Genomic DNA, 57,671 nt, shown 5'->3' with positions numbered 1-57,671 from the left:
GGCAAGAAGTGGGTCTGGCTCGGCACCGCATTCGCCATCTTCGGCGGGCTGGCCGGCTTCGGCATTGGCAACATGGTGCAGGTCAACAGCATGGCTCATGCGCTGGAAACGACCTTTGCCGTACCGCTCTGGATGACGGGGCTGCTGACCATGGTGGTGGTCGGGCTGGTGATCCTTGGCGGCATCCGCCGCATCGGCGTGGTCGCCGCCTCGCTGGTGCCGTTCATGTGTCTGGCCTACCTGATCGCCGCGGTGGTGGTGCTGGTAGTCAACGCTTCGGCGATTCCGGCAGCCTTCGATCTGATCTTCACCCACGCTTTCACCCCTATCGCCGCGACCGGTGGTTTCGCCGGCGCTGCGGTCATGGCGGCAATTCGCTTCGGTGTGGCTCGTGGCATCTTCTCCAACGAGGCGGGCCTCGGTACCGCCGGTATCGCTCAGGCGGCCGGTACCACCACCAGCTCGGTGCGCTCGGGCATGATCGGCATGCTGGGTACGTTCATCGACACCATCATCGTCTGCTCGATGACAGGCCTTGCGATCATCTGCACCGGCGTCTGGACCAGCGGCGAAAGCGGGGCGGCGCTGTCCGCGGCAGCCTTCGAGTCGGCCATGCCGGGTATCGGTGGCATCATCCTGACCATCGCGCTGGTGGTCTTCGCCTTCACTACCATCCTGGGCTGGAGCTACTTCGGCGAGAAGTGCTGGGAGTTTCTGGTCGGCACGCGAGCCATCTGGCCTTTCCGTGTGATCTGGGTGCTGGCGGTGCCGTTCGGTGCCATCGCCCAGCTCGACTTCGCCTGGCTGTTGGCCGATACCCTCAACGGCCTGATGGCGATCCCCAACCTCGTTTCGCTGTTGCTGCTGAGTCCGGTAGTGGTCAAGCTGACCAAGGAATATTTCGCACGCAGCTGATGTCCGGTAATGGTCGGTAACCGCCCTAGATGGCGGTTCACCGATCGGCGGTCCGAGGCTACACTCGGGCCCTCTTTCAGGCCGTGGGGCTGATGGCCCCGCGGCCTTTTCGTGTCACCCATCGAGGAGCGAAGCAATGACAGAAGTCACCCTGAAAGGCACCCCCGTCCAGGTAGCCGGCGAGTTTCCGCAGGCCGGCCAGCAGGCCAAGCCGTTTCGCCTGGTAGGCGCCAACCTCGCCGACGTCGAGCTGGCAGCCTTTGCCGGCAAGCGCAAGATCCTCAACGTCTTCCCAAGTGTCGATACGCCGACCTGCGCCACGTCGGTGCGCAAGTTCAATGCTCAGGCCAATGCGCTCGAGAACACCGTCGTGCTGTGCATCTCCGCCGACCTGCCTTTCGCGCAGAAGCGCTTCTGTGGCGCCGAGGGGCTGGAAAATGTGGTCAACCTGTCAACCATGCGGGGCGCCGAGTTCCTCAAGGACTACGGTGTGGCGATCGCCAGCGGTCCGCTGGCCGGCGTTGCTGCACGCGCGGTAGTCGTGCTGGATGAGCAGGATCGCGTGCTGCACAGCGAACTGGTCAGCGAGATCGGCAGCGAACCGAACTACGAGGCAGCTATCGCTTCACTTGCCTGAAGCGCGCTAATGGCTAGTCGACGGCGAGTCCTTAGGGGCTCGCCGTTTTTTTGGCGACAGAAATCAATCGGCACAGGTGAAACCGCCTGTCGAGGTCAATTAGCGGAAACATCGGGGTCGAACTACTTTCCGTGGTGTCGCTTACCAGAGGATTTCAGGGTGAGCGCAAGCCCACAAAGATGGCAATTAGGCAGCTTTTCTTAAAAATCTTTTCGCGCGGCTGCTGTCATAGAGCTGATGCCCATTGAATGGATTCAGTTATGCCTACCTCAGATGTCAAAAGAATCGGTATATCCGGAACCGGAATGATTGCCCACGGCATCGTTCGGTTGATCAAACGGCACTATCAGGACATGCAGATCTCCCGCGTCCTGACGCGCCGCCCGCTTTCCTCGCTGACTGACTTTCCGCTGCCCGAGGCATTGACCAACTCGCTGGACGAGCTGATCGATCATTCCGATCTGATCGTCGAATGCAGTGGTGATGTCTTTCACGGTACTTCGGTCATCGAACGGGCCTTCGAGGCTGGGCTGCAGGTGGTGACCGTCAACGCCGAGCTGCAGGTCACCACGGGTTCCTACCTGGCGGGGAAGGGTTTTCTCACCGAAGCCGAGGGCGATCAGCCCGGCTCGCTCGCTGCGTTGCGCGAAGATGCGCTGCAGATGGGCTTCCAGCCGATGGTCTACGGCAACATGAAGGGCTATCTGAACCACGACCCGTCGCCCGAAGACATGGCCTACTGGGCCAATCGACAAGGCATCAGCGTTGACCAGACGACCTCCTTTACCGATGGCACCAAGGTGCAGATCGAACAGGTGATCCTCGGCAACGGCCTTGGCGCGACCATTACCCGCCAGGGCATGGAAGGGTTGGCCTCGACCAATCTGGACGACAGCGCCAGCTTGCTGGGAATGATGGCCGAGCGCGCTGGACAGCCGATCGTCGACTATGTGATCCCCTCAGGTTATCCAGCCGGTGGCGTATTCCTGGTCGGGCGGCACGACGAGGATCAGGCGCGAGCCATCGAGTACTTCAAGCTGGGACGCGGGCCGTTCTATACGCTGGTCAGGCCTTTCCATCTGTGTTCGCTGGAGGTGGGCAAGACCCTGCGCCGCGTGCTGGACGGAGGCGGTGTGCTGCTCAACAACTCGACCGAGCCGACCTTGGGCGTGGCGGCGATTGCCAAGCGCGCCATGAAGCCCGGTGAGCTGATCGATCGTGGAATCGGTGGCTTCCAGTTCCGTGGCGAGGCGATCAAGCTCGCCGAGCATCCGGATCACGTACCCATCGGCCTGCTACGCAAGACGGCGCTCAAGCGTGCGGTCGAGCCGGGGCAGATCATCACCTTCGACGATATCGATATCCTGCCCAGTCGTGCGCTGGACATCGTCATGGAGCAGCGCCGACCGCGTCCGCAGAAATCCGATGCCACATCGGACGGCTGGACGACGCCCTGCGTCAGCACCATGGGAATGCTCGCCCTGGGGGGGTGAGCATGAACGTCCTGACGACAAGGCCGCTGCACCACGCAGCGGCCTTGTCGTTTCTGCCGTTGGAACTTCAGCTCGCGACGACGGTGAGCGTCTGTCAGGCCTTGCGCATCGACCAATAGCGCGGACGGAACAGATCACGCTCACCCAGTAGGGTGACCCCTGCGGCGAAACCCACCAGCACCAGCCCGATGTAAAGGCACAGTTCGACGAAGCCCTGTGGCTGCGGCAGGAAATGCACTGCCCCGGCGAGCGCTACTGCGGTCGCCAGCCAGCGCGCCAGTACGGCCACGCCGGCGCCTCGGGGCGAGGTGCGGTAGACGAACAGCCCCATGAACAGGGCCTGCAACATGGCCCCGCTGGTGAAGGCCAGTGCCAGCCCGGCGGCGCCGTAGTGGCGATAGAGTGCAGCATCCAGCGCTATGGTCATGACCGAGCTGATCAGCGTAATGACCAGGAACAGACGCGCCTGGTGCTGCGCAAGCAACGCCCGTCCCCACAGCAGGGCAAGTCCCATCGCCGGTAGGCCGAGCGCGTAGATCACCATCAGCGAAGCCGTTGCCTGCGTCTGGGCCGCGCCGAACTGCCCACGTTCGAGCAACACCGAGACTACCGCCTCGGGGAAGGAGCACAGCACCACTGCGGCAGGAACGAGGAACAACAGCGTCGCCAGCAACCCCTTGCGGATCACAGCGGCGTGACCGCTATGGTCCTGGTCGTTCCAGCTTGAGGAAAACTGCGGAAACAAGACCGACAGCACCGACATGGCGTACAGCGTCAGCGGAATGGTGACGATGCGGAAGGCGAAGGAAAGCATGGTGATGCTGCCTTCCTCGAGAAACGAGGCGAACATGCGTTCGGCGAGTATGCATGCCTGCTGCGCCCCGGCAGCTAGCAGCACTGGCGCGAACGCCAGTCCGAACTGACTGCCATGTCCCTTCTCCAGCGGCAACGCTTCGCCACGCATGTAGCGGATGCGCCGGTGCTGGACGATGATCAGCGCAACCTGCGGCAGCAGCATGCCGAGGAAGATCACCATGCCACTGGGCTCGAACAACAGAATGCCGACGATCGCCCCGGCATTGAGTAGCAGCGTGCGCGTCATCGGCATGATGAACACGTTGTCCATGTTCAGCAGTGCGCCCTGGCAGTAAAGCGCCGCTTGCACGGCGATCAGCAGTGCGCCGACACAGAACACCAGCTGACCGCTGGCTACCTGCTCGGCGGTCCAACCGGGCGCCAGCGCGTTGAGTACCCAGTAGCTGGAGAGCACGATCAGTGCGCAGGCGGCGGCACCGAGCAGCATCACACGCCAGTAGAGCCAGCGCGCGACCGCCTCGAACAGCGATTCCGACTGGCTGCGCAGCTTCTGCAGGTAAGGGATCATGGTGTCGCGCAATGCCAGGCCGAGGAAGTTCTCGAAGAACAGCGGCAGGATCAGCGCAACGAAGATGAGATCCGCTTCCCAGCTGAGGCCAAACGAGCGGGCGATGAACAGATCGCGAAGAAAACCGAGAAGAAAGCTGGCGACGGTGAGCGCCAGAATGACCAGCGATGCATTCATTCCTTGATCCTATGCCGGCCATCGATGAGGCGATGGCTCGTTGAACGACACGACAATGTCCGATTTCGACGTGCTGCAAAGCGCGGGGCTTGCTCACAGAGCTCCACTCGCGCACGGGCCGCGAGAGGAACGCTAGATAGACTTAAGACCTGCTCCATGGTTCCAGGCCCATGGCTCTGAACCGGTCATCGTGTACATGCCGATACGTAAAAATGCCGTAAAGGCACTTTGCGAGCGGATCGCGACTGCTTATGGTTCACGCTCCTTTTCAAGCGAACTCCGTTCATGTCCGAGACGCATCCCACATCCACGCGCTCCAGCCTTCGCTGGGTGGTTCTAATCATCGCCGTCATCGCCATTGCGGCGCTGATCTGGTGGCTATGGCCCGCTGCCAAGGACGCCCCGCAGCGCCCGGGTGGTCGACCGGGATTCGGCGCGTTCGGCGGCCCGGTTCCGGTGCGTGTCGCGACGGTAGAGCAGGGCGAGTTCGAGGTGTTCCAGAAAGCCTTGGGCAGCGTGACGCCACTGAACACGGTCAATCTGCGCAGCCGGGTCGGCGGCGAGCTGGTGGAACTGCGCTTCGAGGAGGGGCAGCGTGTCAAGAAGGGCGACCTGCTGGCCGTGATTGATCCGAGGCCTTACAAGGTCGCGCTACAACAGGCCGAAGGCACGCTGCAGCAGAACCGTGCGCAGCTGAAGAATGCCCAGGTGGATCTCGAGCGCTATCGCGGCCTGTACGCCGAAGACAGCATTGCCAAGCAGACACTGGATACCCAAGAGGCGCTGGTCAGCCAGTATCAGGGCACGCTGGCGGCGAATCAGGCTGCGGTCAACGAGGCGCGCCTGAACCTGGAGTTCACCCAGATCCGCTCACCCATCGACGGTCGAGTCGGTCTTCGCCAACTCGACGCAGGTAACCTGGTGTCGGCCAATGACACCACGCCGTTGGCGGTCATCACGCAGACCCAGCCCATGTCGATCAGCTTCACCCTGCCCGAGGGTGACCTGCTGCCGGTGCTGACCCGCTATCGGCAGGGCGACGAGCTGGCGGTGCAGGCCTGGGATCGTGGCGAACGCGTGCTGTTCGGCGAGGGCGTGCTGGAAAGTATCGACAACCAGATCGATGCGACCACCGGCACGCTGCGCCTGAAGGCGCGTTTCGACAATGAAGCGGAGCTGCTGATCCCCAACCAGTTCGTCAACGTCCGCCTGCGGGTGGAGACCCTGCGCGACGCCGTGCTGATTCCGTCGGCGGCGCTGCAGTTCGGCTCGCGCGGCACCTTCGCCTATGTCGTCGGCGACGACAGCAAGGTGGAACTGCGATCGCTAGAGGCCGGCCCTACCAACGGCGAAACCACCGTGGTGCTCAAGGGCCTCGAAGTCGGCGAGCGCGTGGTGATGGAAGGCACCGACCGCCTGCGTGACGGTGCTGAGGTCGAGGTCGTGAGCGGCCAGCGAATGGCCGAGGAGGCGGCCGAGAAGCCGGTCCTAGGTGGTGACGAGGCCGCGGAGCGCGAGGCGCGATGAATATCTCCCGCCTGTTCATCCTGCGACCGGTAGCGACCACGCTGAGCATGGTCGCGATCCTGCTGGCCGGGTTGATCGCCTACAAGCTGCTGCCGGTGGCCGCGCTGCCGCAGGTCGATTACCCGACTATCCGCGTGACGACACTCTACCCAGGCGCCAGCCCGGAGGTGATGACCAGCGCGGTAACCGCTCCGCTGGAGCGCCAGTTCGGCCAGATGCCGGGGCTCGCGCAGATGTCCTCGACCAGCTCGGGCGGTGCTTCGGTCATCACCCTGCGCTTCTCGCTGGAAGTGGCGCTGGATATCGCGGAGCAGGAAGTGCAGGCGGCAATCAACGCGGCGAACAACCTGCTGCCCAACGACCTCCCGGCGCCGCCGGTCTACAACAAGGTCAACCCGGCAGATACGCCAGTGCTGACGCTGGCGGTAAAGTCCGATGCGTTGCCGCTACCGCAGCTGCACGATCTGGTCGATACCCGCATGGCGCAGAAGCTGGCGCAGATCAACGGCGTCGGCATGGTCAGCATCGCCGGCGGGCAGCGGCCGGCGGTGCGTATCCGTACCAATCCAGAAGCGCTGGCCGCCTATGGCCTGTCGCTGGCCGACGTACGTTCGCTGATCGCCAACTCCAACGTCAACCAGCCCAAGGGCAACTTCGATGGACCGACGCGGGTGTCGATGCTTGACGCCAACGACCAGCTGGAGACGCCGGAGGAGTACGCCGAGCTGATCCTGACCTATCAGGACGGCGCCGCGCTGCGCCTGAGAGACGTAGCCGAGATCGTCGATGGCGCCGAGAACGAACGTCTCGCCGCCTGGGCCAACGAAAGCCAGGCCGTGCTGCTGAACATCCAGCGCCAGCCGGGCGCCAACGTCATCGAGGTGGTCGAGCGCATCCAGGCGTTGCTGCCGGAGGTGACCGCCAGCATGCCGGCCGGGCTCGACGTGATCGTGCTTACCGACCGCACCCAGACCATCCGCGCCGCGGTCACCGATGTGCAGCATGAGCTGATGCTCGCCACCTTCCTGGTGGTGATGGTGACCTTCGTCTTTCTCAAGAAGCTGTCGGCCACGGTGATCCCGTCGATCGCGGTGCCACTGTCGCTGGTCGGCACCTTCGCCGTGATGTACCTGTGCGGCTTCTCGCTGAACAACCTGACGCTAATGGCGCTGACCATCGCCACCGGCTTCGTGGTCGACGATGCCATCGTCATGCTGGAGAACATCGCGCGGCACCTGGAGGAGGGCGAGACCCCGCTCAACGCGGCGCTCAAGGGCGCGAAGCAGATCGGTTTCACCCTGATCTCCCTGACCCTCTCGCTGATCGCCGTGCTGATCCCGCTGTTGTTCATGCAGGACGTGGTGGGCCGGCTGTTCCGCGAGTTCGCCATCACCCTGGCAGTGGCCATCCTCATCTCCCTGGTGGTCTCGCTGACGCTGACCCCGATGATGTGCGCCAAGCTGCTCAAACCCCACGCGGCAGAAGAGAAACCCGATTGGGTGGAGCGGCTGATCGGTGGCTATTCGCGCTGGCTGACCTGGGTGCTGCGCCACCAGACGCTGACCCTAGTGGTGGCAATCGTCACACTGGGGCTGACGGTTGTGCTCTACCTTGCCGTGCCCAAGGGTTTCTTCCCGGTGCAGGACACCGGCGTAATCCAGGGCATCAGCGAGGCACCGCAGTCGATCTCCTTCCGCGCCATGAGCGAGCGTCAACAGGCATTGGCGCGAGTGATTCTTGCCGATCCGGCGGTGGACAGTCTGTCGTCCTATATCGGCGTTGACGGCAGTAACGTCACGCTCAACAGCGGCCGTTTGCTGATCAACCTCAAGCCCCACGGCGAGCGCGACCTGACTGCCAGCCAGGTGATCGATCGCCTGCGGCCGGAGCTGGCAAAGGTGCCGGGTATCGAGCTGTATCTGCAGCCGGTGCAGGACCTGTCCATCGAGGACCGGGTCAGCCGCACGCAGTTCCAGTTCAGCCTGGAAACGCCGGACAGCGAGTTGCTGCAGGAGTGGACGTCGCGCCTGGTCGAGGCGCTGCGCGAGCGGCCGGAGCTGACCGACGTGGCCAGCGACCTGCAGAGCAATGGTCTGCAGATCTATCTGGACATCGACCGCGACGCGGCGGCGCGCCTCGGCATCCAGGTCGCGGACATCACCGATGCGCTGTACGACGCCTTCGGCCAGCGACAGATCTCCACCATCTTCACCCAGGCCAGCCAGTACCGCGTGGTGCTGGAGGCGGAGGCGGGCAACCGCCTCGGACCGCAGGCGCTGGAGCAGCTGTTCGTGCAGAGCGAAGGCGGCACGCCGGTGCGGCTGTCGAGCCTGGCAACCCTGGAACAGCGCAACGCACCGCTGCTGATCAACCATATCGGTCAGTTTCCGGCGGTGACCCTCTCGTTCAACCTGGCCAATGGCGTGTCGCTCGGCAAGGCAGTGGAGGTGATCGAGGCGGTGGAGCAGGAGATCGGCCTGCCGGCAGGAATCCAGACGCGTTTCCAGGGTGCCGCGGAGGCCTTCCGCGCCTCGCTGTCGAGCACGCTGCTGCTGATCCTTGCCGCGGTGGTGACCATGTACATCGTGCTCGGCGTGCTCTACGAGAGCTACATCCACCCGATCACCATCCTCTCCACGCTGCCCTCGGCGGCGGTGGGCGCCTTGCTCGCCTTGCTGCTGACCGGCAACGATCTCGGGCTTATCGCGATCATCGGCATCATCCTGTTGATCGGCATCGTCAAGAAGAACGCGATCATGATGATCGACTTCGCCCTTGAGGCCGAACGGCAGCAAGGCATGAGCCCGCAGGATGCGATCTACCGCGCGGCGCTGCTGCGCTTCCGGCCGATCCTGATGACCACCCTGGCGGCACTGTTCGGTGCGATTCCGCTGATGCTGGCGTCCGGTTCCGGCGCTGAGTTGCGCCAGCCGCTCGGCCTGGTGCTGGTTGGCGGTCTGCTGCTCAGTCAACTGCTGACGCTGTTCACCACGCCGGTGATCTACCTGTTCTTCGACCGCCTCGGCCAGCGCTTCGGGCGCCGTCGCGAGCCGCTGGCGGAGGCGCAAGCGTGAGCCGGACTGCAATCGCGCGGGGGCAGGCATGAACCTTTCTGCCCCGTTCATCGCCCGCCCGGTGGCGACGATGCTGCTCAGCCTGGCGATCCTGCTGCTGGGTGGGGTCAGCTTCGGCCTGCTACCGGTGTCGCCGCTGCCGAACATGGATTTCCCGGTGATCACCGTGCAGGCCAGCCTGCCCGGCGCCAGCCCGGAAATCATGGCCTCCAGCGTGGCCACGCCACTGGAGCGCTCGCTGGGCAGCATCGCCGGGGTCAGCCAGATGACCAGCCGCAGCAGCCAGGGCTCGACGCGGATCATCATCCAGTTCGATCTGGATCGCGACATCAATGGAGCTGCCCGCGATGTGCAGGCAGCGATCAACGCCGCGCGCAACCTGTTGCCCAGCGGCATGCGCAGCATGCCCACCTATCGCAAGATCAACCCGTCCCAGGCGCCGATCATGGTGCTCTCGCTGACCTCGGACGTGCTGGACAAGGCCGAGCTGTACGACATCGGCTCCACCATCCTGGCGCAGAAGCTGTCGCAGGTGTCCGGCGTTGGCGAGATCCAGGTCGGTGGCAGCTCGTTGCCGGCGGTGCGCGTCGAATTGCAGCCGCAACAGCTGGAACAGTACGGCGTTTCGCTGGACGAGGTGCGCCAGACCATCGCCAATGCCAACGTGCGCCGGCCCAAGGGCATGGTCGAGGACGCCGACCGGCACTGGCAGGTGCGCGCCAACGACCAACTCCACCAGGCCGCCGACTACACGCCGCTGATCATCCGCTACCAGGACGGCGCCGCGCTGCGCCTGGGTGACGTGGCACGGGTTCGGGACTCGGTCGAGGACCGCTACAACAGCGGTTTCTTCAACAATGAGCAGGCGGTGCTGCTGATCGTCAACCGCCAGGCCGGTGCCAACATCATCGAAACCATCGAAGGCATTCGCCGTGAGTTGCCGGCGCTGCAGGCCATCATGCCGGGCAGCGTCGACCTGGATATCGCCATGGACCGCTCGCCGGTGATCCGCGCCACGCTGCACGAGGCCGAGCGCACGCTGCTGATCGCGGTGGGCCTGGTCATCGTGCTGGTGTTCCTGTTTCTCGGTCGCCTGCGCACCGCGCTGATTCCGGCGCTGGCGGTGCCGGTGTCGCTGGTCGGCACCTTCGCGGTGATGTACCTGTTCGGCTTTTCGCTGAACATCCTTTCGCTGATGGCACTGATCCTGGCCGCCGGCCTGGTAGTGGATGACGCCATCGTGGTGCTGGAGAACATCGCCCGGCATATCGATGAAGGCATGCCTCCGTTGAAGGCCGCCTATGTCGGTACCCGCGAAGTCGGATTCACGCTGTTGTCGATGAACCTGTCGCTGGTGGTGGTGTTCGTCTCGATCCTCTACATGGGCGGCATCGTCGAGCGGCTGTTTCGCGAGTTCTCCATCACCCTGGCGGCAGCGATCCTGGTTTCCCTGCTGGTCTCGCTGACGCTGACGCCGATGCTCTGCGCGCGTTGGCTCAAATCCCACGAAGCGGCGACGGAAGGGCGCCTGCAGCGCTGGAGCCACGCGGCGCACCAGTGGCTGCTGCGCTACTACGATCGCTCGCTGAGCTGGGCGCTGCGTCATCGGCGCATCACCCTGTTGAGCCTGCTGGCGACCATTGCGCTGAACGTGGTGCTCTACGTGCAGGTGCCCAAGACGTTCCTTCCACAGCAGGACACCGGTCAGCTGACCGGCTTCATCCGCGGCGACGACGGCCTGTCGTTCCAGGTCATGCAGCCGAAGATGGAGATTTTCCGCAAGGCGGTATTGGCCGATCCGGCAGTGGAGAGCGTGGCCGGCTTTATCGGCGGGCAGGGCGGCATCAACAATGCCTTCATGATCGTGCGCCTCAAGCCCCTGAGCGAGCGCAAGATCTCGGCGCAGAAGGTGATCGAGCGCATCCGCAAGAACCAGCCCACAGTGCCCGGCGGGCGCATGTTCCTCATGGCCGACCAGGATCTGCAGTTCGGCGGCGGCAGGCAGAGCAGCTCGGCCTATTCCTACACGTTGCTGGCGAGTGATCTCGGCGACCTGCGCACCTGGGTGCCACGGGTCACCCAGGCGCTTTCGGCGCTGCCCGAGCTGACCAGCATCGACGCCAATGATGGCGAAGGAGCGCAACAGATCACCCTCAAGGTCGACAGGGATGCCGCCAAGCGTCTGGGCATCGACATGAGCACGGTGACCACGCTGCTCAACAACGCCTTCAGTCAGCGGCAGATTTCCACTATCTACGAGGCGCTCAACCAGTACCGCGTGGTAATGGAAATCGACCCAGGCTACGCCGATTACCCTGAGGTACTCGAACAGATTCACGTCATCACCGGGGAGGGTCGCCGTGTTCCGCTGGCGGCCTTCGCACGCTACGAGCGCAGTCTGGAAGAAGACCGGGTCAGCCATGATGGCCAGTTCGCTGCGGAGAACATCGACTTCGACCTCGCCCCGGGCGTCAGCCTCGACCAGGCAACGCTGGCGATCGAGCGGGCGGTGGCGGCAATTGGCCTGCCGAGCGAGGTACAGGGCCGTCTCGGCGGCACCGGCAGCGCCTTCGAGAGCACTCAACAGGGCCAGCCGCTGATGATCCTCGGCGCCTTGCTGCTGGTCTACATCGTGCTGGGCATTCTCTATGAGAGTTACATTCACCCGCTGACCATTCTCTCGACGCTGCCATCGGCCGGAGTCGGCGCGCTGCTGGCGATCATCCTCACCGGCAACCAGTTCAGCCTGATCTCGTTGCTCGGGCTGTTCCTGCTGATCGGCGTGGTGAAGAAAAACGCCATTCTGATGATCGACCTGGCGCTGCAGTTCGAGCGCCAGGACAAGCTGTCGCCCGCCGAGTCGATTCACCAAGCCTGCCTGTTGCGCTTTCGCCCGATTCTGATGACCACCATGGCGGCGATCCTCGGCGCGCTGCCCTTGCTGCTCGGCGGCGCTGAAGGCGCCGAAATGCGTCAGCCGCTGGGCCTGACCATCATCGGTGGCCTGCTGCTGAGCCAGATCCTGACCCTCTACACCACGCCGGTGGTCTATCTGTACCTGGACCGTCTGCGTCATCGTTTCAACAGCTGGCGCGGTGTACGCACCGATGCTGCCCTGGAAAATTCGCTATGAACCCGTTGTCGCTGAAGATGCCCCTGCAACCCATCGCCGCTGCCGTTCTGGCTCTGTCGTTGAGTGCCTGTACCCTGGGGCCGGACTATCAACGGCCGGAACTGCCGGTAGCCGCCGAGTTCAAGCAGGCTGAAGGCTGGAAAGCCGCGGCGCCGGCCGATGTGCTGGCGCGTGGCGAGTGGTGGCGGCTTTATGGCGATGCCGAGCTGGACGCCCTGGTCGGCCGGCTGAATGTCGACAATCAGAACCTGGCAGCGGCCGAGGCTCAGTTCCGTCAGGCCCGGGCACTGGTACGTGGTGCACGCTCGCAGCTGTTCCCGATCCTTTCCGGCAGCGCCGGCGTGACCCGTTCGGCGCAGGGCAGCGGTAGCTCGGACACCAGCGGCGGCTCGTTCAGCAGTGGCGTCAGCGAAAGCTACGAAGCAGGCCTGAGTGCGTCCTGGGAAGCGGACATCTGGGGCCGGCTGCGGCGCAATCTGGAAGCGAACCGCGCCAGCATGCAGGCCAGCACTGCAGACCTGGCCGCGGTGCGGCTGAGCCTGCAGGCCGAGTTGGTGCAGACCTACCTGCAACTGCGGGTGATCGACGAACATCAGCGCCTGCTTGATCAGACCGTCGCGGCCTACGCACGCTCGCTGCGCCTGACCGAGAACCAGTATCGAGCCGGTATCGTGCCGAAATCCGACGTCACCCAGGCGCAGACACAACTCAAGAGTACCCAGGCCCAGGCCATCGACCTGCGCTGGCAGCGGGCGCAGATGGAACACGCGATTGCCGTGCTCATCGGCGTTGCGCCCTCGGAGCTGGACATCGCAGTGCGCGAGGACATCCCGGCGCTGCCGGGCGTGCCGCTAGCCGTGCCGTCACAGTTGCTGGAGCGGCGTCCCGATATTGCCGCCGCCGAGCGCCAGGTCATGGCGGCCAACGCCAACATCGGCGTCGCCGAAGCGGCCTGGTATCCAGACCTGACGCTCTCCGCCAGCGGTGGCTACCGCAACAGTAGCTTCAGCGACCTGTTCAGCGTGCCCAACCGGTTCTGGTCGCTCGGCCCGCAACTCGCGCTGACACTGCTGGACTTCGGCAGCCGGCGCGCCGAACTGGAGCGCGCCGAAGCCAGTTACGACCAGACGGTCGCCAACTACCGACAGACCGTGCTCGACAGCTTCCGCGAGGTCGAGGATTACCTGGTGCAGCTGCGTGTGCTGGAAGAGGAGGCAGTGGTTCAGCGTGAGGCCTTGGAGGCCGCTCAGGAATCGCTGCGGCTGATCGAGAACCAGTACCGGGCAGGCACCGTCGATTTCCTCAGCGTTGCCACGGTGCAGACCACCGCGCTGAACAACGAGCGCACCAACCTGACCCTGCTGGGCGATCGGCTGACCGCCAGTGTGCTGCTGATCGCCGCGCTGGGCGGTGGCTGGGACAGCGCGCAGCTGGATCAGTCACCGACGGCTGCGGCTTCGCCGGACGCGCCCTGATTCCAGTCGCGAGGTCGCTGCCGGAAAAAAAAGCCCCGCATGATCGGCGGGGCTTTTGCGTCCTAAGCGGCGTCGCGCGCGGCGGTCATTTGCGCTGCTTGCGATTGACGGTCTGGGCTGCCTTGATGATGTCGGCGCCGATCACCGGTTCGAACTGCTGCCAAACCGGACGCATCGCTTCGCGCCAGCGCTCGCGCTCTTCCGGGGTCAGGCTGACGATTTCGGTCGTTCCCGCCTGGCGAATGCGTTCGCGGTCGGCCTGATTCAGCTCCTCGGCCTCGCGGTTCACCATGTAGCTCACCTCGTCGAGGATGGCTTCCAGCTCGAAACGAATCTTGTGCGGCATGCCCATCCAGAAGCGGGTGTTGCTGACCACCATATAGTCGAGCACACCGTGGTCGCTCTCGATGATGTAGGGCTGCACGGTATGCATCTTCTTGCTGTAGATGTTCGACCAGGGGTTCTCCGCGCCCTGTACGGTACCGGTACGCAGGGCATCGTAGACATCGGCGAAGGCGATCTTCTGGGTTGAGGCGCCGACAGCACCGAACTGCGCCTCGAGCACGGCAGAGGGTTGGATGCGGAAGCTCAGCCCCGAGGCATCGCTCGGCAGGCGCAGCATGCGGGTCGCCGAGAGCTGCTTCATGCCGTTATGCCAGTAGGCCAGGCCGGTGATGTTCTGGTCTTCCATGGAGCGCAGCAGCTGCTTGCCCTTGGTGCGCTTCTGGAAGCGGTTTACCGCGTCGATATCGTCGAACAGGAAGGGCAGGTCGAATACCTGCAGCTGCTTGGTGTACTGCTCGAACTTCGCCAGTGACGGCGCCAGCAGCTGCACTTCGTTGTTGCGCAATGCCTCCAGCTCCGTGGCATCACCGAACAGCGTCGAGTTCGGGTATACCTCGACACGTACCTGCCCGGGCAGGCGCTCCTCGGCGAGTCGCTTGAACATCAACGCACCCTTGCCCTTGGGGGTGTCCTCAGCCACAACATGGGAAAACTTGATGACGACGGGCTCTGCCTGGGCCAGTGCGCTGGCGGCCGCCAGCACGAGCCCGGCAAGGGTAATGATCGGCTTCATGAAAGACTCTTTATTCTGGTTGGTTGGCAGTGCATCCGTGCGGCTGAGCCACAGGACACCTCTAGGCTTTCAGCCGCTCGTTATGCCAAAGATAGATGACGACTGAAAGCGCTTTCCCCAACCAACCAGACGGGAGCGGCACCGTGTCACATTTTCGCCTGACCGGCCGCCGAAACCGCGAGGCGAGCGGACTGACCACCGAGGTCCCAGCCACCCCCGAGCGCCTTGTACAACGACACAACCGAGCGGTAGACCTCCACCTCGGCCTGGGCCTGGGCATCCTCTGCCTGCAGTCGCTCGCGTTCGGCATCGAGCAGCACGAGAAAATCAGCCGTGCCTTCGCGATAGCGGATTTCCGCTTGCTGTGCGGCGGCGCGGCTGGCCGTCGATTGGCGGATCAACGAGAGCAGGCGCTGCTGGGCGTTGGCGTAGTCGCTGAAGGCGTTTTCCGATTCCTCCAACGCCAGCAACACTTGCTGCTCATAACCGGCGAGCGCGGCGTCGGCATCCGCCTCGGCACCGCGCAGACGGGCGCGCACGCTGCCCAGGTCGAACGCCGCCCAGCTGATGCTCGGCGCCACGCCCCAGGCCTGTGCGGCGCTGGAGCCGATCTGCGAGCCGCGCCCGGCGATGAAACCGAGAAATCCGGAAAGGCTCACTCGCGGGAACAGATCGGCTGTGGCTACGCCGACATTGGCAGTTGCCGCCGCCAGTTGACGTTCGGCCGCACGGATGTCCGGACGCCGACGCAGCAGCTCGCCGGGATCGCCAATCGGTAGCGGCTTGGCGATTGCCGGCAGCTCGCGGGGCGAGAGGTCGACGCTGAGCTGATCGGCGCGCTGGCCGAGCAGGGTGGCGATGCGATTGCGTGCACGCACCTGCTGTGCCCTGAGCTGCGGCAGGCTCGCCTCGGTGGCCGCCAGACGGGCATCGGCGCGCAGCACATCGAGTTCGCTGCCGACACCCGCTTCGCGCAGCTGCTCGGTCAGCTCATGGGAATTGCGCTGGTTGGCCAGGTTGTCGCGGGCGATCCGCTCGCGCAGCTGGGCGCCACGCAGCTGACCGTAGGCATCCACCAGCTCGGCGATCAGGCTGACCTGCAATTGATAGAGCTCAGCCTCGGCGGCCTCGGCCTGCGCTTCGCTGGCCTCCAGGCTGCGCTGGATACGGCCGAACAGGTCCAGTTCCCAGGCCATGTCCAGGCCCAGGTCGTAACGTTCGGCGTTCACCCGTTCTTCGCTGAACCCCGGTTGCTGGGCCTTGCCGATATCAGCGCTGGCGCCAGCGGTGACGGTCGGCAAACGATCATTGCTGATGTCGTCGCGAATCGCTCGGGCCGCACGCAGGCGGGCATAGGCGATGCGCAGTTCGCGGTTCTCATCCAGCGCTTCGCCGACCAGGGCGTCCAGCGTCGGGTCCTCGAACTGCCGCCACCAGGCTGCCTCGAAGCGCGAACGGTCGTGGCCGCCATGCTCGGCCTGAAGCAACCGCGCCGGCTCCGGTTGAGGCGCGCGGTAGTCCGGACCGACCGCGCAACCGGCGATGGTCAGAGCGAGCAGGGAAAGGGTGAAGAACTTCATGCGCGGGCCTCCTTGAATACCGCCTTGCGCGCTTCACGCTTCTCGACGAAGGCGCGAATCACCAGATAGAACACCGGGGTCAGCAACAGGCCGAAGAACGTCACCCCAAGCATGCCGCTGAACACCGCAACACCCATGGCATGGCGCATCTCGGCACCGGCCCCGCTGGAGAGCACCAGCGGCACCACACCCATGATGAAGGCGAAGCTGGTCATCAGGATCGGCCGCAGACGCAGGCGGCAGGCTTCCAGGGTGGCGGCGAGCCGGTCCATGCCTTCTTCCTGCTTGTCCTTGGCGAACTCGACGATGAGGATCGCGTTCTTGCATGCCAGGCCGACCAGTACGATCAGGCCGATCTGGGTGAAGACGTTGTTGTCGCTGCCGGCCAGGATCACCCCGGTGATGGCCGAGAGCAGCGTCATCGGCACGATCAGGATCACCGCCAGCGGCAGGCTCCAGCTCTCGTACTGCGCGGCCAGCACCAGGAAGGCCAGGAGCACGCAGAGCGGGAAAACGAACACCGCGGTGTTGCCGGCGAGGATCTGCTGGTAGGTCAGCTCGGTCCATTCGTAGGTCATACCGTTGGGCAGCTCGGCCTGAAGCAGGCGCTCCATGGCGGCCTCGGCTTGCCCTGAGCTGTAGCCCGGTGCAGCGGCGCCGTTGATCTCCGCGGTGAGGAAGCCGTTGTAGTGCATCACCCGGTCCGGGCCGGCGCTGTCCGTGACGCTGACAAAGGTCGACAGCGGGACCATCTCGCCGCGGTTGTTGCGCACTTTCAGCTGGCCGATCTGCTCCGGTGCCAGGCGGAACTTCTGGTCGGCCTGGACGTTGACCTGATAGGTGCGGCCGAAGCGGTTGAAGTCGTTGGCATACAGCGAGCCGAGGTAGACCTGCATGGTGTCGAAGATGTCATCGATCGCCACGCCGTGGGTCTTGGCCTTCTCGCGGTCGATATCGGCGTCCACCTGCGGCACATTGACCTGATAGCTGGTGAACAGGCCGGCCAGCTCCGGATAGTCGGCGCTCTTGGCGATGACGTTCTGCACCTGCTTGTACAGCTCCTCATAGCCGAGGTTGCCGCGATCCTGCACCTGCACGCGGAAGCCGCCGATGGTGCCCAGGCCCTGTACGGGTGGCGGCGGGAAGATGGCAATGAAGGCATCCTGGATCTGCGCGAACTGACCGTTCAGGTCCGCCGCGATGGCGTTGGCCGAGAGCGACGGGTCCTTGCGCTCATCGAAGGGCTTGAGCGGGGTGAAGACGATGCCGCTGTTCGGGCTGTTGGTGAAACCGTTGATCGACAGCCCCGGGAAGGCCACGGTGTTCTCCACGCCCGGATGCTTGCCGGCGATTTCCGACATGCGCTTGATCACATCCTCGGTACGGTCAAGGGTGGCGGCGTCCGGCAGCTGGGCGAAGGCGACCAGGTACTGCTTGTCCTGCTGCGGAACGAAGCCGGTCGGGGTACTGGCAAAGCCCAGATAACCCAGGCCCACCAGGCCGACGTAGACCAGCAGTGCCACGGCGCTGCCGCGCAGGATGCGCCGCACCACGCCGACGTAGCCATGGCTGGCGCGGTCGAACACGCGGTTGAACGGGCGGAACAGCCAGCCGCCGAGCAGCCGGTCGAGCAGCCGTGAGAAGCCGTCCTTCGGCGCATCGTGGGCCTTGAGCAGGGTCGCAGCCAGCGCCGGCGACAGGGTCAGCGAGTTGAACGCCGAGATCACCGTCGAAATCGCGATGGTCAGTGCGAACTGCTGATAGAACTGCCCGGTAAGGCCGGAAATGAACGCAGTCGGGATGAACACCGCGCAGAGCACCAGGGCGGTGGCGATGATCGGCCCGGTGACTTCCTTCATGGCCTGGCGGGTCGCCTCTACCGGCGACTTGCCGAGGCCGATGTTGCGCTCGACGTTCTCCACCACGACGATGGCGTCATCCACCACGATGCCGATGGCCAGCACCAGGCCGAACAGCGACAGCGCGTTGAGCGAGAAACCGAGCAGGTGCATCACCGCGAAGGTGCCGATCAGCGACACCGGCACGGCGGCCAGCGGAATGATCGAGGCGCGCCAGGTCTGCAGGAACAGGATCACCACCAGCACCACCAGCACGATGGCTTCGAGCAGGGTGTGCACCACCGCCTCGATGGAGCCGCGCACGAAGATGGTCGGGTCGTAGACGATCTCGTAGTCCACGCCCTGGGGGAAGCTCTGCTTGAGCTCGGCCATGCGCTCGCGCACCAGGTCCGAGATGGCGATGGCATTGGAGCCCGGCCGCTGGAAGATCGGGATGGCCACCGCCGGCTGGTTGTTCAGCAACGAGCGCAGGGCGTACTGGCTGGAGCCCAGTTCGATGCGGGCGATGTCCTTCAGGCGGGTGATCTCGCCGTCCTCGCCGGCGCGCACGATGATGTTCTCGAACTCCTCCTCGTCCACCAGGCGCCCCTGGGTGTTGATCGACAGCTGGAAGTCGGTGGCGCCCGGTGCCGGCGGGGCGCCCAGGGCGCCGGCGGCGACCTGACGGTTCTGCTCGCGGATGGCGTTGACCACGTCGGTGGCGGTGAGGTTGCGCTGGGCGACCTTGTTCGGGTCGAGCCAGACGCGCAGGGAATAGTTGCCCAGGCCGAACAGCTGCACGTCGCCCACACCGTCCAGCCGCGCCAGCTCGTCCTTGACGTTGAGCGCGGCGTAGTTGGACAGGTAGAGCATGTCGTAGCGGTTATCCGGCGAGGTCAGGTGCACCACCATGGTCAGGTCGGGGGAGGCCTTGTCTACGGTCACGCCGAGGCGCTGCACCTCGGTGGGCAGGGTCGGCATGGTGCGCGTCACGCGGTTCTGCACCTGCACCTGGGCGTTGTCCAGGTCGGTGCCGAGGGCGAAGGTGATGGTCAGCGTCAGCTTGCCGTCGGCGGTCGCCTGGGACGACATGTAGAGCATGCCCTCGACGCCGGTGATGGCCTGTTCCAGCGGCGAGGCGACGGTTTCGCCGATCACCTTAGGGTTGGCGCCGGGGAAGTTGGCGCGCACCACCACGGTGGGCGGCACCACTTCCGGGTATTCGCTGATCGGCAACTGGAACAGCGAGATGGCGCCGCCGATGAGGATCACCAACGACAGCACGGCGGCGAAAATCGGCCGCTTGATAAAGAATTGCGAGAAATTCATGGCGCACTCCGGGGGAGGGCGCGGCGGGCGCGCCCTGGCGGATCGATCGGATGGGCGCGGCTGGCGCGCCGGAGTTCAGGACTGCTGTCGGACGGTCAGCTGCTCGGGCGCTGGGCCAGGGTGCGCTCGTCGACCTGCGGCTTCATCGCCTCGCTGATCGCACGGTTCTGCTGCTTCAGCGCCGCCAGCGTCTCGGCGTCGGCCATCGGCACCGACTCGGGCTGCACCGGGCTACCCGGGCGTACGCGCTGCAGGCCGTTGACCACGATGCGCTCGCCCTTGGCCAGGCCATCGCGCACGATGCGCAGCCCCTCGAGCTTGGGCCCGAGCTCGACCGGCCGGTAGGCGACGGTGCCGTCCTCGGCGAGTACCAGGACGAACTTCTTGCCCAGGTCCGTGCCCACCGCCACGTCCTTGATCAGTACGGCCTCGTAGGTCGGGCTGCCGACCAGCTTCAGCCGTGCATACAGGCCGGGGGTGAAGCTGCGGTCGCGGTTGTCGAACACCGCGCGGCCGCGAATGGTGCCGGTACGCGGGTCGACCTGGTTGTCCATGAAGTCCATGTGGCCCAGATGCGGGTGGCCGTCCTCGTCCGAGAGGCCGAGATAGACCGGCGTCGCCTCGCCGCGGTCGCCCTGACGCGCCAACTCGCGGTACTTCAGGTACAGACGTTCGTCCGCTTCGAAGTAGGCGTAGACCTTGTCGGTGGAGACCAGCGTGGTCAGCAGGGCCTCGCCGGCGTTGACCAGGTTGCCGGCCGTGATCAGTGCGCGGCCGGCACGGCCGTCGATGGGCGCCGTCACGCGGGTGAAGGAGAGGTCCAGCTGGGCCTTGTCCAGCTGCGCCTGGATCGCCGCGACCGCGGATTTCGCTTCGCTGGCGGCGCTGACACGGGCATCGGCCAGTTCGGCGGAAATCGCGTTCTTCTGCCGCAGGCGCTCGCCGCGCTCGGCTTCGGCGGCCGTGCGCTGCTGGGTCGCGCGGGCCTGTTGCAGCTGCGCCTGCAGCCGCTTGACCTCGGCCTGGAACGGGCGTGGATCGATCTGGAACAGGAGGTCGCCTTTTTTCACCAGCGCGCCTTCCTCGAAGGCCACCTTGTCGATGAAGCCCGAGACGCGCGGGCGGATCTCCACCGACTCCGGTGCCTCCAGCCGCCCGGTGACCTCGTCCCACTCGGTTACCTGCTGCTCGATGACTTCGGCCACGCTGACCGCAGGCGGCGGTGTACCCGACTGGGTGGCCTCCGGTGCCTTGCCGCAGGCGGCGGTGATCAGCACCGTCAGGGCAATAAGGGGAAAACGCAAGGCGTTGAGCGAACGTTCCATGCTTGACTCCGCAAGTCGGATTTGTTGATGGCAGGAGTCTGCGTGGTCAAGTCGTTCAGCAGAAATCGAACGGGCCAAAGGTGAATATCATTGGCGGTGATGGTTGGGCATTCGATATCAGCGCGGGGCGAGGACGTCGTGCGAGGTGTTGGTGCCGTCGCGTCAGGTATGGACACTCGAGAGGGGATTCGTAGGGTGGGCTTTAGCCCACCAACGGGCCTTGATGTCTGGGAACGCTTAGTGGGCTGAAGCCCACCCTACGGGACTGCTAGAAGGAGCTGCTGGGGCAGGGCACTGGAATGACGAGGCGGTGTGCGTGGGGCGGCATACCCGTGGAATAGGCTGCGCCGTTTTCCGCCCTACAGACTATCCGGGTCGCCGACGAACATCTGGATACGCGAGCGCAGCCAGCGTTCGGCGGGGTCGTTGTCCTGAGCTCCGCGCCAAGCCATGGACAGCTCGAAGTCCTGGCTGGTCTGAAAGGGCAAGGGCTCGGCGCGCACGCCACCGTTGGCCGCCAGCGCGGCTGCGGCGTAATCCGGGACGGTGGCGATGATATCGGTGCCGGCGAGCAGGCTGGCCAGACCGTTGAACTGCGGCACCGCCAGCACCACCTTGCGCTTGCAGCCGTGCAGGGCGAGTTCCTCGTCGATATAGCCGTTGAGATCGCCGGCAAAGGAGACCATGGCATGGGGGCGGCTGCAGTAGTCCTCCATGCTCAGCCGGCCGGGAATGCTGTCGGCGCGCAGCAGCATCGGTTTGGGCCGGCGCAGTACCTTGCGCTTGGCGTTGGCCGGCAGCTCCTCGGTGTAGCAGACGCCTACCGAGATCTCGCCGGATGCCAGCAGGCCGGGCATCAATAGATAGTTGGCGCGCCGCACCACCAGCACCACGTCCGGTGCCTCGGCGCGCAGGCGACGCAGCAGCGGCGGTAGCAGGGCGAACTCGACCTCATCGGTCAGGCCGATGCGAAACACCTGGGTGCTGGTGGCCGGGTCGAAGGTGGACGCGCGGCTCACGGCAGTGGAGATCGAGTCCAGTGCCGGCGACAACAGCTGGGCGATCTCCAGCGCGCGGGCGGTGGGTTCCATGCTGCGGCCAGTGCGCACGAATAGCGGGTCGTCGAACAGGGTGCGCAAGCGGGCCAGTGCGGCGCTGATCGCCGGCTGGCCGAGAAAGAGCTTCTCGGCGGCACGGGTCACGCTGCGCTCATGCATCAGCGTTTCGAAGACGATCAGCAGATTGAGGTCAACACGGCGAAGGTCGTTGCGATTCATGCCTGGTTCACGTCGAGCCTGATGGCCGGACCACGGTCCGGTTCGTGGGTCGGTGCATTCTAGACAGCTTGCACCGGCGAGCGCATGCCCGATCCCGCTTTCGAAATGCACAAACCTGCAATGCGCCGCGCGAGGATACATACGCAAACCCATCATTGCCGTGCATGGCAACTATCGATGGGAATCCGCGTCGCTCGCTGGAGTTGTGACGATACTGACGATAGAGTCCGTTTGCACAGTAGTAAGTGAGGGGTCGCAATGTCCCGCATCATCCGTTTTCATCAGTTCGGCCCGGCCAACGTGTTGCGTCAGGAAGAGCGCGCGGTGCCGGTTGCCGGCCCAGGCGAGGTCCTGATCGGCGTGCGCGCCGTCGGCGTGAGCTGGAACGACGTGCTCTGGCGGCAGGACCTGGCGCCGCGCCATGCGCGTCTGCCCGCCGGGCTCGGCAGCGAGGTGGCGGGCGAGGTGCTGGCGGTGGGCGAGGGCGTCCAGGGCTTCAGCGTCGGCGACCAGGTGGCGGGTTTCCCCGCCCACGATCTCAATCAGTACCCGCTGTATGCCGAACACGCGCTGCTGCCGCAGCAGGCCCTGGTGCATTACCCGGACATGCTCAGCGCCAGCGAGGCGGCGATCCACTACACGCCGATGCTGGTGAGCTATTTCGCCTTGGTCGAACTGGCTCAGCTGGAGCCCGGTCAGTACGTGCTGATCAACCAGGCCGCGCATTGCACCGGCCCGGCTGCCGTGCAGCTGGCCAAGGCGCTGGGCGGACGGGTGATCGCCACCTGTGACACCAGCGAAGACCGTGACTACCTGCGTGAACTGGGTGCCGAGACGGTGATCGTCACCGAGGAAGAAGACCTGGTCGGTCGCCTGCAGAAGCTGACCGAAGGGCGCGGTGTCGAGGTGGTGCTGGATGCCTGCGGCGGCTCGCAGATGAAGCTGCTCGGCGATGTCATGGCGCCGCTGGGCAAGCTGATCCTCTATGGCATGAACGGCGGCAACGAGACCGCGCTACCGGTCTGCGCGGCCTTCAAAAAGAACTTCAAGTTCTTCCTGCATTGCCTGTGCGACTTCACCGGGCAGCCGGAGCTGGGCATCGAGCAGAACCGCGAGGCCGTGGAGCGTGCGCTGCAGCATATCAACCAGCTCACCGTGGACCGGCTGATCTGGCCACAGCTCGACCGCCAGTTCCCCTTCGAGCAGGCAGTCGAGGCCCACCAGTACGTCGAAAGCGGCGTACCCCGTGGTCGTGTCGTGCTGACGCTGAACTGACCATCCGAGGGCCCTGTACAGGGCCCTCTCATCGCCCCGCAGAAACTTTTCTCGCAGCGTTCCAGTCCTCCGAAGACAGGCTCACTACCTTGACGGAGGATTTTTCATGGCGGACGACAATCAGACCCTACCCCCACAGCAGCAGGCGGAACCCGGCAAGGAAGGGCTGATGAACCCGCGCCCGGAATATCGCGGCGAGGACTACAAGGCCGCTGGCAAGCTCGCCGGCAAGGTCGCCGTCATCACCGGCGGCGACAGCGGTATCGGTCGCTCGGTGGCGGTGCTGTTCGCTCGCGAAGGCGCCGACGTGGCGATCCTCTACCTCGACCAGCATCAGGACGCCGAGCAGACACGCAAGGACGTCGAGCAACACGGCCGGCGCTGCCTGACCTTCGCCGGCGACGTGGCCGACCGCGATGTATGCCGCAAGGTCGTGGACGAGACGCTGGGGCAGTTCGGCAAGCTGGACATCCTGGTCAACAATGCTGCCGAGCAGCATCCCCGTGATCGTTTCGAGGACATCCCGCCGGAGCAGTGGGAGCAGACCTTCCGTACCAACGTGTTCGGCATGTTCCAGCTGACCCAGGTGGCGTTGCCGCACCTGCAGCAAGGCGCCTCGATCATCAACACCAGCTCGGTGACCGCCTACAAGGGCAACCCGATGCTGATCGACTATTCCTCCACCAAGGGCGCCATCGTCGCCTTCACCCGTGCCCTGGCCATGAGCCTGGCCGAGCGCGGCATCCGGGTGAACTCGGTGGCGCCGGGACCGATCTGGACGCCCCTGATTCCCTCCACCTTCGATGCCGACAAGGTCGCCGAGTTCGGCTCCAACGTGCCGATGAAACGGCCCGGCCAGCCTGAAGAGGTGGCGCCGGCCTACGTCTATCTGGCCAGCAGCGATGCGTCCTATGTCAGTGGGCAGGTGATTCACGTCAACGGCGGCACCGTGGTCAACGGCTGACCGCAGGCCGGCACCTACGCGAAGGAGTACAGGGTATGCCACGCACAATCTGGAAAGGCGCGGTCAGTTTCGGACTGGTACACATCCCGGTGGCGCTGGTGCCGGCCACTACGCGGCAGGGCATCGATTTCGACTGGCTGGACAAGCGCAGCATGGATCGGGTCGGTTACAAGCGCATCAACAAGACCACTGGCGAGGACATCGACAGCGAGAACATCGTCAAGGGCGTCGAGTACGAGAAGGGCCACTACGTGGTCATCAGCGACGACGAGATCAAGGCGGCGCATCCCAAGGCCACGCAGACCGTGGACATCGTCGCCTTCGTCGATGCCAAGGACATCTCCTTTCTCTACATCGACACGCCGTACTACCTGACCCCGGACCGGCGTGGGGAAAAGGTCTATGCGCTCTTGCGTGAGACGCTGATCCAGACCGGCAAGGTCGGCATCGCCAACGTGGTGCTGCGCAACAAGCAGCATCTGGCGGTGGTGATGCCGCTGGGCAAGGCGCTGGTGATGAACACCCTGCGCTGGGCCGACGAGGTGCGCGGCGTCGAGTACCTCGAACTGAAGGACGAAGCGCTCGATCCGGACCTGGCCGAGCGCGAACTGGACATGGCCAAGCGTCTGGTGGAAGACATGACCGAGAAGTGGAAGCCGGAGCAGTACAAGGACACCTTCCAGGACCAGATCATGGACCTGGTGGAGAAGAAGGCACGCGAAGGCAAGCTGGAAGCCGTGGGCGGGCCGGAAGAGGCGGTGGATCGCCGCTCGGCGGATGTCATCGACCTCACCGAGCTGCTCAAGCGCAGCCTGGCTGCCAAGCCGGGCAAGGCGCGCGCCGCCGAGGCGGACGAAGAGGACGACGCGCCGGAAAAGGCGCCAGCCAAATCCAAGCCTGCGAGCAAGGCCAAGACCAGCAAGTCGTCCAGCTCGTCACGCACACGCAAGGCACCGGCGGCGAGCAGCAAATCCAGCAAGAAGGCCAGCTGAGGCATGGCCGCGCGAAAGGACAGCGCTCGCCCACTGGTAGGCGGTGTCGGCATCAGCAGCCATCAGCGGGTGATCGACGAGACAAGCGGCACCACCAAGCTGGCCCTGGCAGAGTACTACCTGGCGGTGGCCGACTGGCTGGTGCCACACCTCGCCGGGCGACCGCTTTCCATCGTCCGCGCGCCGGAAGGTATAGGCGGTGAGAGTTTCTTCCAGCGTCATTGCGGCCGGTTGAAGATGCCGCACATGCGTGCGCTGCCGAAAAACCTCGATCCCGAGCACGCCCGGTTGATCCAAGCCGACAACATCACCGCCGTCATCGAGGCGGTGCAGATGGGCAGCGTCGAATTCCATACCTGGAACGCCCGCAGCGATCGCATCGAGCGACCGGACCGGGTGATCTTCGATCTGGATCCGGACCCGGCACTGCCCTGGGCGAGCATGGTCGAGGCTACCGAGCTGACCCTGGCGCTGCTGGACGAGCTGGGGCTGCGCGCCTTCCTCAAGACCAGCGGCGGGCGCGGGATGCATGTGGTGGTGCCGATCGAGCGGCGCCACGACTGGGATTGCGCGCGCAGCTTCGCGCGCTCGGTGACGGAGAGGCTGGCGCGGGAGTCGCCGCAGCTGATCGTCGACAAGATGGGCCCGCAGAATCGTGTTGGGCGCATCTTTGTCGACTACCTGCGCAACCAGAAGGGCGCCAGTACCGTCGCCGCCTACTCGGTGCGGGCGCGGCCCGGCCTTGGCGTGTCGCTGCCGGTGAGCCTGGAAGAAGTGCGCCACCTGGAGGGCGCCGATCAGTGGCGGCTAGGCAACGTCCGCGACTACCTGAGTACGCGCAGCGACGACCCCTGGTCCGACTACGGCAACACCCGCCAGCGGTTGGGACGGGAGCTGCTCGAGCGGTTGCGCGAGGGCCGCTAAGCGGCCCTTTATGCATCCTCGCAGTCACGCTTCCGACGGGACGCAGCGCATTCCGACCACCTTGCATCCCCGGCGGTAGAGCCGCCCGTCATCCCGTCTGAACCTCTGCCAGCCGTACCCAGTCGACCCTCTAGCAGTTGAGCCGAGCATTCATGACAGGAGATACCGATGACGGCACGAGTATCCCGGCGGCAGTTTCTCAAGTTCGGCGCAGCCGGATTGGGCGCTTCCAGCATGGCGATGATGGGGTTCGCCCCGCAGGAGGCGCTGGCCTCGGTGCGGCATTTCAAGCTCACCGGTGCCAAGGTCACCCGCAACATATGCACGTACTGCTCGGTCGGCTGCGGCATGTTGCTGTATGCACGTGGTGACGGAGCGATCAACAGCCATGACCACATCTTCCATGTCGAGGGCGATCCGGATCATCCGGTCAGCCGCGGTTCGCTCTGCCCGCGGGGCGCCGGTGTGCTCGACTTCATCAGAAGCGATTCGCGGGTGCGCTACCCGTTGGTACGCGAGCCGGGCACCGATGAGTGGAAGCGCATCAGCTGGGATGAGGCGCTCGACCGCATCGCCCGCCTGATGAAGGACGACCGCGACCGCAACTTCGAGAGCCAGGACGAGGAGGGGCGGCAGGTCAACCGCTGGATGACCACTTCGATGGTGGCGGCCTCGGCCTGCACCAACGAGACGGCGTACCTGACGCAGAAGATCACTCGGGCGCTGGGTATTCTCAAACTCGACAACCAGGCGCGCGTCTGACACGGACCGACGGTGGCAGGTCTTGCCCCTTCATTCGGTCGCGGTGCCATGACCAACAGCTGGGTCGACATCCGCAATGCCAATATTGTCCTGTCCATGGGCGGGAATTCGGCCGAGGCGCATCCGGTGGGCTTCCGCTGGGTCATGCAGGCCAAGGAGCGCAGCGACGCGATCCTGATCTCCATCGACCCGCGCTACAACCGCACCACCGCGGTGGCGGACTATCACGCCTGGATTCGTACCGGGACAGATATCGTCTTCCTTGGCGGGCTGATCAGCTACCTGATCGAGAATGACCGCTACGCCCACGAATACGTGCTGCATTACACCGATGCGGCACACCTGGTGCGCGAAGGCTTCGAGTTCAACGACGGGCTGTTCACCGGCTACGACGAGGAGCGCCACCAGTACGACAAGGCCACCTGGAACTTCGACCTCGACGAGCAGGGCTTCGTCCGCCGCGACGAGACACTGCAGCACCCGCGCTGCGTGTTCCAGCTGATGCGCCAGCACTACAGCCGCTACACGGTGGAGATGGTCGAGCGCGTCTGCGGCATGCCGCAGGCCAAGGTCCTGCAGCTCTGGGACCTGCTCGCACAGAGCGCGGCGCCGGACAAGACCATGACCATCCTCTATGCCCTGGGCTGGACGCAGCACTCCATTGGCGCGCAGATGATCCGCACCGGCGCCATGGTCCAGCTGCTGCTGGGCAACATGGGCATGCCCGGCGGCGGGGTCAATGCGTTGCGCGGGCATTCCAACATCCAGGGGCTGACCGATATCGGCCTGCTGTCCAATCTGCTGCCGGGCTACATGACGCTACCGGCGGCTGGCGCCCAGCGCTACGAGGACTACATCCGCGAGAAGATCCGCAAGCCGTTGCTGCCCAATCAGGTGTCGTACTGGAAGCACTACGAGCGCTTCTTCGTCAGCATGATGAAGGCGTTCTATGGCGAGGCGGCAACTGCCGATAACGACTGGTGCTACGACTGGCTGCCCAAGCTGTCCGAGCCGCTGTACGACGTGCTCTACGCGGTCAACGACATGACCAAGGGCAAGATGACCGGCGCTTTCTGTCAGGGATTCAATATCCTCGCGGCGTTCCCGAACAAGGCCAAGGTGCTGGAAGGGCTGTCGAAGCTGCAATGGCTGGTCGTCATGGACCCGCTGGCCACCGAAACCGGCGAATTCTGGAAGAACCATGGCGAGTTCAACGACGTCGATCCGAGCCAGATCCAGACCGCGGTGTTCCGCCTGCCGACCACCACCTTCGCCGAGGACGACGGCTCGATCACCAACAGCTCGCGCTGGCTGCAGTGGCACCACCAGGCGGCACCGCCGCCCGGTGAGGCGAAGACCGACACGGCGATTCTCGCCGGATTGTTCCATCGCCTGCAGAAACTCTACCAGCAGGAGGGCGGCGCCTTCCCCGAGCCGATCCTCAACCTGACCTGGGACTACAGCGACCCGGCGCATCCCGCCGCGTCGGAGCTGGCCAAGGAATACAACGGCCGCGCGCTGGCGGACATCGATGACCAGGGGCGGATCATCCGTCGCAAGGGCGAGCTGCTCAACGACTTCGGCGAGCTGCGCGCGGACGGTTCGACGTCCTGCGGCTGCTGGATCTACTCGGGCGCCTGGACCGAGCAGGGCAACATGATGGACCGGCGCGACAACTCGGACCCGTACGACATCGGCGTCACCCTCGGCTGGGCCTGGGCCTGGCCGCTGAATCGGCGGATTCTCTACAACCGCGCGTCGGCCCGCCCGGACGGCACGCCTTGGGACCCGAACCGTGCGCTGGTGTGGTGGAACGGTGAACGCTGGGTCGGTGCCGATGTGCCGGACTACCCGGTGGCCGCGCCGCCGGAAGACGACGTCAAGCCGTTCATCCTCACCGAGAGCGGCACCGGGCACTTCTTCGCCAGCGAGTGGCTGGGCGAGGGGCCGTTCCCCGAACACTACGAGCCGCTGGAATCGCCGATTCCGAACAACCCGCTGCATCCGGACAACCCGCTGGCCTATCACAACCCGGTTGCCCGCATCTTTGCGGAAGATCGCGACACCTTCGGCACGTTCGAGGAGTTTCCGTATGCGGCGACCACCTACCGCCTCACCGAACACTTCCACTACTGGACGACCCACGTGCTGCTCAATGCCATCGTCCAGCCGGAAAAGTTCGTCGAGATCGGCGAGGTGCTGGCTGGCGAGCTGGGCATCGCTGCGGGGGAAAAGGTGCGCGTGCGCTCCAAGCGCGGGCATATCGATGCCGTGGCGGTGGTGACCAAGCGCCTGCGGCCGCTTCAGGTGGACGGGCGCACCGTGCATCAGGTCGGTATCCCGATCCACTGGGGCTTCACCGGCGTGGCCAGGAAGGCTCACCTGACCAATACGCTGACGCCCTTCGTCGGCGACGGCAACACCCAGACCCCGGAATTCAAGTCGTTCCTGGTGAACGTCGAGAAGCTATAGGAGACGCCTGATGCGAGGTGACCAGATCAACCTGCAGAACATCATCGCGCGTTCGGCGACCACCGAGCCTTCGCCGCAGATCCGCTCCGGCGGCGTGGAGAAGGTGACCAAGCTCATCGACGTGTCGGTGTGCATCGGCTGCAAGGCCTGCCAGGTGGCGTGCATGGAGTGGAACGACCTGCGCGACGAGGTCGGCGAATGCGACGGTACCTATAACGCGCCGCAGGACCTGACCCCGTCATCGTTCGAAGTCATGCGCTTTTCCGAGTACGAAAACGAGGAAGGCGGCCTGGAGTGGCTGATTCGCAAGGACAACTGCATGCATTGCGCCGAGCCGGGCTGCCTGAAGGCCTGCCCGTCGCCCGGCGCCATCGTGCAGTACGCCAACGGCATCGTCGACTTCAACTCCGAGCACTGCATCGGCTGCGGCTACTGCGTGGCAGGCTGCCCGTTCGACATTCCGCGCATCTCGAAGAAGGACAACAAGGCCTACAAGTGCACGCTCTGTTCCGACCGCGTCTATCACGGCCTGGAGCCTGCTTGCGTGAAAAGCTGTCCGACCGGCGCGATCCAGTTCGGCACCAAGGACCAGATGCTCGACTACGGCGCGCACCGGGTCGGCAAACTCAACGAACGTGGCTACGAGAACGCCGGCATCTACGACCCGGCGGGTGTCGGCGGCACCCACGTGATCTATGTGCTGCAGCACGCCGACAAGCCGGAGATCTACAGTGGCCTGCCGAGGGATCCGCATATCAGCCCGACGGTGGAGCTGTGGAAGGGCGTGACCAAGCCGATCATGTCCGCGGTGCTGGGCGTGTCCGTACTCGCCGGCTTCTTCCATTACATGACCAAGGGGCCGAAGGAAGAACCGGAGGACGACCCCGAGGCGGAAAAAGCCTCGGCGGACCGTGAACAGAATCTGCGTGACGAGGAGCGGCGGCCATGAGTCATCCCAACGTACGCAAAGGCATCCTGCGCTATGGCCCCTGGGCGCGGGCCAACCACTGGATCGTCGCGATCTGCTTCGTGCTGCTCACGCTGAGCGGACTGGCGCTGTTCTACCCGGCGTTCTTCGGCCTCACCGCACTGTTCGGCGGGCCGGAGCCGACGCGCATCGTGCACCCGTACATCGGTGTGTTCATGACGCTGTTCTTCCTGATCCAGGCGGTGCGCTTCTTTCGCGCCAATCTGTTCCGCCGCTACGACGTGCAATGGGCGCGGCAGATCGGCGACGTGCTGTCCAACCGGGACGAGCGGCTGCCGCCGGTGGGCCAGAACAACGCCGGGCAAAAGCTGGTGTATTGGGTTTTTCTGGCCACGGTGCCGGTCCTGCTGGTGACAGGTGTGGTGCTGTGGCGACCCTGGGTGGCCAGCGAGATGCCGATCTGGGCGCTGCGCTGGGCGGCGCTGATCCACGCGGTAACGGCGTTCGTCGCCATCCTCACGCTGATCATCCACATCTACTCGGCCATCTGGGTCAAGGGCTCGATTCGCGCGATGACCCGGGGATGGGTCAGCCCGGCCTGGGCCAGGCATCACCACAAGCTCTGGTATGACGAGGTCATGGCCGGCGACAAGCGTGGCGAAGAGACGGCCTTGCCCCATCGCGAGCCCGGCGATGCCGCGGCTTCGAGAAACCAAACATGACTGAACAAGGAAATCGAACATGAAAGGAAAACGCGGAGCGGCGGGTCATGAGTTCGGCTATGCGCCGACCACCATCATGGAGCCTCCAGAGGTGGTACTACCGGACGTCCAGCTGTTCAGCCGCCGCGCGCTGCGCCTGCGCGAGCTGATGGTCATGGTGCCGGCGCTGGACGAGTTTCTCGACTTCATGGCACGCCTGGCACAGGCCCAGCATCAGGTCCTGAGTGGGCGCGAACCGTCCTGGCGTCCGGCGCCGGATGCCTTCGATCAAGCCTTGGAGCATCGCATGCCGCCGCTGGGCTTTCGTGCGTTGCGCCGCGATCTGGACTGGCAGGGTGATTTGCGCGCGATCCTCGATGCGCTGGCGCTGCATGTCGGTGAGCGGCAGAGACCGCTGCTGCAGGCCCTGCGTGACGCGAATGCCGATGCACTGCAGGCAATCGCCGAGGATGTACTGGAACAGCGCGCCGGCAGCGCCGAGACCCGCGGGCTGATGCCGCTGGTGGCCGCAGCGTTGCAGGTGGCCTGGGTGCGCCTGGCGGCGGCCTTGCCACGTCCGCCAGCGCAACCGCTGGCCGAGGCGCGGGCCTTGTGCCCTTGCTGTGGCTCGCCGCCCGTAGCGAGCGTGGTGCACAACGAACCGTATCGCAGCGGCGTGCGCTTCCTGCACTGCGCGCTGTGTGCAACGGAATGGCACCTGGAGCGGGTCAAGTGCAGCAACTGCGAGACGGGTGGGCAGCTGCTCTATCTGGGGCTGGACGATGAGCAGGGCGAGCCGTTCCTGCCGGTGCAGGCGGAAGCCTGCGGCGCCTGCGAAAGCTACCTGAAGATCGTGCTGCGGCAACTGCAGGGCCGCGCTGACCCGGTCGCCGACGATCTTGCCAGCCTGCCGCTGGACCTGATGCTGGCCGACAAGGGCGTCTATGCCAGAAGCGGCTACAACCCCCTGCTGGTCTTTGGCGAGTAGCGCTCAGGCCGGCTGCGCGCTATCGGCATCCACCACCGTCTGGTTGCCATAGGGGGAGCCGGGTTTGTGCTCGTCCAGCTCGTCGGCGCAGGGTACCTGCGGCACGTCGCCCGGCTGGTCGTGCACGATCGGGTCGGGCTGTGGCACATCGGGGCGTGCATGCGTCATGGTCGTCCTCCTCCTTTTCTGGGGTTTGCGGCAGTGCTGAACGTTCTTCATTGATGGGCGCCACAGGGCAGCGGTTCCGGCCAGACGTCGGCTCTCCAGCGCCCGGCGACAGCCGGCTGCAATCGCTCCTGCGGGCCGGCCGACCGGCCGCCGGACGGGCTGCCTGGCGGCCGGAAAACGCTGAACTTTCCCCAGCCCCTTGGCTCGGAAGATAGAGCCGACAAAAACCGCCATCCGCGGGTCGGCACCCGAACCGCACGATGACGCATCCAGAGGCGGCTCGGGCAATCCGAACCCTTGCGCCTCAGGAGCCCGTTCGATGAGCGATGCACAGCCCAACGCGACGATTCACCCTCGACTCGAACAAGCCTTGCAGATGCCGCGCATCGCCATCGAATCCACCTTGCCGGTGGTGGATGACGGTCGCTTCGCCGCCAAGGCGATCATCGGCCAGCCGGTGATGGTGACCAGCCGGATCTTCGCCGATGGGCACGACCAGCTGGCCGCCGCCGTCTGTTGGCGCGAGAAAGGCGAGAGCAACTGGCGCCGCGCGCGATTGAAGTTGCTCGGCAACGACAACTGGCAAGGCCAGTTCACCCCGACCCAGGTGGCCGAACACGAGTTCGTCATCGAGGCCTGGTGGGACGTGTTCGAAAGCTATCGCTACGAGCTGTCGAAGAAGCACACCGCCGGCGTGCCGGTTCAGCTGGAGCTGGAAGAGGGCCGGCTGCTGCTGGAGAAGGCCGTAGCGCGCGCCCAGGGCGAGAACCGCGCGATCCTCGACGACCTGCTGCACCGGCTGGGCTCGGCGCACCTGGAAGACGAACGCGTGTCGCTGTTGCTGGCGGCGGAAACCGCTGCAGCCATGGCCGCGGCCGACCCGCGCGAGCACTGCAGTCGCAGCCCGGTCTATCCGCTGGATGTCGAACGTCCGCTGGCGCAGTTCGCCAGCTGGTACGAGCTGTTCCCGCGCTCGGAGACCGATGACCCCAATCGACACGGCACCTTCCGCGACGTGCACAAGCGTCTGCCAGCGATCCGCGACATGGGCTTCGACGTGCTGTACTTCCCGCCGATCCACCCCATCGGGCGCCAGCATCGCAAGGGTCCGAACAACAGCCTGCAAGCCGGCCCGAACGACCCGGGCAGCCCCTATGCCATCGGCAGCGAAGAGGGTGGTCACGACGCCATCCACCCGCAGCTGGGCACGCTGGACGATTTCCGCGAACTGGTGGCCGCGGCCCGCGAGCACGGCCTGGAGATCGCTCTGGACTTCGCCATCCAGTGCTCCCAGGACCACCCCTGGCTCAAGGAGCATCCGGGCTGGTTCTCCTGGCGCCCGGACGGCACCATCAAGTACGCCGAGAACCCACCGAAGAAATACCAGGACATCGTCAACGTCGACTTCTACGCCGAGGACGCCATGCCCGACCTCTGGATCGCGCTACGTGACGTGGTCTGGCACTGGGTGGAGCAGGGCGTGAAGATCTTCCGCGTCGACAACCCACACACCAAGCCGTTGCCGTTCTGGGAGTGGCTGATCGCCGATATACGCGAGCGCGACCGCGACGTGATGTTCCTCTCCGAGGCCTTCACCCGCCCGGGCATGATGGCGCGCCTCGGCAAGGTCGGCTTCAGCCAGAGCTATACCTATTTCACCTGGCGCAATACCAAGGCGGAGCTTTCCGAGTACTTCAGCGAGCTGAACGAGCCGCCGCTGCGCGACTGCTACCGGCCGAACTTCTTCGTCAATACACCGGACATCAACCCGTTCTTCCTGCAGGACTCCGGTCGTGCCGGTTTTCTGATCCGCGCGGCACTGGCAACCATGGGCTCGGGGCTGTGGGGCATGTACTCGGGCTTCGAGCTGTGCGAGTCGGCGGCGATTCCGGGGAAGGAGGAGTACCTGGATTCGGAGAAGTATCAGATCCGGCCACGCAACTATCAGGCGCCGGGCAACATCGTGGCCGAGATCGCCCAGCTCAACCGCATCCGCCGGCAGAACCCGGCGCTGCAGACGCACCTGGGTTTCAAGCCCTACCTGGCGTGGAACGACAACATCCTCTACTTCGGCAAGCGCTCGGCGGACCTGTCCAACTTCATCTTGGTAGCCATCAGCCTCGACCCGCACAACGCGCAGGAAGCGCATTTCGAACTGCCGTTGTGGGAGCTCGGCCTGCCGGATGACGCCCACACCCAGGGCGAGGACCTGATGAACGGGCATCGCTGGACCTGGTACGGCAAGACCCAGTGGATGCGTATCGAACCGTGGCATCTGCCATTCGGAATCTGGCGCCTGACTGCCCAGCGGCCGGACCCCGACCTCAAGTAGTTTCCCGGATGTGGCTGGAATCTGTACAAAATCAGCATGTTGCATTGATTTGTTGATGTCGGTTCCAGCTGCAGTTTCGTCGTTGCCCGGGCTGCGAACGACCGCGGCCCTTCATTGCGACAGGAATGAACAACATGGCAAAACCGCGCAAACCGGCCGCATTCATCAAGGATCCGCTCTGGTACAAGGACGCGGTGGTGTACCAGGTGCACCTGAAATCCTTCTACGATTCCAACAATGACGGCGTTGGTGACTTCGTCGGGCTGATCGAGAAGCTGGATTACATCGCCGACCTGGGCGTGAACACCATCTGGCTGCTGCCGTTCTATCCCTCGCCGCGGCGCGACGATGGCTACGACATCGCCGACTACCGCGGCGTGCATCCCGAGTACGGCAACATGGCCGATGCACGGCGCTTCATTGCCGAAGCGCACAAGCGCGGGCTGCGGGTGATCACCGAGCTGGTCATCAACCACACCTCGGACCAGCACCCCTGGTTTCAGCGGGCGCGCAAGGCGAAGAAGGGCTCGGCGGCGCGCAATTTCTATGTCTGGTCCGACACCGACGACAAATACCAGGGCACGCGGATCATCTTTCTCGACACCGAGAAGTCCAACTGGACCTGGGACCCGGTGGCCAAGCAGTACTTCTGGCACCGCTTCTATTCCCACCAGCCGGATCTGAACTTCGACAACCCGCAGGTGATGAAGGCGGTACTGGCCGTCATGCGCTTCTGGCTGGACATGGGCATCGACGGTCTGCGCCTGGACGCGATTCCCTACCTGGTCGAGCGTGACGGCACCAACAACGAAAACCTGCCCGAGACCCACGCGGTGCTCAAGGCCATCCGCGCCGAGATCGACGCCAATTATCCCGATCGCATGTTGCTGGCCGAGGCCAACCAGTGGCCGGAGGATACTCAGCTGTACTTCGGCGGCGAAGACGGCGGCCCCGGCGACGAATGCCACATGGCGTTCCACTTCCCGCTGATGCCGCGCATGTACATGGCCATCGCCCAGGAAGACCGCTTTCCGATCACCGACATCCTGCGGCAGACGCCGGACATTCCGGACAACTGTCAGTGGGCGATCTTCCTGCGCAACCACGATGAGCTGACCCTGGAGATGGTCACCGACCGCGAGCGTGACTACCTCTGGAACTACTACGCCTCGGACAAGCGGGCACGCATCAACCTCGGCATCCGTCGGCGTCTGGCACCGCTGCTGGAACGCGATCGTCGCCGCATCGAACTGCTCAACAGCCTGCTGCTCTCCATGCCCGGTACGCCGGTGATCTACTACGGCGACGAGATCGGCATGGGCGACAACATCTTCCTCGGCGATCGCGATGGGGTGCGCACCCCCATGCAGTGGTCGGTGGACCGCAACGGCGGTTTCTCCCGCGCCGACCCGCCGAATCTGGTGCTGCCGCCGGTGATGGACCCGCTCTACGGCTACTACACCATCAACGTGGAGGCGCAGCAGCGCGACCCGCATTCGCTGCTGAACTGGACACGGCGGATGCTCACCATTCGCAAGCAGTTCAAGGCCTTCGGCCGCGGCACGCTGAAGATGCTGGCGCCGAGCAACCGGCGCATCCTGGCCTATCTGCGCGAATTCACCGGGCCGAATGGCGAAACCGAGATCATCTTCTGCGTCGCCAACGTTTCGCGTTCGGCCCAGGCGGCGGAGCTGGAAATGTCGCAATACGCCGGCATGGTGCCGGTGGAGATGGTCGGCGGCAGTGCCTTCCCGCCCATCGGCCAACTGCCGTACCTGCTGACCCTGCCGCCTTATGGCTTCTACTGGTTCCAGTTGGCGCCCACCAATCAGATGCCGAGCTGGCACCAGGAACCGGTGGACACCATGCCGGACTTCCGGACCCTGGTGCTCAAGCGCCTGGACACGCTCACCAGCGGCAACCGGCGCATTCTGGAGACCGAGTCGTTACCCGCCTACTTGCCCAAGCGTCGCTGGTTCGCTGCAAAGGACGTGGCGATCGAGGCGATTCGCATCAACTACTGCGTGCCGTTCGGCGATCCCAACCGGCCGGTGCTTTTGAGCGAACTCTGTGTCGAATCGGCCGGGCGCAGCGATCTCTATCAGTTGCCGCTGGGCTTCCTCGACGAGGCGGACTTTGGCACCGCACTGCCGCAACAGCTGGCGCTGGCCCGCGTGCGCCGTGGGCCGCAGGTCGGACTCATGACCGATGCCTTCGCGCTGGAACAGTTCAGCGCAGCGGTCATCCAGGGGCTGCGCGACGAGCTGGTGCTGCCCTGCAACGATGGCGAGATCCGCTTCGTACCGATGCCGCAGCTGGACGAGCTGCAGTTGCCGGAGCACCCGGAGGTACGCTTCATCTCCGCCGAACAATCCAACAGCTCAGCGATCATCGACAACAAGGTGATGATCAAGCTGCTGCGTCGCGTCGCTGCGGGGATTCACCCTGAACTGGAAATGGGCGGGTTTCTCACCGCGCGCGGTTTCGCACATATTTCCGGCATGCTCGGGCATGTCAGCCGGATCAACAAGCAGGGCGAGCCGGTGGCGCTGATGGTGATCCAGCACTTCCTCGACAGCCAGGGTGACGCCTGGGTCTGGACGCTGAACAACCTCGACCGCGCCGTACGCGACGAAATCGCCGGCGGTGTATCGATGCACGAGAACCAGTTCAGTGCCCTCGACGAGTTGCAGGCCTTCAACCGGCTGCTCGGGCAGCGTCTGGGCGAGATGCACATGGCCCTGGCAGCCAACACCGACGATGCCGCATTTGCCTACGAAATCACCAGCCCGGCGAACGTCGAGCAGTGGGCGCAGAGCATCAGCGCCCAGCTCGAGCAGGCACTGCAGCGGATCGACGAACACCGTTCCACTCTCGAGCGCAGGGATGCCGCCGCGGTGGGGCAGCTGCTCCAGCGCCGCGACCAGCTGCTCGCACAAGTGAAACGTCTGGCGGCTAGATCGGTGGGGGGCGTGCGCACCCGCGTGCATGGCGACCTGCACCTCGGGCAGGTTCTGGTGGTGCAGGGCGATGCGTATTTCATCGACTTCGAGGGCGAGCCGGCCCGTTCGCTGGACGAACGGCGAGCGAAACACAGCCCGTTCAAGGATGTCTCAGGCTTGCTGCGCTCGTTCGAATACGCCGCGGCCATGACCATTCGTGGTGCACAGGTCAGCGACAGCACGCCGGAGGCCGATCAGGCTCGCCAGCGCATTGCCGCGAGCTACCAGCGCAGCGCACAACAAGCCTTCCTCGATGCGTACCGCGATGCCACCCGGGAGCTGCCACATGCCTGGCAGAAGCAGGATGGCGCGAATGCTGCACTGCTGCTGTTCAGCCTGGAGAAATGCGCGTACGAGATCGTTTACGAAGCGGAGAACCGCCCGGCCTGGTTGCCCGTCCCGCTACAGGGACTGCTGGCCCTGGCACAACAGCTTTTCGATGGAGGTTCCAATGATTGATCGCCCGGTTCTGACCACGCCAGGGGAGACCCTGATGCCCAGCGATACCGATGTGGACGCCCTGGTACGAGCCGAACATGGCAATCCCTTCGCCGTGCTCGGACCGCACCCGGACGGCGATGGAATGGTGGTGCGGGCCTACCTGCCCAACGCGCTCGGTGTGGAGCTGCTCGACCGGGAACAGCAGTTGCTGGCGGTGATGGAGCAAGGGCAGGTACCGGGTTTCTTCTTCACTCGACTGGCCCATCGGCAGCCCTACCTGCTGAAGATTCGCTGGGCGGGCGGGGAACAGATCACCGAAGATCCCTACAGTTTCGGCCCGCAGCTCGGTGAGCTGGACATGCACCTGTTCTCCGAAGGCAACCATCGGCAGATCGGCCGGGTGTTCGGCTCCCAGGTGATCGAGGTGGACGGCATACAGGGCGTGCGTTTCGCCGTATGGGCGCCCAACGCCCGGCGCGTCTCGGTGGTCGGCAGCTTCAACGGCTGGGACGGTCGCCGCCACCCCATGCGGCTGCGCTTTCCATCCGGCGTGTGGGAGCTGTTCATTCCGCGCTTGCAGCCTGGCGACACCTACAAGTACGAGATTCTCGGCCCCAACGGCATCGTGCCGCTGAAGGCCGACCCGGTTGCCCTGGCCACCGAGCTTCCGCCGGGCACCGCCTCGGTCATCGCGCGGCCGCTGGATTACCAGTGGAAGGACCAGGCCTGGATCCAGCAGCGCGCCTCGCGCCAGTCACTCAACGCGCCGATGAGCATCTATGAGCTGCATGCGGGCTCCTGGCGACGTGAGGGTGGCGATAACGGCCGGCTGTACAACTGGCATGAGCTGGCCGAGCGACTGATCCCCTACGTGGTGGACATGGGCTTCACCCATATCGAGCTGATGCCGATCATGGAGCACCCGTTCGGCGGCTCCTGGGGCTACCAGCTGCTTTCGCAGTTCGCTCCCAGCGCGCGCTACGGTAACGCCCACGACTTCGCCGAGTTCGTCGACGCCTGCCATAACGCCGGTATCGGCGTGATTCTCGACTGGGTGCCGGCGCATTTCCCCACCGACGCTCATGGCCTGGGCGAGTTCGATGGCACTGCGCTGTACGAGTACGCCCACCCGTTCGAGGGCTTCCACCAGGACTGGGATACCTACATCTACAACCTCGGCCGCACCGAGGTGCACGGCTTCATGCTGGCCTCGGCGTTGCATTGGCTGCGCGAGTTCCACGTCGATGCGCTGCGCGTGGATGCGGTGGCCTCGATGCTCTACCGGGATTATTCGCGCAAGGACGGCGAATGGATTCCCAACCGCCATGGCGGGCGCGAGAACCTGGAGGCGATCGATTTCCTTCGTCACCTGAACGATGTGGTGGCCACCGAGACCCCCGGCGCGCTGGTGATCGCCGAGGAGTCCACCGCCTTTCCCGGCGTCAGCAAGCCGACCAGTGAAGGTGGGCTGGGCTTTTCCTACAAGTGGAACATGGGCTGGATGCACGACACGCTCAAGTACATCCAGGAAGATCCGATCCACCGCCAGTATCACCACGACAAGCTGACCTTCGGCATGGTCTACGCCTATTCCGAGCATTTCGTGCTGCCGATCTCCCATGACGAGGTGGTGCACGGCAAGGGCTCGCTGATCGACAAGATGCCGGGCGACCGCTGGCAGAAGTTCGCCAACCTACGCGCCTACCTGTCGTTCATGTGGACGCATCCAGGCAAGAAACTGCTGTTCATGGGCAGCGAGTTCGGCCAGTGGCGTGAATGGAATCATGACCGCGAGCTGGATTGGCACCTGCTCGAAGAAGCCGATCACCGCGGCGTGCAGAACCTCGTGCGCGATCTGAATCGGCTGTACAGCCAGGAGCCGGCGCTGCATGAACTGGACAGTGACCCCCGCGGTTTCCAGTGGCTGATCGGCGACGATCGGGCGAACAGCGTGTTCGCCTGGCTGCGCAAGAGTTCGACCGGTCATCCGCTGCTGGTGATCGGCAACTTCACCCCGGTGGTGCGCGAGGGCTATCGCATCGGTGTGCCGGTGGATGCCAGGTGGCTGGAGGTGTTCAACAGCGACGCCGAATGCTACGGCGGCTCCAACACCGGCAACGGCGGCGGCATGCTGGCCGAGCCGGTGGAGAGTCACGGCGAGAAGGTTTCGCTGTCGCTGACCCTGCCGCCACTGGGCGTGCTGGTAATGCGACCGCAGGTCTGAAGGCTATAGCGATGACAAGCGCCGTTCGGGGCAACCTGAGCGGCGTTTTTTTTACTGGAGGGCGGCAGGGAAGCGGGGCATCTGGTCACTGCGCTTTGTGGGTTTGCTTGAGTCGCTGAATGTCGCGGTCAAAACCACTCCAGCGAGTGCCGTGATCAACCCTGTCGTGGAGCGGGCTGCCGACTGGTCTGATGGCGAGGCTGCAGCGTCGCCCCTTGTGGGGGCGGGAGCTGCAGCCGACCCAGGTCTCAGCTCGTCTCCTGGGTAGCCGCCGGCTGCTCTGCGCCCTGGTTGCCTTTGCGCAGCTTCTTCGCCCGAGCCTCGAGCACCACGTAAACAAGGGTGGCGAACAGCAGGGGGATCAGGAAGTAGATCACCCGATAGCCGATCAGCCCGGCGACGATGGCTCCCTTGCTCATCTCGTCGGCGAGCATGGCCACGAACACGGCCTCGATCACGCCGAGCCCCGCGGGAATGTGGGTTACCACGCCGGCGATGCTGCTGATCATCAGAATGCCCAGCACCTCGGGATAGGCCGCCTGCCGGAACAGCATGAAGTACACCACCAACGCCATCAGTGACCAGTTCGCCGCGCCGAGGACCAACTGAATCAGTGCCAGGCGCAGTGACGGCAGGTGGATCTCGTGACCGCGAATGGTCCACGAACGCCGTTTGGAAAAGCCACAGAGCCCAAGGTAGACGACGCACGCCAGCAACAATCCGGCGCCTAGCACGCGCAGCGCGGTGAAGCCGATTTCCCAGTTGGCTGGCGGCGTGATCCAGCCCATGACGAAGATCAACCCGGCCAGCCACATGTAGCCCAGCCAGTTGGTGAGCAGGCTCAGGGTGAACACCCTGGTGATCTGCGATGGGCGCAGGCCGAGGCGCGAATAGAGACGAAAGCGCAGGGCGATGCCACCGACCCAGGCGCTGAGGTTGAGGTTGAAGGCATAACAGACAAAGGTGACCGGCAGGATCTGCCGCAACGGCAGGTCATGGCGCGCGTAACGCTTGCCGAGCACGTCGAAGAAGCAATAGACGACGTAGCTGCCTAGCGCAGCCGCGCCTGCCATCCACAGCGTTTCGGCGCGGTAGTTGCGCAGGGTGCTGTAGACCTCCTGCCAGTCGAGGTTGCGGGCCAGCCCGATCAACAGCCCTGCGACCAGGATGAAGAAGACGTACGTGAGAATCCTTTTGATCAATGGCCAGCGCCGACGCCAGCCGCCTTTCGCCTCGCCGTGGGTCGTGTGGCTCATCGTTGTTCTCGCTGTATGGGGGCGGGCACGCTATCGAGTGGAGGCGCATCTGCATCGAGCAGCTCCAGACGTGGCTTGTGTTTGGGGAACAGGTCCACCAGACCGGGGAAATGCCGCAGGAAATGGAAGATCAGAAATGCCAGCGGCGCGCGCCACCAGAAGCCACGGATGATCCGTTCCAGCGGGATGCGTCGGCAGTCGGTCTGCAGCAGGTGATCGAGCCGCTCGTGCAGGTGCCGGTTGAACACGTGGTCGCGGATGATCAGGTTGGCTTCCAGATTCAGCGACAGGCTCAGCGGGTCGAGATTGCTCGAACCCACCGTCGACCATTCATAGTCGGCCAGCGCCACCTTGCCATGCAGCGGGCGCCGGCAGTATTCGTGAATCTCCACGCCGTCACGCATCAGGTAGTTGTAGAGCATGCGCGCGCCGAACTTGGCGATCGGCATGTCCGGTTCGCCCTGGAGGATCAGCCGCACCCGCACGCCACGCCGCGCGGCATTGCGGATCTCCCGTAATACGCGATAACCGGGGAAGAAATAGGCGTTTGCAATCAATAACCTGGAGCGAGCATCTCGAATCGCTTGCAGGTAATGCTGTTCGATGTCATTGCGATGCTGGTCATTGTCGCGGGTGACGAACAGTGCTCGAGCTTCGCCGCGACTGACGCCGCCATAGCCGGGCGTCTGCTGCCGCACGCGGCGTCGCCACCAGCGATGCTGCGGCGGTTTGTTCGGCGCGATCTGGCTGAGGGCGAAATGATGGATATCTCGCACCACCGGGCCTTCGACCTGCAGCGCGTAGTCCTGCTTGGCGGCCGGACCGAAGTCAGCCAGGTGATCGGCCGAGAAGTTGATCCCGCCGATGAAGGCGACTTCGCCATCGACCACCACGATCTTGCGGTGCATGCGGCGGAACACGTTCAGTCGGCGGCCAAGCAAACGCTTGCCCGGATCGAACATGTGAATGCGCACGCCAACCCGCGTCATCGCGCTGACGAACTCGCCGTGCAGATCGGCCGAGCCGTAACCGTCGACTGTCACGTCGACGCTGGCGCCGTTGTTCGCCGCGGCGATCAGCGCCTGCTGCAACTCGGCACCGACCTTGTCCTGAAACAGGATGAAGGTTTCCAGCAGGACCTCTTTCTTGGCCTGTGCGATGACTTCGAACACGCGGGGAAAGAACTCTTCGCCATTTTCCAGCAACTGAAGGCGATTACCGTCTCTCCAGTGGTAACTCATAGGTGTATCTCCACCGTCAGGGGCAGATGATCGGACAAGTGCGTCCAGGGTTTGTTACCGAGTATTCGCGGTTTGTGACTGCTGGCATTGCGCACATAGATGCGATCCAGGCGCAGCATCGGCCAGCGCGCCGGGAATGTCTTGGCGACCTTGCCCTGGGAAACGGCGAAGACCTCGTGCAGCCCGGCGCAGCGATCGAGCGTGCGCGTGGCCTTCAATCGCCAGTCATTGAAGTCACCAGCGACCACCACTGGCGCACCCTCGGGCAGCGAGTCGAGCAGGTTGCAGAGTAATTCCAGCTGCTGCTGGCGATGCGATTCGCGCAGGCCCAGATGCACGCAGATCGCATGGAACTCCTCGTGCCCCGGCACCTGCAGCACGCTGTGTAGCAGGCCACGCCGCTCGGGGCCGGCTATGGAGATATCGAGATTCTCGTAACGGATAATCGGAAACTTCGACAGCAGGGCATTGCCGTGGTCGCCGTCCGGATAGACCGCGTTGCGCCCGTAGGCAAAATCGGTCCAGATGCTGTCGGCAAGAAATTCGTACTGCGGGGTCTGCGGCCAGTTATGAAAGCGCAAGGCGTGCTTTTCGTGCGTACCCAGCACTTCCTGCAAGAACACGACGTCGGCCGAGACGCTGCGGACCGCTTCGCGCAGCTCCGGCAAGATGAATCGCCGATTGAAGGCGGTGAAGCCCTTGTGGGTGTTCACCGTGAGAATGCGGACGGCATTGACCGCCGTAGCCATGTGCGCGTCGAGGTCGGCGCTTGCGATCGGGTGGTCTTTATCCAAAGTCAATCGATAGCTCCTTCCAGTTTTCCGGGGCTGACCTGCAGATGCTCATCCAGGCCGAGCCGATGCAGCAGTTGGCGTGCGTCGTACGGCGCACGGACCTTTACGTCGTTGTCGAAGTAGCAGTACACCTGGCGCGAGGCTCGCCGTCGCGGCTTCTTCGAGCTGATCAGCCGTGCGTCGTCGGGCTGGCTGCCGGCGTTCCAGGATTCGATCCGGCGGCGCCATTCATCCAGCGCGGCGTCGGTGTAGCCACTGGTGTAGAGCTCCTCGGCACCATGCAGGCGGATGTAGACGAAGTCGCTGGTGAGGTCTTCGTGATGCGGCCATTTGCCGGCGGTATCAGCCACTACCAGCGCTACCTGGTACTTGCGCAGAAGCTCGACGAATGCCGGATCGACGAAGCTGGCGTTGCGGATCTCCACGGCGTGGCGCATGCGCCGCTTGCGGTCTACGGACAGGTAGCTGCGGCCCTCCATGCGTGCCTCGCAGTCTCTGGCAATCGCCAGCGCCGCTTCGGTGTCGTGGGGCAGCTGGCGCAGAAAGGCTTCGAACAACGCGGGATCGAACTTGAACGACGGTGGGAACTGCCAGAGGATCGGCCCCAACTTTTCCTTGAGCCGAAAGATGCCCGAGGCGAAGAAGTTGGCCAGCGCCCCGTCGACCTCGCGCAGCCTGCGCACATGGGTGATGTAGCGCGGTCCCTTGACGCTGAAGACGAAGCCCTTGGGCGTGTCGGCGTACCAGTCGGCATAGCGTTCGGGCGTCTGCAGCGAATAGAACGAGCCGTTGATCTCGATGCTGCTGACTGCCCGGGAGGCAAAACGCAGCTCCTTTTTCTGCGTCAGCCCCTTGGGATAGAAATCGCCTCGCCACGGCGCATAACGCCAGCCCGAGATGCCGATATGGATGCCAGCCATGGGCGAGCTACCTGGGATTCTGCACGGTAGTCGGGTCGCTGGCCGGAAAGGTATCGGCCACTGCCTCATCGAGAATCTGCTCCTCGCTGCCCTGTGCATCGCCGCGCTGAGGCTGCAGTTCGACCTTGATCCAGCCATTCTCGCGACGGTCGAAGGCTTCGAAGGCAGCGATCACGTCGGTCATCGGCTTGACCTGGGTAAGGATCTTCGCCGGGTCGATACGCCGCGCCTGAACCATTTCGATTAGCCGCGGGATGTACTTGCGGTGGTGGCAGTTGCCCATGTTGATGGTGATGTTCTTGTTCATCGCCATGCCGATGGGGAAGGTCATCGCATCCGGCGGATAGACCCCGATGATCGACAGGGTCCCGGCCTTGGCCAGGCTCTGCACTGCCCACTCCAACGCCTGGGCGGGTGCGTCGCCGGGTTGCCAGAGCGCGCCGGATGTGGCGCCCTCAGCCGGCTTGCTGCCGCAACAGCCATGCTCCGCATCGACCCCCACGGCATCGATGGCCCGGTCGACGCCAATGCCGCCGGTGAGGCGCTTGATGGCTTCGACCGGATCTTCACGATTGAAGTTGATGGTTTCTGCGCCCTGGCGCTGAGCCATTCGCAGGCGATCGTCGTACTGGTCGATGGCGAACACCCGACCGGCGCCGAGCAGCTTTGCGCTGGCGATGGCGAACTGGCCCACCGGCCCGCAGCCGAACACCGCCACGGTGTCGCCGCTACCGACCTCGGCCATCTCGGCGCCGAAGTAGCCGGTGGGAAAAATGTCGGACAACAGGATCGCCTGGTCATCGCTGATCTCCGGCGGCAGCTTCACCAGGCCGATGTTGGCGAAGGGAATCCGCGCCTTTTCGGCCTGCAACCCATGAAAGGGGCCGGTGGTCTGCGGGCCGCCGTAGAAGGAAGTGCCGGCTTCCTTGCCGTTGGGATTGGCACCGTCGCACTGGGCGAAGTAACCCGCCCGGCAGTAGGAACAGTTGCCGCAGGCAATGGTGGAGGGGATGACCACCCGATCACCGACCTGCAGGTTACGAACGTCGGCACCCAGCTCCTCGACGATGCCGACACCCTCGTGGCCGAGAATGGTGCCGGGCTGCATGCCGCTCACGGTGCCGCGCACGAAATGCAGATCGGTGCCGCAGATGGCCGATGCGGTGATGCGCACGATGGCATCGGTAGGCGCAAGGATGCGCGGTTCGGGTACGTCTTCCAGGCGGATGTCGCCGACGTCGTGATAAACCACAGCTTTCATAGCTACTCCGTATCGCCGGCGCGGTGCGGGGCACGCAGCCGACGGTTGTCGGGCGGAACGGATGAGCGGGCAGCACGGCAGAAGAAGCGAACCGGCGCGATGCTCGAATCTCAGGCTCCGCGGGGTATCAGAAAAATTCGTATGCGCACGGCGCAATGACGCCAGGGCACATCTGTTCCGACTTTCCCCGGCGTTGGCGGTTCATCTTTTCTATCTCTGGCGCCGTTCGGCCGCCGCGCAGGGATGGGCTATTCGCGCGTCCAGGGCTGGCGTTCGCCGATCGCCTCGACGAGATAGTCGATCATGACCCTTACCTTTGCCGGTGGTCGGCGGTCCGGTGGATAGACCACATGGATGCCACCCAGCCCGACACAGGGGTGATCCAGCTCCAGCGCGACCAGCTCGCCGCTACGCAGCGCCGGGGCGACGATGAACTGCGGTTGGTAGACGATGCCCTGGCCACCGATCGCTGCCGCCAACAGTGCTTCGCCGTTGTTGGCGATCAGGTCGCCGGAGACTGCCACGCGCACATCGCCGTTGCGGCCGAACGCCCACAGCGTGCCGCTTGCCAGGCTCGACAGGCTGTAACCGAGGCAATTGTGCTGGGCGAGGTCGGCGACGCTGCGCGGCACGCCCCGTTCGTCGAGGTATCGCGGTGCGGCGCAGATCAACAGCGGACAATCGGCCAGACGCCGAGCCTGTAGCGGGCTGTCCTCCAGCCAACCGATACGGACCGCCAGATCCCAACCCCCGTCGAGCAGATCGATGCGGCTGTCGGTCAGACCCAGCTCGACTTTCACCGCGGGATGGCGGCGGCTGAAGTCCGGAATCAGAGGGGCGATGTAGCGAGTGCCGAATGACAGCGGCACGTTCATCCGCAGCAGCCCGGACGCCTCGACACGCTGCGACGCGACACTGGCTTCGATCTCGTCGATTTCCGGGAGGATGCGTTGGCAGGCCTCCAGATACTGGCCACCTGCTTCGGTGAGGGTCAGACGGCGCGTGCTGCGATGGAACAGCTTTACCCCCAGGCGGCTCTCCAGTGCATCTACATGCTTGGTGGCCATGGCCGGCGACATGCCCAGATGCCGCGCCGCTGCCGAGAGGCTTCCGGCGCTGGCGGCGCGGGCGAACACGCGCATCCCGGTAATGCGATCGAGCATGCGATTCCTCACTATCAGTAAAAAGTGTTGGCAGTATTTGGCCGGTTCTCACACTTCCGAGTGTAAGCCATAATTCCCGCATATTCGTTCCGGGAGGGCTTGCAATGCTCACGTCCGCCACATCGACTGCCGGTCAGACCATGCCGACCCTGTTCGTCCCGCACGGTGCCGGGCCTTGCTTCTTCATGGACTGGAACCCGCCGACCGCGTGGAGTGCCATGGCGGGCTTTCTCAAAGGCATCGCCGCAACCTTGCCGGCCAGGCCGACCGCCATCGTGCTGGTATCCGGCCATTGGCTGCAGCCGAGTTTCAGCGTGACCAGCGCCGCCCGTCCCACGCTGATCTACGACTACCACGGCTTTCCGCCGCACACCTACGAGCTGCGTTATCCGGCGCCGGGCGAACCGGCCCTGGCCGCGCGCATCGCCGGCTTGCTCGACGCCGCCGCGCTGGGTGGGCGTGAGGATGCGCAGCGTGGCTTCGACCATGGCATGTTCATCCCGCTGAAGCTGATGTTTCCGGATGCCGACATCCCGGTGGTGCAGCTCTCGTTGCGTAGCGACCTCGACCCGGGGGCACACATCGAGGCCGGTCGCGCGCTGCAGGCATTGCGCGGCGAGGGTGTGCTGATCGTCGGCAGCGGCATGAGCTTCCACAACATGCGCGGCTACGGCGACCCGCGCTTCGCGGCGATTTCCGATGAGTTCGACCATTGGCTCACCGCTGCGGTCGAACTGCCGCCCGACGAGCGAGCCCGGGCGCTGCAGCGCTGGGAAGACGCACCGGCGGCGCGCCTGTGCCACCCGCCCAGGGCCGAGGAACACCTGATCCCGCTGCTGGTGGCTGCCGGCGCAGCGGGCGATTCGAATGGACGCAAGGTCTTCAGCGACCGCGTCATGCACACCACGCTGTCAGCCTACCGCTTCGGCTGACGCGTCTTTTTCATCGAGGAAACAACATGTACCGATCCCAAAGCCGAATCACAGCGAGCAATCCGTCGCGCCTGATCAAGCGCCTGTGCAATCACTGGCGACACAAGTTTCCCGTGCAGCTGAACGAGCAGGGCGGCGATATCGGACTGCCGCTCGGGCGCTGCAGCCTGCGCGCCAACGAGGGCGTGCTGGACGCAAGATTGGAGTCCACCGATCGGGCACAGCTGCAGCAGTTGCAGAAAGTGGTCGCCGATCACCTGGCGCGCATGGCCGGCGACGAGCCGCTGAACATCGCCTGGCAGACCGAAACCGGTGCCGAGCCAGCCGCACAGCCGGCCGAAAACCGGGCGCTGGACTCCAGAACTCGCTACGGCACCGTTTCGCGGGTATTCCACTGGCTGATGGCGCTGCTGATCGTCTGGCAGTTCCTCAAGCTGGGTGACCGTATCGCAGAGGGGGAGCACTGGGTCGGACAGACACTGGTGCCTTGGCACGTCTCCCTGGGCGCCGTGCTGCTGGTCCTGGTGCTGCTGCGCATTTTCTGGTCGGCCAGCCAGCTGAGCCGCCGGCCACTGCACGATCCAGCCACGGCCTGGTTGGTCAAGGGCGGTCACCTGGCGCTGTATGCGTGCATGATGGCGATGCCGGTTACCGGCGTGCTCTATCTGGTCGGCAATGGCTACGGTCTGAAGGTGTTCGGCCAGCAGCTAGTGGAGAAGGGACCGGAGATCGCCTGGGCGGCCTCGGTCGGTGGCCTGCACTCACCGCTGGCCTGGCTGACCGTACTACTGGTGATCGGGCATATCGGCGCCGCGCTGTATCACCGACTGGTCAAGCGCGACGACATCATGCAGCGCATGCTCTAGCCCAGGGCGTCGCCTCGCGAGCGGACGCAGCACTCAAGAGCTCCGGCAATCGGAACTCATTGATCGCTGAGGGCGAAGTTCGGCAGCGAATCCACCGGCTGGCTGAACCGGAAGGGGATAGACAACATCGAGCCGCCATAAGACTTTTGCACCACGAAATGCAGGTGCGGCCCGGTGCTGCGGCCCGTATTGCCGGACTTGCCGAGTAGCGTGCCGACTTCCACTCGCTGCCCGGGCTTGACCCGCACCGAGCCCCTGCTCAGGTGCAGATAGGCGCTGTGGGTGCCGTCATCATGCTCGACTCGAACATGGTTACCGGCTGGATCGGGCAGGCGCCCGCCCTGGCCGTTGCGAATCTTCACCACGGTGCCGGCGCGAGCGGCAACGATCGGAGTGCCTACCGGCATGGCGATATCTACCGCATAACGTCCGCTCGGCGAGTTGTGGCTGAAGTCGCCGCCAGCGCCCTGGGAGATCCTGAACGGACCGCCGCGCCAGGGCAGGGCATAGGCCGGGCCATCGACGGTGCCAGGCTGATCCGGCTCCGGCGAGAAGAGCAGCGCGTAGCTGAACGAATGCTTGAACATGATCGGCCCGCCGGCCTGGCGCTTGCTCAGCGTGGCGACGCGCACCCGGCTGTTGGCCGGCACCGTCTTGCGAATCACGCCCTTGCCGACGCCGGCCACATTGACCATCCGCGTCAGGCGCAGTGTCACCTCCACCGGTACTTCCAAGGTGTTGCTGACATCCATGGCCTTGCCGCTGCCGGCGCGGTTGATGAACAGCCGCACCGAGCCGGGCTTGTCGGTCGCTTTCGCTTGTTTGCTGGAGGCAAAGGTAGGAGCCAGCGGGGCCAGCCCGATCATGAGCAGAAGGGGATAGATGAGCGGTCGCAGAGAGAGCATGACGTGTGATCCATCACGGAAAAGACAAGACTGCCGGCGACAAGCAGAACGAATCCGTTGGGTGGTTAAGAGGGCCGCGCTGGATTTTGGGACTTGAGTCACATGGCGAGGTTCACTGCCGCATGTCTTTTTTTGCAAAGGAGAGTGGCCTCGACCGCAAGCATGGCGCGTGACGCTTTGCGGTCAGGACCGCCCCCAAAAAACCGACTAACCCTGCTGGTTCAGCGAGTCAGCGTGAGAGAAGCAGGGCGCCCCTGGGCGGGGCGCGCCTCGATCACTCGTCGGCCTTGATCAGCTCGAGCAGCAACAGCGAACGACCCGTCACCGCGTACTCGTCATTGAAGTCGAAGCGTTCCGGCCGCGCGGTCGGGTGGTTGGTGTCGATCAGGCGGTTCCAGTAGATGCCCTGCGGCACTTCCGGCAGCGTGAAATTCACCAGGTCGTGGTGCGCGTTGACGATGAGCAGCAACGTTGCATCCGAACCGGCGCGACGGATGCCGGTAGGCTGGGCTCGGCCGTCGAGCAGCATGCCCATGCAGCGGTTGTGGGCGTCCTCCCACTGCTCGATGGTCATTTCCTCGGCATTCGGCGCGAGCCAGGTGACATCCTTGACCCCCAGCTCCTCGTTGTAGGCGCCAACGAGGAAACGGCCGCGACGCAGCATCGGGAAGCGCTGACGCAGGCGGATCAGCTTGCGGGCAAAGCCGAGCAGGCCGTAGCTATCCTCGCTGATGTCCCAGTTCACCCAGCCGATCTCGCTGTCCTGGCAATAGGCGTTGTTGTTGCCATGCTGGGTCCGAGCGAATTCGTCCCCGGCGACGATCATCGGCGTGCCTTGGGAGAACAGCAGGGTGGCGAGGAAGTTGCGCATCTGCCGGTAACGCAGCTCGTTGATCTCCGGATCGTCGCTGGGGCCTTCGACGCCGTGGTTCCACGAGAGGTTGTTGTCGCTGCCGTCGCGGTTGTCTTCGTCGTTGTCTTCGTTGTGCTTGTGGTTGTAGGACACCAGGTCCTTCAACGTGAAACCGTCATGGGCGGTGACGAAGTTGACCGAGCTGAACGGACGCCGCCCGCGCTGGTTGAACAGGTGGCCGGAGCCGGTCAGGCGGCTGGCGAAATCGGCCAGCTGACCATCGTCACCCTTCCAGAACGCACGCACCGTATCGCGGAACTGGTCGTTCCATTCGGCCCAGCCCGGCGGGAAGCCGCCGACCTGATAGCCACCGGGGCCGCAGTCCCAGGGTTCGGCGATTAGCTTGGTCTTGGCCAGCACCGGGTCCTGGCGACAAGCGACAAGGAAGCCGTGGCGCTCGTCGAAACCATCGTGCTCGCGGCCGAGAATGGTCGCCAGATCGAAGCGGAAACCGTCCACGTGCATCTCGGTGGCCCAGTAGCGCAGCGAATCGGTAACCATCTGCAGCACGCATGGGTGGCTCATGTCCAGCGTGTTGCCGGTGCCGGAATCGTTGATGTAGTAGCGCTTGTCGTCCGGCATCAGACGGTAGTAGGAGGCGTTGTCGATGCCGCGCATGGACAACGTCGGGCCCAGCTCATTGCCTTCGGCCGTGTGGTTGTAGACCACGTCGAGGATCACTTCCAGGTCGGCGTTGTGCAGGTGCGCGACCATCTCCTTGAACTCGCTGATCTTGCCGTTGGCCAGGTACTTCGGATGCGGCGCGAAGAAGGCGATGCTGTTGTAGCCCCAGTAATTGGTCATGCCCTTTTCCAGCAGGTGCTGGTCCTGGACGAAGGCATGGATGGGCAGGAATTCGATGGACGAGACGCCGAGCTTGCGGATGTAGTCGATCACTTCCGGCGTCTTGAAGCCGGCGAAGGTGCCACGCACATCGTCGGCCACAGAAGGGTGGCGCATGGTGTAACCGCGCACATGGGTCTCGTAGATGATCGTCTTGTCCCAGGGCACCTGCACCGGATGGTCGCGGCCCCAGGTGAAGGCCGGGTCGATGATCTTGCACTTGGGCACGAAGGGCGCGCTGTCGCGCTCGTCGAAACTGAGATCACCATCGGGGTGACCGATGGTGTAGCCGAACAGCGCTTCCGACCATTTCAGCTCGCCCACCAATTGCTTGGCGTAGGGGTCGATCAGCAGCTTGTTCGGGTTGAAGCGGTGGCCGTTCTCCGGGTCGTAGGGCCCGTGAACGCGATAGCCGTAGATCTGCCCGGGATGGGCATCTGGCAGGTAACCGTGCCAGATCTCGTCGGTGTATTCCGGCAGTTCGATACGTTCCAGTTCGGTCTCGCCGCTGGAGTCGAACAGGCACAACTCCACCTTGGTGGCATGGGCGGAGAAAATGGCGAAATTGACGCCCAGCCCGTCCCAGGTTGCACCGAGCGGGAAGGGAAGGCCTTCGCGAATTCTGGAAGGGGTCATGACCTGCGGCGCATGGGGCTTTTTCTTACTCATGAAATCTCCAGTGGCATTTCTCGAAGGCAAAAGGGCGACCGTGTCGGCACGGGCGATCATTCGACCGATCCGATGCCGACAAGGTGCAGCCGCCGGTCAGCTCTCCTTCTTGGCCCGCGGAGCGCGTGGTTTGCGGATGGTCTCGGGCGTGCCGGCAGCGGCGTCGGTGTCGGCTTTCGGTGCCGCTCGCGACGCTCGAGGCTTGGCTGCCGGAGCCGCCTTGGCCGCCGATGTGGCCTTGCTTTTCGGCGTGGCATCGGTGGGCTTGGTGGCGGGCTTGCGGGGGCGGCTGGCGGGTTTTGCCTGCGGAGCACCTTTCTCGGCCTCCACCAGCTTGCGCGCCATCTCCCAGTGGCGTTCATCCTCCCCGTGCGGGCAGCCTTCGGACTGCCAGATCTGGTAAGCGAAATCGCGGATTCTCTGCTCGTCTGAACTCATTGTTGGGATTCTCCTGTTGCACTGATGGACGTATACAGGACGGCCACCGAGAGTCCGTCCAGAACACGCGCAGCTTCGAGGCTGGCTTGTTGGGATGTGACTGTCGTTCCGTCGAAAAGTCGTTCGAACTCGCTACCGTCCAGCGCCTCGGGCAATGCGACACGCGTATCCCCCCAGCGCTGCGCCGGAATCCGTGGCTGCTTGCTGTCGCCCAGCAGGCCGGCAGCCAAGCGCGGCACCAGCACCACCAGCCATTGCCCGTCCAGCTCCCGGGCAAAGGCGAGCAAATGCTCGGAATGTGCGCCGCTCACTGAAAGCGGCAGGTAACGGCCCTCCCGGAACAGCCGCGCAAAGCGACGACGCGCCTGCAACGTGCGGCTGATCACCAGCTGCTTTATGCGACCGTCATGCCAGCTCTGCAGCAGCTGGTCCGGTGTCGCGGCCTGCGTGAGGCTGCTGCGGCGGGCCGCGAAGTCCACCGGGCGGCGGTTATCCGGGTCGACCAGACTGAAATCCCAGAATTCGGCACCCTGATAGAGATCCGGCACCCCCGGCGTGGTCATGCGCAGCAGGCTCTGCGCCAGCCCGTTCAAGGCGCCGGCTGGGGCCAACTCGGCTGCAGCTGCGCCAATCTCGCCACGTAGTCCCGCACCTTCGGCGCCGGTGAGCAGGTGCTCCACATACCGACGACAGGCACCTTCGTAATCGCTGTTGGGGTCGGTCCATGTGGTGCGCAACTTGGCCTCGCGCAGGGCTTTCTCCTGCCACCGCAAGATGCGCTCGCAATACTGCTGCATGCCCGTGGCGTCCTCGCCATCCAGGTCCAGCGGCCAGCTGCCGAGCAGCACCTGGAACAACATGAGTTCGTCAGCAGGCAAGGGCGCAGGGCCGTCGGGTTGCTGCTCAACCTTGTCCGCGGCCATGTCACGCCAGCGCCGCACCTTGTCGGCAAACCACTCGGCACGTTCGCTGAGCACGGCGATCCGCGCGCGCGTGTCCTCGCCACGCTTGTGATCGTGGGTCGCGGTGGTCAGCAGGTTGAGCGGGAAATGCTCGGCGCGCTGCAGGCACTCATCGTGGAACGCCTGCAGCGGCGCGCTGAAGTGCTGCGGGTCGAACCCCACATCGTTGCGCGAAAGCAGAATGCCGGAGCGATAGCAGGCGGTGTCTTCGACGGCTTTGGCGGCGGCCGGCGAGGTCAGCTGCTGGAAGCGCGTGCAGGCGTAGCGGCGGATCTTGCGCAATGCTCGTGGCAGCTGGCGCAGGCTTTCACCGCCGAGCCAACGCTGCAGATGCTCCAGCAGCGGCCAGTCAGCTTCGCTCAAGGTGGTCTTCGCGCCTTCCAGCGCCTGCTGGAAGAACGGCTCGTCCGCCTCGCGCCTGCCCGGCGCCGCGATGTAGGTGCGGTAAACCGGAAAGTGGATGATCAGTTCGAGCAGGGCCCGGCGGATCGCGCCCAGGGTGATGTCACGGGTCATCACGTCACCGCGCGCGACCTGCAGCAGTGCCTGGGCCACGGTTTCGAAATCGCCGGCCAGTGGTCCGGTCAGCACCAGCTGACGTGCCTGGCGCGCCTCTTCCATGAAATCCGTGGTGCGTCCGCTGGTCTCGCCCCACAGTGCACAGAGTGGCTGCTCACCCGCCGGGTCATGCTGCAGCAGCGACACCTGGTTCATGAATTCGTAACCGGTGGTGCCATCCACGCCCCAATCGTCATGCAACCGCTCGCCACCGGCGAGGATCTTCTCGACATAGATCGGCACATGGTCCTGCAGCGCTTCGGCGGGACGACCGGCGTTGAGCCGATCGACGCGCCGTCGCAGGCGACGGCAGTAGCCACGCGGGTCGGCGAGGCCGTCGACGTGATCGATACGCAGGCCATCGACGAGACCTTCGCCGATCAGTTCGAAGATCTTGGCGTGGGTCTCCTCGAACACCACCGGCCGTTCGACACGCAGGCCGCCCAGCTCGTTGATGTCGAAGAAGCGTCGCCAGTTGATGTCGTCACCTGCGGTGCGCCAGCTGGCCAGCCGATAGTGCTGGCGCTCGAGTAGGCCGTGCAGGCGGCGGAAGCCGTCCGCCGTGGTCGAGTCGTAACTGTTCAGGGCCTGCTCCAAGGCTTGGCGCGTGCTGGCGTCCTGCAGTTGTTCGGCCAGGTCGGCGCGCAGCAGGCGTGCGGTCTGGTAGGGCGCCGGCTCGGTCTTCAGCGCATCGAAGTGTTGCGCAAGCGTCCGCAGCTGCGGGTGATCGGCGGCGCGAAGTACCTCGCCATAACTTGGCGGGGTGATCGGAAAGCGGTGTTCGTAGTGCTCGGCGTAGAGCGCCCCGTTGTCGATATCCAGGCACAGCTTCACCGTGCCCTGTTGCAGCGCCTCGCCGTAGTCGCTGCCAAGAAAAGGCACGAGGAGCTGGCCTTCGAGCAGCGGATCCGGCGAATTCCATTCGATGTCGAAGAACTGCGCATAGGGGCTGCGGCGGCCCCATTCGAGCACGTCCAGCCACCAGGCGTTACCGGCCCCGCCAACGGCCATGTGGTTGGACACGATGTCCAGGATCAGCCCCATGCCCTTGGCGCGTAACGCCTCGACCAGTCGCTGCAGTGCCGGTTCGCCGCCGAGTTCCGGATTGATGCGGGTCGGGTCGATCACGTCATAGCCATGCATCGAGCCTGGACGGGCGGTGAGCAAGGGCGATGCGTAGATATGGCTGATGCCCAGTTCGGCGAAGTAGTCCACCAGCGCGGTGGCGTCGTCCAGGGTGAAGCCGCGGTGAAACTGAAGTCGCAGCGTAGCGGTGAGATCTTTCATCGATGCGCAGCTCCACGATGGTTGTGGCGGGCCCGCGCGAGACATTCCAGACGCCTGCGACTGGCATCGCCGTCAAGCAACGTCGCGCTGTCGCCAGGGTAGCGACGACGCCAGTTGGGATGGGTTTCGACGATGCCGGGCATGTTGGTCTGTTCCTCCAGGCCGAGGGCATCCTCGACCGGCAGCAGCACCAGCGGTGCCGGGGTATGCCCGAGAAAACAGGCGGCAGCGTCCACGGCCTGCTCGGTGCTCAGCAGCTGATCGGAATGCCTGCCGCTGTCCTCGCAGAGCAGCCGGTTGAGACCGGCACGCTCGTGCTCGCGGGCGCGCCATTGCTGGTCGCGATCGGCTTCCTCTACCTGACCGACCTTGATGCGCCAGTCGATGTCATGGCCGTTCCACCAGCCTGTCAGGGTCGGGATGTCATGGGTGGTGGTGGTAGCCAGGGCCTGGGATGAGTAGTGCCCGGCGCGCTGGAAATGTCCGTCGTGCTGTTCGAACAGCAGCACGCGCATGCCAAGGATGCCGCGTGCGGCCAGCACGTCGCGCAGGCCGGGCGGAATGGTGCCCAGGTCTTCACCCAGAATCACGGCGCGATGGCGCCAGGCTTCCAGGCACAGCAGGCGCAGCATGTCGTCGAATGGGAAGTTCAGATAGACGCCATGTTTCGGATCGGCGCCGGCGGGCATCACCCAGAGGCGCTTGAGTCCGAGCACATGGTCGATCCGCATGCCTCCCGAATGGGCCAGGTTGGCGCGCAGCATCTCGATGTAGGCACGAAATCCGTTCTGCTTCAGCCCCCAGGGCGAGAACGCCGAAATCCCCCAATTCTGCCCATCGCGGTTCATCACATCCGGTGGCGCACCGACGCTCAGTGAGGCCAGCAATTCAGCCTGGCGGCTCCAGGCCTGGCTGCCACCGCCGTCGGCGCCGACGGCAAGGTCGGAGACCAGACCGATGCGCATGCCGGCGCTGCGCGCGGCAACCTGCGCGCGCTCGAGCCCGCGCGCCATCAGCCACTGGCCGAAGGCGTGATAGCTGACCTCGTCGGCATGTTCACGGGCGAACTTCTCGACGGCCGGGCTCGCTGGGTCACGGTAGTCTTCCGGCCAGTTCCGCCAGTGCTGCGGATGGCCCTCGGCGCTGCGCAGATGGGCATGCAGCGCTTCGAATCGACAGTGGTTTTCCAGCGCTTCGCCGCCGTTGCTGCGGAAGCTGTCGAAGTCGAGCTGCTGCGGGTTCTCACCCTGACGGAAATCATCGAACAGCTGCCGCAACAGGCGCTGGCGCGATTGCGCCACGGCCGGCCAATCGATCAGCTCCAGCCGCTCGAGGCGCTCGAGCTCACCGGCGAGTCCACAGGCCTCGATGGCCTGACGCACCGGCAGCTCACCGAGGATGGCGCCGGGCGCGGCATGCAGGACGTTGTAGAACAGCCGGCTGGATGGCGAGTAGGGACTGTATTGATCGATGTGCACGCCGAACATCGCATGTACCGGGCTGATACCCAGCGCATCGGCGCCGTGAGCTGCCGCATTGCGTACCAGTTCTTCCAGGGCCTGGGTGTCGCCCAGGCCTCCATCGCCCGGGCGGCGCAGACTGTAGAGCTGAACGGTCAGGCCCCAAGCGTGGGCGCCGGCGACTTCGGCCACGGTCGGGCATGAGTGAGGCGCAACGGCGAGCGTGACCTGCCTGTCAGCAACCGCCAATTGGTGGTAGCCCGGTGTATCGATAGCCGGCAGCCGTGCCTGATGGTCGAGCTCGCCATGCCGGACCTCGCCGTTCTCCAGCGTCAGCTCGAATCGGCTGGCAGGTTCGAAATACGCCGCGAGTTCCAGCGGATGGTGCTGATCGCAGGTCATGAGAGGCGGTAAGCCACCATGGTTGTTCTGGCGATCCAGCATGGCCAGGCTGGCGTCGACATCCTCAGCGCTGTCCGCGGCCAGCCCCAGACAGGCAAGCACCTCGCGCAGCACGTCCGGGGTAACGCGTTGCTGGCGATTGTCGGCGTCGATCCAGTCGATGGACAGGCCGGCGGCTTCCGCCAGGCGGATCAGTGGTTCGTCGCTCATATGGCTTTCTCCAGATACAGCTTGGCCATACGAGGCGCCAAAAGGCCCTGTGCCGGACTCGCGATGTCCCGGCTGGCGAACAGCAGCTCAGCTTGCGGAGGCGCTGCGGGCAGCGGTACATCGATGTCGCTCAGGTTCAGCTCCAGCCGCAGCCGACTGCCATCACCGAACAGCCA

The 57,671-nt window shown here is 64.6% G+C and carries 39 protein-coding genes (2 of these 39 only partly in view); 20 read left to right on the top strand and 19 right to left on the bottom strand.

Going from position 1 to position 57,671, the window contains the following annotated elements:
* The 3 genes from NAO55_RS06265 to NAO55_RS06255 all read left to right on the top strand — a co-directional run.
* A protein-coding gene (locus NAO55_RS06265; protein WP_063540516.1) for an alanine/glycine:cation symporter family protein crosses the window boundary here: on the top strand, positions 1–915 show its 3' portion. It extends 429 nt beyond the left edge of the window; 915 of the gene's 1,344 nt are visible here — the last part of the coding sequence; the start codon falls outside the window, past its left edge; the stop codon is at positions 913–915.
* 136 nt (positions 916–1,051) lie between these two features.
* A complete protein-coding gene (gene tpx / locus NAO55_RS06260) occupies positions 1,052–1,552 on the top strand; it encodes a thiol peroxidase (protein WP_102841053.1) in 501 nt (166 codons plus the stop codon).
* A gap of 305 nt (positions 1,553–1,857) precedes the next feature.
* Positions 1,858–3,045, top strand: coding sequence for an NAD(P)-dependent oxidoreductase (locus NAO55_RS06255; RefSeq protein WP_063542215.1), 1,188 nt, complete (start codon positions 1,858–1,860; stop codon positions 3,043–3,045).
* Between the two features lie 94 nt (positions 3,046–3,139).
* Here NAO55_RS06255 and murJ read toward each other — a convergent pair whose 3' ends face one another.
* Complete coding sequence (murJ, locus tag NAO55_RS06250) at positions 3,140–4,606, bottom strand: murein biosynthesis integral membrane protein MurJ (protein ID WP_063542217.1); 1,467 nt, start codon at positions 4,604–4,606, stop codon at positions 3,140–3,142.
* Positions 4,607–4,891: 285 nt separating this feature from the next.
* On the opposite strand from murJ, the gene NAO55_RS06245 reads away from it, so the two are divergent.
* The 4 genes from NAO55_RS06245 to NAO55_RS06230 are packed head-to-tail and all read left to right on the top strand — an operon-like array spanning position 4,892 to position 13,815.
* On the top strand, positions 4,892–6,133 hold the full coding sequence (locus NAO55_RS06245) for an MdtA/MuxA family multidrug efflux RND transporter periplasmic adaptor subunit (protein ID WP_102841054.1): 1,242 nt from the start codon (positions 4,892–4,894) through the stop codon (positions 6,131–6,133).
* Positions 6,130–9,207, top strand: a complete 3,078-nt coding sequence (locus NAO55_RS06240; RefSeq protein ID WP_102841055.1) for an MdtB/MuxB family multidrug efflux RND transporter permease subunit — start codon at positions 6,130–6,132, stop codon at positions 9,205–9,207. Before NAO55_RS06245 ends, NAO55_RS06240 begins: the two co-directional genes overlap by 4 nt.
* 28 nt (positions 9,208–9,235) lie before the next feature.
* Positions 9,236–12,340 (top strand): efflux RND transporter permease subunit, encoded by a 3,105-nt coding sequence (locus NAO55_RS06235; RefSeq protein WP_102841056.1) that lies wholly within the window; start codon positions 9,236–9,238, stop codon positions 12,338–12,340.
* A complete protein-coding gene (locus NAO55_RS06230) occupies positions 12,337–13,815 on the top strand; it encodes an efflux transporter outer membrane subunit (RefSeq protein ID WP_102841057.1) in 1,479 nt (492 codons plus the stop codon). Before NAO55_RS06235 ends, NAO55_RS06230 begins: the two co-directional genes overlap by 4 nt.
* An 85-nt stretch (positions 13,816–13,900) precedes the next feature.
* Here the strand turns inward: NAO55_RS06230 and NAO55_RS06225 are convergent, their stop codons facing one another.
* The 5 genes from NAO55_RS06225 to NAO55_RS06205 form a co-directional block, all read right to left on the bottom strand.
* Positions 13,901–14,893 carry a TRAP transporter substrate-binding protein gene (locus NAO55_RS06225; RefSeq protein ID WP_063542227.1) on the bottom strand — a complete coding sequence of 331 codons (993 nt, stop codon included), beginning with the start codon at positions 14,891–14,893 and terminating at the stop codon, positions 13,901–13,903.
* Positions 14,894–15,039: 146 nt separating this feature from the next.
* Positions 15,040–16,473, bottom strand: a complete 1,434-nt coding sequence (locus NAO55_RS06220; RefSeq protein WP_102841058.1) for an efflux transporter outer membrane subunit — start codon at positions 16,471–16,473, stop codon at positions 15,040–15,042.
* Entirely contained in the window at positions 16,470–19,640 is a 3,171-nt protein-coding gene (locus NAO55_RS06215; RefSeq protein ID WP_102841059.1) for an efflux RND transporter permease subunit, read from the bottom strand. The genes NAO55_RS06220 and NAO55_RS06215 overlap by 4 nt, the downstream gene beginning before the upstream one ends.
* A gap of 95 nt (positions 19,641–19,735) precedes the next feature.
* The gene (gene mexE, locus NAO55_RS06210) at positions 19,736–20,965 is read right to left on the bottom strand and encodes a multidrug efflux RND transporter periplasmic adaptor subunit MexE (protein ID WP_041105470.1); all 1,230 of its coding nucleotides are present in this window, start codon (positions 20,963–20,965) and stop codon (positions 19,736–19,738) included.
* A gap of 359 nt (positions 20,966–21,324) precedes the next feature.
* Positions 21,325–22,242 (bottom strand): LysR substrate-binding domain-containing protein, encoded by a 918-nt coding sequence (locus NAO55_RS06205; RefSeq protein WP_014820192.1) that lies wholly within the window; start codon positions 22,240–22,242, stop codon positions 21,325–21,327.
* A gap of 258 nt (positions 22,243–22,500) precedes the next feature.
* Between NAO55_RS06205 and NAO55_RS06200 the strand changes: the two genes are divergently transcribed.
* The 8 genes from NAO55_RS06200 to fdhE all read left to right on the top strand — a co-directional run bounded on the left by NAO55_RS06200 (position 22,501) and on the right by fdhE (position 32,248).
* A complete protein-coding gene (locus NAO55_RS06200; RefSeq protein ID WP_102841060.1) occupies positions 22,501–23,517 on the top strand; it encodes a zinc-dependent alcohol dehydrogenase family protein in 1,017 nt (338 codons plus the stop codon).
* Positions 23,518–23,623: 106 nt separating this feature from the next.
* Positions 23,624–24,481 (top strand): SDR family oxidoreductase, encoded by an 858-nt coding sequence (locus NAO55_RS06195; protein ID WP_102841061.1) that lies wholly within the window; start codon positions 23,624–23,626, stop codon positions 24,479–24,481.
* Between the two features lie 35 nt (positions 24,482–24,516).
* Positions 24,517–25,473 (top strand): non-homologous end joining protein Ku, encoded by a 957-nt coding sequence (gene ku, locus NAO55_RS06190; RefSeq protein WP_014596735.1) that lies wholly within the window; start codon positions 24,517–24,519, stop codon positions 25,471–25,473.
* Between the two features lie 3 nt (positions 25,474–25,476).
* Positions 25,477–26,397 carry a non-homologous end-joining DNA ligase gene (gene ligD / locus NAO55_RS06185; protein WP_102841062.1) on the top strand — a complete coding sequence of 307 codons (921 nt, stop codon included), beginning with the start codon at positions 25,477–25,479 and terminating at the stop codon, positions 26,395–26,397.
* A gap of 168 nt (positions 26,398–26,565) precedes the next feature.
* Complete coding sequence (gene fdnG / locus NAO55_RS06180; RefSeq protein WP_146030737.1) at positions 26,566–29,631, top strand: formate dehydrogenase-N subunit alpha; 3,066 nt, start codon at positions 26,566–26,568, stop codon at positions 29,629–29,631.
* 10 nt (positions 29,632–29,641) lie between these two features.
* Entirely contained in the window at positions 29,642–30,580 is a 939-nt protein-coding gene (fdxH, locus tag NAO55_RS06175) for a formate dehydrogenase subunit beta (protein ID WP_102841065.1), read from the top strand.
* Complete coding sequence (locus tag NAO55_RS06170) at positions 30,577–31,281, top strand: formate dehydrogenase subunit gamma (RefSeq protein WP_102841066.1); 705 nt, start codon at positions 30,577–30,579, stop codon at positions 31,279–31,281. Before fdxH ends, NAO55_RS06170 begins: the two co-directional genes overlap by 4 nt.
* Before the next feature lie 19 nt (positions 31,282–31,300).
* Complete coding sequence (gene fdhE, locus NAO55_RS06165; RefSeq protein WP_063542247.1) at positions 31,301–32,248, top strand: formate dehydrogenase accessory protein FdhE; 948 nt, start codon at positions 31,301–31,303, stop codon at positions 32,246–32,248.
* 3 nt (positions 32,249–32,251) lie between these two features.
* On the opposite strand, the gene NAO55_RS06160 is transcribed toward fdhE, so the two are convergent.
* Entirely contained in the window at positions 32,252–32,416 is a 165-nt protein-coding gene (locus tag NAO55_RS06160) for a hypothetical protein (RefSeq protein WP_013982827.1), read from the bottom strand.
* A 319-nt stretch (positions 32,417–32,735) separates the two neighbouring features.
* On the opposite strand from NAO55_RS06160, the gene NAO55_RS06155 reads away from it, so the two are divergent.
* The 3 genes from NAO55_RS06155 (at position 32,736) to glgB (ending at position 40,415) form a co-directional block, all read left to right on the top strand.
* A complete protein-coding gene (locus tag NAO55_RS06155; protein WP_102841067.1) occupies positions 32,736–34,748 on the top strand; it encodes an alpha-1,4-glucan--maltose-1-phosphate maltosyltransferase in 2,013 nt (670 codons plus the stop codon).
* A 134-nt stretch (positions 34,749–34,882) separates the two neighbouring features.
* Positions 34,883–38,209, top strand: coding sequence for a maltose alpha-D-glucosyltransferase (gene treS / locus NAO55_RS06150; RefSeq protein ID WP_102841068.1), 3,327 nt, complete (start codon positions 34,883–34,885; stop codon positions 38,207–38,209).
* Positions 38,202–40,415, top strand: a complete 2,214-nt coding sequence (gene glgB, locus NAO55_RS06145) for a 1,4-alpha-glucan branching protein GlgB (RefSeq protein WP_102841069.1) — start codon at positions 38,202–38,204, stop codon at positions 40,413–40,415. Before treS ends, glgB begins: the two co-directional genes overlap by 8 nt.
* Positions 40,416–40,663: 248 nt before the next feature.
* On the opposite strand, the gene NAO55_RS06140 is transcribed toward glgB, so the two are convergent.
* The 6 genes from NAO55_RS06140 to NAO55_RS06115 form a co-directional block, all read right to left on the bottom strand.
* On the bottom strand, positions 40,664–41,671 hold the full coding sequence (locus NAO55_RS06140) for a lysylphosphatidylglycerol synthase domain-containing protein (protein ID WP_102841070.1): 1,008 nt from the start codon (positions 41,669–41,671) through the stop codon (positions 40,664–40,666).
* On the bottom strand, positions 41,668–42,912 hold the full coding sequence (gene clsB / locus NAO55_RS06135; protein WP_102841071.1) for a cardiolipin synthase ClsB: 1,245 nt from the start codon (positions 42,910–42,912) through the stop codon (positions 41,668–41,670). Before clsB ends, NAO55_RS06140 begins: the two co-directional genes overlap by 4 nt.
* Entirely contained in the window at positions 42,909–43,712 is an 804-nt protein-coding gene (locus tag NAO55_RS06130) for an endonuclease/exonuclease/phosphatase family protein (protein WP_102841072.1), read from the bottom strand. The genes clsB and NAO55_RS06130 overlap by 4 nt, the downstream gene beginning before the upstream one ends.
* Positions 43,709–44,626 (bottom strand): DUF72 domain-containing protein, encoded by a 918-nt coding sequence (locus NAO55_RS06125; RefSeq protein ID WP_102841073.1) that lies wholly within the window; start codon positions 44,624–44,626, stop codon positions 43,709–43,711. The genes NAO55_RS06130 and NAO55_RS06125 overlap by 4 nt, the downstream gene beginning before the upstream one ends.
* 7 nt (positions 44,627–44,633) lie before the next feature.
* On the bottom strand, positions 44,634–45,887 hold the full coding sequence (locus NAO55_RS06120) for a zinc-dependent alcohol dehydrogenase (RefSeq protein WP_102841074.1): 1,254 nt from the start codon (positions 45,885–45,887) through the stop codon (positions 44,634–44,636).
* A gap of 248 nt (positions 45,888–46,135) precedes the next feature.
* Positions 46,136–47,050 carry a LysR family transcriptional regulator gene (locus tag NAO55_RS06115; protein ID WP_102841075.1) on the bottom strand — a complete coding sequence of 305 codons (915 nt, stop codon included), beginning with the start codon at positions 47,048–47,050 and terminating at the stop codon, positions 46,136–46,138.
* Positions 47,051–47,154: 104 nt separating this feature from the next.
* On the opposite strand from NAO55_RS06115, the gene NAO55_RS06110 reads away from it, so the two are divergent.
* The gene (locus tag NAO55_RS06110) at positions 47,155–47,982 is read left to right on the top strand and encodes a DODA-type extradiol aromatic ring-opening family dioxygenase (RefSeq protein ID WP_102841076.1); all 828 of its coding nucleotides are present in this window, start codon (positions 47,155–47,157) and stop codon (positions 47,980–47,982) included.
* 26 nt (positions 47,983–48,008) lie between these two features.
* Positions 48,009–48,848: a DUF2218 domain-containing protein gene (locus NAO55_RS06105; RefSeq protein ID WP_102841077.1), complete on the top strand. Its 840-nt coding sequence runs from the start codon at positions 48,009–48,011 to the stop codon at positions 48,846–48,848.
* 56 nt (positions 48,849–48,904) lie between these two features.
* Here NAO55_RS06105 and NAO55_RS06100 read toward each other — a convergent pair whose 3' ends face one another.
* From NAO55_RS06100 to treZ, 6 genes are all read right to left on the bottom strand, one after another.
* Positions 48,905–49,753 carry a M23 family metallopeptidase gene (locus tag NAO55_RS06100; protein ID WP_102841078.1) on the bottom strand — a complete coding sequence of 283 codons (849 nt, stop codon included), beginning with the start codon at positions 49,751–49,753 and terminating at the stop codon, positions 48,905–48,907.
* A gap of 274 nt (positions 49,754–50,027) precedes the next feature.
* The gene (gene glgX, locus NAO55_RS06095) at positions 50,028–52,178 is read right to left on the bottom strand and encodes a glycogen debranching protein GlgX (protein WP_102841079.1); all 2,151 of its coding nucleotides are present in this window, start codon (positions 52,176–52,178) and stop codon (positions 50,028–50,030) included.
* Between the two features lie 96 nt (positions 52,179–52,274).
* On the bottom strand, positions 52,275–52,616 hold the full coding sequence (locus NAO55_RS06090) for a DUF2934 domain-containing protein (protein ID WP_063542275.1): 342 nt from the start codon (positions 52,614–52,616) through the stop codon (positions 52,275–52,277).
* On the bottom strand, positions 52,613–55,423 hold the full coding sequence (locus tag NAO55_RS06085; protein ID WP_102841080.1) for a malto-oligosyltrehalose synthase: 2,811 nt from the start codon (positions 55,421–55,423) through the stop codon (positions 52,613–52,615). The genes NAO55_RS06090 and NAO55_RS06085 overlap by 4 nt, the downstream gene beginning before the upstream one ends.
* On the bottom strand, positions 55,420–57,495 hold the full coding sequence (gene malQ / locus NAO55_RS06080; RefSeq protein ID WP_102841081.1) for a 4-alpha-glucanotransferase: 2,076 nt from the start codon (positions 57,493–57,495) through the stop codon (positions 55,420–55,422). The genes NAO55_RS06085 and malQ overlap by 4 nt, the downstream gene beginning before the upstream one ends.
* Positions 57,492–57,671, bottom strand: the 3' portion of a protein-coding gene (treZ, locus tag NAO55_RS06075; RefSeq protein WP_102841082.1) for a malto-oligosyltrehalose trehalohydrolase. Its footprint extends 1,596 nt past the window's final position; the window shows 180 of its 1,776 coding nt (coding positions 1,597–1,776); its start codon lies off the right edge, out of view; the stop codon is at positions 57,492–57,494. The genes malQ and treZ overlap by 4 nt, the downstream gene beginning before the upstream one ends.

This window comes from Stutzerimonas frequens, from assembly GCF_024448335.1.
GTDB lineage: Bacteria > Pseudomonadota > Gammaproteobacteria > Pseudomonadales > Pseudomonadaceae > Stutzerimonas > Stutzerimonas frequens.
The sequence above is the reverse complement of the archived record's forward strand: the minus strand, read 5'-3'. Positions and strand labels throughout refer to the sequence as shown.

Excerpts from the sequence above, each read along its gene's own strand:
- tpx (WP_102841053.1), top strand. The coding sequence starts at position 1,052 with ATGACAGAAGTCACCCTGAAAGGCACCCCCGTCCAGGTAGCCGGCGAG.
- NAO55_RS06255 (WP_063542215.1), top strand. The coding sequence starts at position 1,858 with ATGATTGCCCACGGCATCGTTCGGTTGATCAAACGGCACTATCAGGAC.
- murJ (WP_063542217.1), bottom strand. The coding sequence starts at position 4,606 with ATGAATGCATCGCTGGTCATTCTGGCGCTCACCGTCGCCAGCTTTCTT.
- NAO55_RS06245 (WP_102841054.1), top strand. The coding sequence starts at position 4,892 with ATGTCCGAGACGCATCCCACATCCACGCGCTCCAGCCTTCGCTGGGTG.
- NAO55_RS06240 (WP_102841055.1), top strand. The coding sequence starts at position 6,130 with ATGAATATCTCCCGCCTGTTCATCCTGCGACCGGTAGCGACCACGCTG.
- NAO55_RS06235 (WP_102841056.1), top strand. The coding sequence starts at position 9,236 with ATGAACCTTTCTGCCCCGTTCATCGCCCGCCCGGTGGCGACGATGCTG.
- NAO55_RS06230 (WP_102841057.1), top strand. The coding sequence starts at position 12,337 with ATGAACCCGTTGTCGCTGAAGATGCCCCTGCAACCCATCGCCGCTGCC.
- NAO55_RS06225 (WP_063542227.1), bottom strand. The coding sequence starts at position 14,893 with ATGAAGCCGATCATTACCCTTGCCGGGCTCGTGCTGGCGGCCGCCAGC.
- NAO55_RS06220 (WP_102841058.1), bottom strand. The coding sequence starts at position 16,473 with ATGAAGTTCTTCACCCTTTCCCTGCTCGCTCTGACCATCGCCGGTTGC.
- NAO55_RS06215 (WP_102841059.1), bottom strand. The coding sequence starts at position 19,640 with ATGAATTTCTCGCAATTCTTTATCAAGCGGCCGATTTTCGCCGCCGTG.
- mexE (WP_041105470.1), bottom strand. The coding sequence starts at position 20,965 with ATGGAACGTTCGCTCAACGCCTTGCGTTTTCCCCTTATTGCCCTGACG.
- NAO55_RS06205 (WP_014820192.1), bottom strand. The coding sequence starts at position 22,242 with ATGAATCGCAACGACCTTCGCCGTGTTGACCTCAATCTGCTGATCGTC.
- NAO55_RS06200 (WP_102841060.1), top strand. The coding sequence starts at position 22,501 with ATGTCCCGCATCATCCGTTTTCATCAGTTCGGCCCGGCCAACGTGTTG.
- NAO55_RS06195 (WP_102841061.1), top strand. The coding sequence starts at position 23,624 with ATGGCGGACGACAATCAGACCCTACCCCCACAGCAGCAGGCGGAACCC.
- ku (WP_014596735.1), top strand. The coding sequence starts at position 24,517 with ATGCCACGCACAATCTGGAAAGGCGCGGTCAGTTTCGGACTGGTACAC.
- ligD (WP_102841062.1), top strand. The coding sequence starts at position 25,477 with ATGGCCGCGCGAAAGGACAGCGCTCGCCCACTGGTAGGCGGTGTCGGC.
- fdxH (WP_102841065.1), top strand. The coding sequence starts at position 29,642 with ATGCGAGGTGACCAGATCAACCTGCAGAACATCATCGCGCGTTCGGCG.
- NAO55_RS06170 (WP_102841066.1), top strand. The coding sequence starts at position 30,577 with ATGAGTCATCCCAACGTACGCAAAGGCATCCTGCGCTATGGCCCCTGG.
- fdhE (WP_063542247.1), top strand. The coding sequence starts at position 31,301 with ATGAAAGGAAAACGCGGAGCGGCGGGTCATGAGTTCGGCTATGCGCCG.
- NAO55_RS06160 (WP_013982827.1), bottom strand. The coding sequence starts at position 32,416 with ATGACGCATGCACGCCCCGATGTGCCACAGCCCGACCCGATCGTGCAC.
- NAO55_RS06155 (WP_102841067.1), top strand. The coding sequence starts at position 32,736 with ATGAGCGATGCACAGCCCAACGCGACGATTCACCCTCGACTCGAACAA.
- treS (WP_102841068.1), top strand. The coding sequence starts at position 34,883 with ATGGCAAAACCGCGCAAACCGGCCGCATTCATCAAGGATCCGCTCTGG.
- glgB (WP_102841069.1), top strand. The coding sequence starts at position 38,202 with ATGATTGATCGCCCGGTTCTGACCACGCCAGGGGAGACCCTGATGCCC.
- NAO55_RS06140 (WP_102841070.1), bottom strand. The coding sequence starts at position 41,671 with ATGAGCCACACGACCCACGGCGAGGCGAAAGGCGGCTGGCGTCGGCGC.
- clsB (WP_102841071.1), bottom strand. The coding sequence starts at position 42,912 with ATGAGTTACCACTGGAGAGACGGTAATCGCCTTCAGTTGCTGGAAAAT.
- NAO55_RS06125 (WP_102841073.1), bottom strand. The coding sequence starts at position 44,626 with ATGGCTGGCATCCATATCGGCATCTCGGGCTGGCGTTATGCGCCGTGG.
- NAO55_RS06120 (WP_102841074.1), bottom strand. The coding sequence starts at position 45,887 with ATGAAAGCTGTGGTTTATCACGACGTCGGCGACATCCGCCTGGAAGAC.
- NAO55_RS06115 (WP_102841075.1), bottom strand. The coding sequence starts at position 47,050 with ATGCTCGATCGCATTACCGGGATGCGCGTGTTCGCCCGCGCCGCCAGC.
- NAO55_RS06110 (WP_102841076.1), top strand. The coding sequence starts at position 47,155 with ATGCTCACGTCCGCCACATCGACTGCCGGTCAGACCATGCCGACCCTG.
- NAO55_RS06105 (WP_102841077.1), top strand. The coding sequence starts at position 48,009 with ATGTACCGATCCCAAAGCCGAATCACAGCGAGCAATCCGTCGCGCCTG.
- NAO55_RS06100 (WP_102841078.1), bottom strand. The coding sequence starts at position 49,753 with ATGCTCTCTCTGCGACCGCTCATCTATCCCCTTCTGCTCATGATCGGG.
- glgX (WP_102841079.1), bottom strand. The coding sequence starts at position 52,178 with ATGAGTAAGAAAAAGCCCCATGCGCCGCAGGTCATGACCCCTTCCAGA.
- NAO55_RS06090 (WP_063542275.1), bottom strand. The coding sequence starts at position 52,616 with ATGAGTTCAGACGAGCAGAGAATCCGCGATTTCGCTTACCAGATCTGG.
- NAO55_RS06085 (WP_102841080.1), bottom strand. The coding sequence starts at position 55,423 with ATGAAAGATCTCACCGCTACGCTGCGACTTCAGTTTCACCGCGGCTTC.
- malQ (WP_102841081.1), bottom strand. The coding sequence starts at position 57,495 with ATGAGCGACGAACCACTGATCCGCCTGGCGGAAGCCGCCGGCCTGTCC.